The following is a 57,671-nucleotide window of genomic DNA, read 5'->3' as shown; positions in this document are numbered from 1 at the left end:
GGGCTGGTTACCAAAAAAGCGACGCCGGCTTCCGGCCAGTGGTCGCTGGCGCTGTCCATCATCGGTGTGATTGTCTGGGAAACGCTCGGTTCCCCGTGGGATATCAACTCGGTGTTTGTGGCGCTGCTTTTGGGAACCGTTGGGTTTGTTCTGGGATTTTTTGACAAACGGGGCGTGACGGAGGAACAGATGCGGCTGGTGGATAGTTTTAAATTGGGGGGCAGGGAACAGAGGAAATGACATGTCCTGAAGCACAGCATCGAGACGGAGGGTCATCCGTATCATGCAGATTATATGAATCGCCAAAGCGTAAATTTATATGCTTTGGCGATTTTTTATACCATAATAGCAGCCGACAGCACACAAAATGAAAAAACAAACCAAAAAAAATGAAATTAGTATTGCATTTTACATATAATCATGATAGGATGGGGTTATGAAAAAAACATTCATGAAAAAATGAAAGGAGATTTACAAATGGGAGCAATACTTAATGTGAGGGTGGTTTTGATACTGGTGGTGTTTGCCGTTTTTATCGGTTTAATGATTGCCAAAAAACTTCCTACTATTCTGGCACTGCCAATCCTTGGGGTGATTGTCGCAGTCATTGCGGGAGTACCATTTTTGAAGGCGCCGGAGGCGGATGGACAGACCATCATGGGGTTTGTGATTGGTCAGGGGGCTTCAAGACTGGCGGGAACAATCATAGCCACTATTTTTGGCGGAATGTTCGCCAAGGTCATCCAGAAACAGGGAATTTCTGATGCAATCATTCGAAAAGCGGCGGAGCTGGCAGGGGATAAGCCATATGCCATTGCCTTTGTTTTGACGGCAGCCACAGCCCTGATTTTCTCAGCTATCGGCGGTGCCGGTCCCGTTATCATGGTTTCAACGATTGTCATTCCACTGATGTTATCCGCAGGGATTCCGGACATTGCGGCGGCAAGCCTGGTACTTTTGGGAATCAGCACAGGAGGCTTGTTCAATGTCTCCAACTATCAGTTTTATGTAGATACCATCGGTATGGACATGGAGATTGTTAAGAGCGGTTCCCTGATTATCGGAATTTTGAGTGCGGTGGCAATCATTCTTTACATAATGCTGAATGTAAACAGGAAAAATACCAGAAGTTCCTGGGCAATGCCGGCAAAGAAGGCGGAAAAGGAAGTAGGGATACCTGCCCTTCTGGCTCCGATTGTTCCAATTCTCCTGGTTTTCCTCTTTAAATTTTCGGCGGAGTTAAGCCTTTTGACGGCTATTATCTATACGATACTGGTTACGAAACCTAAACAAATCATTCAGATAGCTTCCGGTTCTTTTGTGGAGGGAATCCAGGATGTGTCCGGTGTGATTGCATTGATGATTGGCATTGGAATTCTTTTGAATGGTGTTTCGGCAAAAGAGACCACGGCATTGATGCAGCCGTTGATTCAGGCGGTTATGCCGTCCTCCCCACTGGTATATGTTGTATTGTTCACCCTGCTGTCCCCGCTGGCTCTTTACCGTGGACCGTTAAATATGTACGGACTTGGCTCAGGATTGGCCAATATTATGATGGCGGCCGGTACGCTCAGCCCCGCTGCGATCGGCATGGCCCTTCGTGCAACAGGAGTGGTACAGGGAGTGTCAGACCCGACCAATACACAAAATGTTATAGTGGCAGACTTTGCCAAGGTCGATGTGAATGCAATTTTAAAATCGACTCTGCCATATACCGTATTGATAACGCTGGGAACCTTGATATATACCGCATGTTTTGTATTTTGATAAGGCAGGACTGTCGTGGGGAAACCTGCGGCAGTCTTTTGGGAATTTGATAAGAAGAAAGGGCAGGCAGAATGAATCGTAAAGTAAGGATTGGAATTGACGTGGGGGGAACATTTACCGATGCGGTTGTCATCGATGACAGCACCTTTGAAGTGATTGGAAAGGCGAAGATACCGACGACCCATCATGCGGGTACAGGAGTTGCGCAGGGAATTGTGACGGTCATCAAAAAGGTCATGGAGGAACAGGATATCAGGCCGGAAGAGGTGGTATTTATTGCCCACGGGACGACCCAGGCCACCAATGCGCTGTTAGAGGGTGATGTGGCAAAGGTAGGAATTGTAGGTATGGGAACAGGTCTGGAGGGAGAACGGGCCAGGACAGAGACAAGGATTGGTGACATAGAACTGGCGCCGGGGAAATTCCTGCATACCGCTCATACGTTTCTTGATTCCTCCAAACTGACGGAGGAGACGGTGGACAGCGCGATTGAAACCCTTAAGAGGGAAGGGGCACAGGTGATTGTGGCTTCGGAATCATATTCGGTAGATAACCCTGACAATGAAATCGCAGTCATAGAGCGGGCAGTTGAAAAACAGGTTCCGGCTACCGGCGGTTATGAGATATCCCAGCTTTATGGTCTTCAGGCCAGAACCAGGACCGCCGTAGTGAATGCGGCGTTAATCCCCAAAATGGTGGAAACCGCGGATATGACGGAACACTCGGTCAAGAAAGCCAATATCACGAAGCCATTGATGATTATGCGGTGTGATGGCGGTGTCATGGATGTGGACGCGGTCAGAAAGCGTCCCATCCTTACCATGTTGTCAGGTCTGGCTGCCGGTGTGGCGGGTGCGTTGATGTATGAAAAGATTACGGATGGAATTTTCTTTGAGGTCGGAGGTACGTCAACAGATATTTCCGTTATCAAAGATGGAAAAGTTATGGTGAAAAATGCCCAGGTAGGAGGAAGGAAACTTTATCTGACTTCATTGGATGTGAGGACACTTGGGATTGCCGGAGGCAGCATGATTGTTGTGCGGGATGGGAAGATAGCCGACGTGGGACCAAGGTCGGCCCATATTGCCAATAAGGAGTATGAGTTGTTTACGGACAAAGAAAATATGATAAACCCCAAGCTCTCTCTGATTGCCCCCAGGCCGGAAGACCATGCGGATTATGCCGTGGTAAGCTGTGCCAACGGATGTGAATACGCCCTTACGCTGGCGGGAGCCGCCAACATTCTCGGTTATGTGCCGGAAGGGGATTATGCCAGCGGCAATCGGGAAGCGGCTGAAACAGCCTGGAAAGCGCTTGCCGATGCGCTGGGAATTACGGTTGAGGAAGCCTGCAAGACCGCGATGAATCTTGCGGCCGGCAAGGTGAAGGCGATTGTGGATGAGCTGATTGAGGATTACAAGCTGAATAAGCAGTTGATCCGCTTTGTGGGTGGAGGCGGTTCTGCCAGCATCATTCCGCCATACCTTGGGGAGATGATGGGGATACGCTGGCAGATTGCGGAGAACGCCCCCTACATCTCAACCATCGGTGTTGCCATGGCTTTAGTCCGGGAACAGGTGGAGCGAAATATTTCCAATCCCACCCAGGATGACATTAAGAGAATCCGCAGCGAGGCGCTGGAAGTGGTGGTGAAGGCCGGAGCCAATCCGGACACGGTGGAGATTACGGTTGAGATAGACAGTCAGAAAAATATTCTCCGGGCGATTGCTGTCGGCGCCACGGAAATGAGGACGAAGGATTTGAATATCCGTTTGAAAACACCGGAGGAATTGGAGGCGGTGGTCAGGGAGTCGGTGGAAAACAGTGACTGTGCGGTTGAGCATCTGGCCCAATCCGGCAGGTGGCATGCGTTTCTCGTAAAACAGGATAAAAAGCGGCTCTTTGGAATGCTCAAACAGGTAAAGAAAACGGTTAAAATTCTTGATGAGGAGGGGGTTATCCGGCTTCAGAAGGATAGCGCCAGCATTTTCACGTTCCATAAGGGGGATATCGAGAGCGAATTTTCAGAATTTGTGGATTCGGTGACGACGTACTCCGATGCGGGGGCGGGAATTCCCAAGATTTATCTCTATTTTAATCAGAAATCCGTGGATTTAAGTGGTATCATGAACAAGGAACAGCTGATTTCACTGGCTGGCATGGAGTGTGAATTTATCGATGACAACACAACAATCATTGCAGTCGCTGCAAAAGAATAAGTTTACGATATTGAGAAATATGGATACGAAAATGTGGTCCCTGATGGAATTAAAAGAGGACCCGTTATTTCGCCATATCAATCAGGAGGATTACCACAGCTATGTGATGCCGGCGATATCGGATGGCAGAAAAAAAGCGGAGACGGTGAACCGGGAGACGATTTACCGTGTTTTGAGGGAGCATAAAGCCATGCCGGAGATGGTCAATACGGGGAATCCGCTGCTGGTGCACTCGGAAACCCTGTTTGAGGGGGGCAGGACCAGGATTGTGATTTATGAGGAGGTCCTACGCAAGATCTTCCTGGCGCTGGAGTCGAAAGGAATCACCATGGATTTTGAGGAACTGGTTTTTCTGCATACGGCCCATGAGTTTTATCATTGCCTGGAGTACTGGAACGGGGAAGATATCAGCAGGAAGTGCCCCGCCGTGGATTACCGTTTTCTGGGAGTTCTTCCGAGAAAGGGCTTGGTACAGAGAACAAGGGAGATTGGCGCCCATGCCTTTGCAAAAGAAGTGTGCCGGCTGGATTTTCATCCGAAGCTTCTGGATTATCTTTTGTGGGAGAGAGAGGATGAGGAGTTTTCAGATACATATTTCAAGGAGTGTATGGAGATGAGAGAGATGATGATGGGGGATTTAAAATGGCAGTGACGGAGGATAGAGGGAAACATGTGGAAACCATGGAATTCGAAACGGTAGTAATCGGCGGAGGAACAGCGGGGGCGTCAGCGGCAATTGCTTCGGCTAAGGCCGGTGTTTCCACACTGATTGTGGAAAAGATGACGGCGCTGGGGGGAACTGCGGTACACAGTCTGGTTATGCCGATGATGGCTTCCCATGTGGAGCATGGGGCGGTTTTTCATGACCTGGAACAGGAATTGACGGACAGAGGAATCCGGACCAGAGACGGGTATTCGGAGGGACTCTGGTTTTCAGGAGAAGAGATGGCGTTCTGCCTGGAGAGTCTGTTTTTAAAATACGGCGGAAAAATCCTGTACGATGCGGTTTTGGTTGACGCGGTGGTGGCAGACGGCCAGATTGACAGCCTATTGGTCAGGACTTCGACGGGCCTGGTCAAGATAAAGGGAAAATGCTACGTGGATGCCAGTGGAGATGCGGTTCTGGCGAGACTCTGCGGAGTGATATGTGAGAGCGGGGATGAAAATGGTGAAAATCAGGTGAGCAGCTTCCGCTTTGAAATGGGCGGTATCGATGTGGAAGCTTATCGAAGCTATTGCCAGAGTATCAATGATGATTTCTGCCCTATGAAGAGAGGGGAATACTTTGAATCCGCCATGGTTGGAGGAAATGGATTTGCACTGGAACCGATATTCAGAAAAGGCGTGGATGCCGGGATATTGCTGGAAGAAGACCTGCGTTACTATCAGTGTTTTACCATTCCGGGAAAAGACGGAAGCATGTCATTTAACTGTCCACATATAAAGGGGCTTACCCATAATACCGATTTGTGGAGCCGCTCGGAGGGAATCATAAAAGGCAGGCAGATGGTCCGGCGTCTTGCCGCATTTTTGAAGGCCTATATGCCGGGATTTGAACATGCCTATCTTCAGCGGGAAGCGTCGATGCTGGGAATCCGGGAATCCTGGAGAATCAGAGGCATCTACACGCTTACGGAGGAGGATTACTTAAAACGGGCGAAGTTTGAGGACGGAGTGGTCCGGGGGGACTGGTATATTGATGTGCACTCCTCCAGTCAGGGACTGGTCCAGAAGAATAAATATGAGGCGGGGGAATACTATGAGATACCATACCGCAGCCTTGTGACGGAAGAGATTGGTAATCTGATTGTGGCGGGCCGGTGTATTTCCACAACGTTTCTCATGCAGGCAAGCATCCGGATTCAGCCGACTTTGATTGATATGGGAGAAGTGGTGGGGAAAGCCTGCCATTATTCTGTGCATCATCAGATACCATTGAATGAGATACATGGAAACGTGTTGAGAGGTTAATCTATGAATTCAGAAAAAAGAATCATATCGGTCCTTCACCACACCCATTGGGACAGGGAGTGGTACCAGACGTTTGAGGCCATGCAGATTCGTCTGCGGGACGTCATCCGTCATATTGTAACAATGATTGAGAATCACCAGATTGAATATTTTTATCTGGATGGCCAGACCTGTGTCCTGGATGATTATAGGGAAATTGTTTCAAAAGAGGAGTTTTCCAGGCTGGAAGAACTGATACGCCGCGGGAAAATACAGGTGGGGCCGTGGTATGTTCTGGCAGATGAGTTCCTCTGTCCCCCGGAGGCCTGTGTCAAGAATTTGGAAATTGGGATGAAGACGGCCAAAGAGTACGGGAGTTTTTGCCGTCTTGGTTATCTTCCGGATACCTTTGGACATATCGGCTCCATGCCTCAAATCCTGAAGGAGTTTGGGATTGATTGTGCCGTGGTTTGGCGGGGAACCAATCCGTCTGATTGTGAAGTGTGGTGGGAGGGAAATGATAAAAGCAGGCTTGCCACGCTGGTTCTTTCCACCAGGGATGGCTATTATCAGACGTTTCTGAAACATCAGGACTATGAGCGGGAACTGGATGCATATCTGGATTTTCACAATCGTAAGAGAAGCTGGAACTGCCCGGTGCTGATGGACGGGGCGGACCATACCGTATGTAATGATGATGTTTTAAAGAAACTTAGAGCATATGAAAATGACAGAAATGTACAGTTTCAGGAAGTCCTGGCCAATCAGCTGTGTGAGCGGCTTTTAAAATGCGATATTCAGGAAACGGTGAAAGGCGAATTGAGGGATGCCTCTAAGATATACGTGTTGTCCGGAACCTGGAGCAGCAGAATGTATTTAAAAGTCATGAACCAGAAGTGTGTGGATGCCATGGTCCACCGGGTAGAATTTCTGAATGCCTGGGAGGCCGGCAAATCCCGGTCGGAGGCACTGCTGGAGCATATGTGGAAAAAACTGCTGGTCAATCAGGCTCACGACAGTATCTGCGGATGCAGCATTGATGAGGTGCACTCCGATATGGAGAGCCGTTTCAGACAGATACTGGAGAGCGCGAATCAATATGCAGACACCGTGCTGGAGCAGTTATACCCTTATGAATATATGGATTCTTCTGTTTTCAATGAATGGCTTCATATGATACATAACACGCCTTATCAGGAGAGGACTTTGGTGACAGCGGTCATTCTGGTTCGAAAAAAGGAGGACCAGGGAGGCATTGCCTTGTATGACGGAGATCAGAAACTGGACATACGGATAGCAGAACGGGTGGAGAAGGAGGTATTTTTCCATCATTCCTTTGCGGAGCCCTGGTACGAGGACGCGGTAGAGTATCGAATCGAAGTTCACATAACGTTTCAGGGAATGGAACACAGATGCTTTCAGATTAAAACATGCCCTCCAGAGGCCGAGTGTCCTCCGGAGACGGTGGATTTCATTTCCAACGAGTATTATGAACTTCGGGTGGAGGAGGGGAGCGTGTCTGTCCGGCAGAAATTGACGGGAAAGCAATATAAAAACCAGCATATCTGGACGTCGGTTCCTGATGCGGGAGACAGCTACAATTCTTCTTGGCTGGAAGGGCAGGAAACGGTATTGGGAAAAATTGAAACCGTTCAATGCCGGAAAGATTGCATGAAACAGACGATGGTGATCCGGTGGCGGCTTGAGGCACCGGCAGGGCTAGACGTTAAGAGAACTGGTCCGTGTGAAGAACGGAAGGAACTCACAATCACCACAAGATTCCAGCTGATTCCAGGCAGTCCGTTGATTCGGGTTCACAGCCAGGTGCATAATGAGGCAAAGAACCACAAACTGAAGATTGAATTTCGGATGCCGGAAATCGAATACCATGAAAGTGATACGGCGTTTGACCTTGTCAGAAGAGAGGTGAGAAAACCGTCCGCAGGTGCGGCCCGCCCAAACGAGGAGCTGGAGATTTGCCAGGACCCAAGCAATTCACAGATTTATGCGGGGGACATTCAAATTGTACATATTGGGATGCAGGAGTACGAGGTGGAGAAGAGGGGTGAGGGCGATGTCTGCAGTCTGACAGCGCTGCGCTGTACCGGCGATTTATCGAGACGTGATTTGCGTACAAGAGGCGGCGGCGCGGGGCCCGGATATGAAACGCCGGGTGGACAGTGTATCGGTGACTGGGAGTTTGATTATGGCCTGATATATGGGCGGGAACTGTTCTCGCCGGAGCATGTCATAGAACTGAAGACGTCTCCTATTATAAAGCAGAGCTATGTCTGGTCACCGGATGAAAGAAGGCTTTGGCTGACTGGAAATATTCTGTATAGCTCCTATCAGTATTCTGACGGTGGATGGGTTTTGAGAATGTTTCACCAGAAAGACTGGGAAGAGGTGATAAATGTCCGGCTGGGGAGAACAGGAAAGGTGTGGCTGTCGGACCTTGGCGGTCTCAAAAAAGAGTTCCTGGGAGAAGGGGACTCGTTTTCCATACGGGTTCCAGGCTGTAAAATTATCACGATGAGAGTGGAGGAATTATGAAACATATACTTTATGTGCCTCTCGATGAGAGACCTTGCAATTATCTGTTTCCGCAGATGGAGATTGGCGTGAGGGATGATATCACTATGAAAATTCCTCCACGCGGACTGATGGGAAATAAGAAGACCAGCGCTGACATAGACGGAATCTGGGAATTTGTGGGGAGGGAAATTGGGGGATGTGAGGCGGCAGTTTTGTCTGCCGAGCTTTTGTTTTATGGGGGATTGCTGCCCTCCAGAATTCATCACCTTCCGAAAGAGTGGCAGGGCGAATGCGTCAGGAGGCTTGAAAAACTGAAGTCCGATTATCCGGCGGTAAAGTTTTATGTATTTCAGTTAATCATGAGAACGCCCCGCTATAACAGCGGAGATGAAGAACCTGATTATTATGAGCTGTATGGGGAGAAAATTTTTAAACGCGCTTATTATCTGGACAAGAGAGAGCGGGATGGCCTTAGCAGCCAGGAAGAAGCTGAACTGGCCGATTTGGAAGCAGAGATTCCATCAGACTGTATCCACGATTATGAATGGAGACGGGGCTATAACCTGGAGTTAAACCGGCTGGTGCTGGATTTGGTAGAGAGGGGAATCATAGATTTCCTGTGTATTCCTCAGGACGATTCCTGCGAATATGGTTATACGGCGAAGGACCAGAAGGTGATCGCCTGTGAACTTCGGCGAAAACGGATTCAGGACAGGGTTCTGATGTATCCCGGAGCTGACGAGGCCGGTTGTACGCTGACAGCAAGAGCGGCAGCTGAACTTTTGGAAATCAAACCCCGTATTTATCCCTTTTACGCTTCGACTATGGGGCCCCAGATGATTCCCTTATATGAGGACCGCTGTATGTTTGAAAGCCTGAAATCACATGTGATGGCGGCAGGGGGAAAAATCGTCCCAACACCTGAGGAGGCGGACTTCATTTTGGCGGTAAACAGTCCCGGAAAAATCATGATGGAGAGCTTTCATCAGGAGGAGGCAGATATTACTTACCACTCGTTTCGCAATTTGCCATGGTTTGTTTCGGAAATTGCCGATTTTGTCAGGAAGGGGAAGCCGGTAGCGGTAGCGGATTGCGCCTATTCCAATGGCGGGGATCTGGAATTACTGGAGCTTCTGGATTCCTGCGGTGTGCTGGAGCATCTTGTATCCTATAAAGGCTGGAATACCCACTGCAATACATTGGGAAGCACGCTGGCCCAGGGAGTGCTGGCTTATGGCTGCGGGAACAATGATATCCGTCTGATGCAGAATCTCCGGTATCATCTATTAGATGATGGATTGTATCAATCCACAGTGCGTCAGATGGTGACAGAGGAACTTTCGGGTATGGGACTGACGTATTTTAATTTGAAAGACCGCCAGGATGTGGCGGCGGCTCTTGAGGAAGAACAGCTGGCGCGGATGTGGAAGAAGCTGTTTTGCAACTCTTTCCGAGACTTTGGAATGCCGGAAATAAAAGTGACGCACCCGTGGAACCGGATGTTTGAAATTGGCCTTGTATTGACTTAATCATGAAAAATGGTAGAATATTTAAAAAGACTGAACGAGAGCAGCAGGCAGGAAAACGGTATTTGAGAAGAGAGAGGTAGGATGCATGAAGGGTGAGCTGGTAAAAGATAAATCACAGTTGACGAAAGCAGAAGAGAAGATATGCGATTATATTGAAGAGTATACGAATAAAAGCATTTTCATGACTGTTTCGGAAATTGCAAGCAACTGTGGGGTAGCAGAGGCCAGTGTCACCAGGTTTTGTAAAAAACTGGGATTTCGCAGTTTCCTGGAATTCAAGATGACGATGGCACAGGAGTATCACAATGATACGGTGGACGATGAATTGCTGTCTGCCGATGACACGATTGAGGATGATACTCTTCAGGGGACCATGAAGCATTATTATGAACATGTGAATTCTTTGGTCCGAAACAGCATGAAGAAGAATACCTTTAAGCAGATTGAGCATGCCACGCAGCTTTTGTTGAACAGCAATTATGTCTGTGTATGGGGGATGGGGAGTGACCGTGGCACGGCAGAAGAGGCCTTCTATAAATTGCTGGAATTTGGAAAACGCTGTGACATTCCTCACAGTTACCAGGAATTAAGGCTGAGGATTGCTTCCTGCACCGAGGGTGATGTGATTCTGGCAATTGATGGAGATGGAGATGATGAGGTACTCAATGAGGAACTCCGTCAGGCAGGGGACCGGGGGATTGCGGTTCTTGCCATTACCAAAAACAGAATGTCAAAGCTGGCAATCCTTGGCGAGGAGGCCATCTGTTATTCTTATGGCAGTGTCAGCAGAGAAAATTTCTGTTATTCCACAACCATTGCACAGCATTATATGGTTGATTTGTTAATTCAAAATATGATTAAAGAGCAGTATGGGGCGGAAGAAAATGAGATTGTGCTGTCGTAGACAGAAATAGGAAAATGGCCTGCATCCGGGAATATCTCGGATGCAGGCCAGCTTTTTTGATATTCAGTTATGACAGTCCCATTTCCTCCCGGACTTCCATAAAGCATTTCACGATAAAGTCAATGTCTTCTTTTGTATGGCTGGCACAGACCTGGGTGCGGATGCGGGCTTTTCCTTTCGGGACAACCGGGAAGGAGAAGGCTACTACATAAACACCTTTTTCCATCATTCTTCTGGCGAACTCTCCGGCCAGTTTCTCATCGTAGAGCATAACCGGCACGCAGGGGTGGGTTCCGGGGATGATGTCGAAGCCGTTGTCGGTCAGCAGCTTTCTGTAATAGGCGGTGGTCTCTTCCAAGGTGTCCCGGAGCGCGGTGCTCTCCTCCAGCATGTCAAACAGCTCTAAGCTGGCGCCGACGATGGCGGGGGCCAGGGTGTTGGAGAACAGGTAAGGACGGCTGCGCTGGCGGAGCAGGTCGATGATTTCTTTCCGCCCGGAGGTGTAGCCGCCGGATGCCCCGCCGAGGGCCTTGCCGAGGGTGCCGGTGATGATGTCCACGCGGCCCTCCACGCCGTTGTATTCCGCGGTGCCGCGGCCGTGTTTTCCGATAAAGCCGACAGCATGGCTGTCGTCTACCATGACAAGGGCGTTGTATTGGTCAGCCAGATCACAGACGCCTTTCAGATTGCAGATGATACCGTCCATGGAGAACACGCCGTCAGTGGCGATTAATTTGATTCTGGCTCCGGCAGCGTCGGCTTCCTTCAGCCGTTCCTCCAAGTCCGCCATATCGTTGTTCTTGTAGCGGTACCGTTTTGCCTTGCACAGGCGCACGCCGTCGATGATGGAGGCGTGGTTTAACTCGTCGCTGATGACCGCGTCGCTGTCGGTGAGCAGTGTCTCAAACAGGCCGCCGTTGGCGTCAAAACAGGAGGAGTAGAGAATGGTGTCATCGGTTCCCAGGAAGCCGGAGATTTTGGCTTCCAGCTGTTTGTGGATGTCCTGGGTTCCGCAGATGAAGCGGACGGAGGCCATGCCGTAGCCTCTGTCATCATAGGTTTTCTTGGCGGCGTCAATCAGTCTCTGATTGTTGCCCAGCCCAAGGTAGTTGTTGGCGCACATGTTTATGACCTCGCGCCCATCCTCCAGCACTACGCGGGCGCCCTGGGCGGAGGCGATGGGAGCTTCCCCTTTAAACAGACCGGCCTCCCGGATGTCTTCCACTTCTTTTGCATAAATACTTAAAATATCATTTTTACGAGCCATATGTTCGAATCTCCTTCTTTAATCATTGATATGGGACCAGTCCAGAACCACCTTGCCGGACTGCCCGGAAATCATTGCTGCAAATCCCTTTTCATAATCACGGATGTCAAAGCGGTGGGTGATAATCTCTGAAATGCCAAGTCCGGCCTGGAGCATGGTGGTCATCTTGTACCAGGTATCCCACACCTTCCTGCCATAAATGCCCCGGATATCCAGACCGTTGAATATCACGGTCTCCAAATCCACCACCGTCTCACGTCCCTGGAGTCCAAGCAGGGCGATCTTTCCACCGTGCTTCATATTGTGAATCATATCGGCGAGACCGGCCGGGCTTCCGGACATTTCCATGCCCACGTCAAAGCCTTCCGTCATACCAATCTTTTTCATCACGTCCGTCAGAGTTTCCTGTCTTAAATTCACCGTTCTGGTAGCCCCCAGTTTTTTCGCCAAATCCAGCCGGTAGTCATTCAAGTCCGTGACCACCACGTGGCGGGCGCCGCAGAACTTGGCGATAGCCGCCGCCATGATGCCGATGGGGCCTGCTCCGGCGATCAACACGTCCTCACCCAGCACGTTGTAGGTGAGTGCGGTGTGGGTGGCATTTCCGAAGGGATCAAAGATAGCGTAGAGCTCTTCCGGAATAGCGGGATTGCAGGGCCACACGTTGGAGGAGGGGATGACCAGATATTCGGCAAAGGCGCCGTTTCGGTTGACACCCACGCCCTTGGCGTCCTTGCAGTTCTCCTTGTGTCCCTCCAGACAGTTCCGGCACTGTCCACAGGTGATATGTCCTTCCCCGGATACCAAATCACCCACCTGGTGTCCGGTGACTCCGGCCCCGGTCTCCACGATCTCTCCCACATACTCGTGGCCGGCGGTGAGCCCGATGGGAATGGTGTGCTGCGCCCAGTCGTTCCACTGGTAAATGTGGACGTCGGTGCCGCAGATGGCAGTCTTGTGAATCTTGATTTTCACGTCATTGGGGCCGACCTCCGGAATCGGAACACGCTCCATCCACAATCCTTCCTCCGGTTTTTTCTTCGTCAATGCCCACATGGTAGAATCCTGCATAAAATACCCCCTTCGCTTAGTGTGCTGTGTGGAAATAACAGCCATAGATAACGTTTTTGATACTTTCATTATAAAGGATGGGTAGTCAGATTGCAATGTAAAAATCCGCACAGTGAGGACATTTTCGAGAAAAGTGTATTTGTATAGCGGACACGCACAAGTGTCTTTTCATGGGAAACAGAATGGAGGGAATGTTAATCATTAGATAACTATCATACAATAATACAATCTGTGTATCAATTTTCTACGAAATCCTCTGAAACATTGCTATTTGTGCCAACATTTGCTATACTCAGTTTAAATTTGTAAGAGATTGTTTGTATGGGATGGCAGCTTTTCAGTGCCGGGGGAGGTACGCTATGTTACAGGAGAATCCGTTTCAAAATCAATCATCGGCGCAGTTGGCGTCGGTGCTTAATCAGGCGCCGGTGGCCGTGATTGTCAGTTCGGCCGAAAACCGGGAGTTACTTTATGCCAATGATGTGGCCTGCCGGCTGTTTGCGCAGAAGGAATACCGGCCGGGAATGACCTGTTATGAGGCCGCCGGTTATGAGAAGCCGTGCCCGTTCTGTCAGTGTGACAGATTGTCCCGCACGGAATTTCTGGTACGGAATCATTTTGACAATATCAGGCACCGCATTTATCAGCTCAAGGGAAAATTGATTGACTGGGATGGAAAACCGGCCTGTATCGAATACATTATGGATGTGACGGACACCCAGGTGAAGGAGGAGCAGATACGGGTCCAGTCGGAGGAAATGGAGCGGACATTTCGGAGTCTTCCCTGCGGTCTCTGTGTCTACCAGTATGCGGACGGCGTCATCAGTCCGGTATTTCACAATCCTGTGTTCTATGAGATTATGGGATATTCGGATGAGCAGATACTTATGGTGGATAAGAAGACGGAGTTTTTGGGCGTTCACCCGGAGGACGTCGCGAGCCTGAAACAGAAGATTGCAGAGGCAATCATGAGCAATGGCACGGTGGATTATGACTACCGCGTCTGGAATGCAAAAAAACAGAAATACGGCTGTATCCACCTGCAAGGCTCGGTCAAACCCCAGGAGGATGGCTCTAAGCTCTTATATGGCGTTTACAGCGATGTCAGTGAGCAGCGTCGGCTGGAACATGCACTGGAGGAAGCCAGGATGGAGCTGGACCACTTGATAAATTCCATCCCCGGCGGAATCGCCAGCTATCAGGTAGAGAATGGGAAGGTGACACCCACCTTCGTGTCAGATGGCCTGCTGGCTCTTTCCGGTTATACCAGGGAGGAGTACTTGGAACTGGTGAGGGATGATACGATACATATTGTCTATGAGGTGGACCAGGCCAGGGTTCTGTCCGCCGCCAATGCCGCCATGGAGAGCGGGCAGCTTTTGGATATCTCCTACCGGACGAGACATAAGGACGGGCATCTGGTCTGGATTCATGTCAATGGCCGGCGGATAGGGCCGAAAGCCGAAACCATGCGGTTCTATGCCGTGTTCACCGGAATGTCTGCGGAAGCCCAGCTGTTCCAGAAGATTGCCAATGAGACGGCGGACAAGATATACGTCATCGATAAGGAGAGCTACGAGCTTCTCTATGCCAATGAATCAAATGAGTTTCTGTGCCAGGAGACTGACTGTGTGGGCCAGAAATGTTATAAAGTGTTGTTTAACCGGGAGGAGCCCTGTGAATTCTGTACCCTGAAAACCCATGAGCCGGATGGCATCCCCCACGATATGGGGTATTACGGGGACGGTCATTTTTACAACACCCGTTTCCGGGAAACGCTGTGGAATGGGATTCCGGCCTACGTGAAATATGTCCAGGACGTGACGGAGGAGGTCCGGACGCAGAAGGAGAAAGAGCATCTGGAGCAGTATTTCCAGACCATGGTCAGGAAACTGCCCGGCGGCGTGGTGGTGGTCCGTTTTGAGAAGGACGGGCGCAAGGTGCCGGAATATTTTTCTGACGGCTATGCCGCGCTGAGCGGTATGACCATGGAGGAACTGTGGGAAAATTACGGCGAGGACGGGATGACCGGCGTCCATCCGGACGATGTGGACCAGCTGAATGCGGAGCTGGCGGAGTTTGTGGCCAGCGGTGAGGAGCAGCGGGAGTTTATCTACCGGATGAAGCGGAAGAATGCCAGCTATCTCTGGGTGAAAAATACGGTTTCCATGATTCAGCGGGAGGACGGAGAGTTCATTCTCTACGCCAGCTATCACGATATGACCAGGGAGCGGGAGGAGCAGGAGCAGATACGCCAGCAGTATAAGGAGCTGCTTATCCAGCATTACCGCACACCGGGACCAAACGCACTGATTGTGGGACACTGCAACGTGAGCCAGAGCCGGATTGTTGAAATCAGCGATTATACAGGCTCCGATTTGCTAAAGAGTTTTGGCACGGAGCGGGATGCATTTTTCACCGGTATTTCCAGTCTGGTGGTGGAGGAAGAGGAGCGGCGGGAGTTCTTAAATCTCTTCCTCAACGAGCCTACGTTAAGGGCGTTCCATGCCGGGAATACGGAAATTGAGCTGGACTGCTTTGTGAAACTGCCAAAGGAGGTAAGCGGCCGCTATGTGAAATTCCGGGTTGTTCTGGTGGAGACCCCTGATACGGGAGATATCACCGGAATCCTGACGGTGTATGATATCACGGAGCAGACCATCTCGGATAAGAATTTACACCAGTTGTCTACATCCAGCTACGATATGATTTCGGATGTGGACCTGGTAAAAAGTACCAGCACTCTTGTGAGCGGGGAATCCGCGCCGGGGATTGAGCCGGGCAGTACAGGGCGTTATGTAGACCGGCTGAACCGGATGATACGGGAACTGGTTGTTCCAAAGGACAAGGAACTGGTTGCGAAAATGATGGAGCCGGCCTATATGATGGAGCGGTTAAAACGTGACGGCGATTACTCCTTCTCCTTCTCCGTCCTGGGCGGGGATGGGGAAATTCTGACGAAGAAGCTGAGCGTTCTGGCGACGGACCTTCGGCTGGGACGGGTGTGCCTGGCGAGAGCCGATATCACGGATTCCGTGAGAGAGCAGCAGGGGCTTTTGAGCGCGGTGGCCTATACGTTTGAACTGCTGGCCATTATCCGCGTCAACAGCCGGTGGCTCACATTGTATACCCGCCAGACCGTACAGCAGGCGCTGCCGCCGGAGCAGTGTGAGCATGACATCTGGTACGAGAATATCAAGAAAAAGTATGTGCCGGACGGTGGGGAAGAAACGCTGAAACGCTGTTTCGGACTGAACAATATGCTGGAGCGGCTGGAGAAAGAGCCGGAGGGCTTCGATTTTGTCCTGCCCTATCAGGGAGATGACGGTCTCCGGTACAAACAGGTAAACGTCGTGTGGGGAGACCGGGATAGAAAGACTATCTGTATCGTGCGCCAGGATGTGACGGAGATGCTGGCGGCGGAACGTCAGAGCCAGGAAGCTCTGGAGAAGGCGCTGACCCTGGCGGAGGAAGCGAACCGGGCGAAGAGCGACTTCCTCTCCTCCATGAGCCACGATATCCGGACGCCCATGAACGCCATTATGGGAATGACGGCGCTGGCGGAGGCCCACCTGGAGGACAGGGGAAAGGTGGAGAACTGCCTTGAGAAGATATCCCTTTCCTCCCGCCACCTGCTGAGTCTTATCAACGACATTCTTGATATGAGCAAGATTGAGCGCTCCAAGATAACGCTGAATCATGTCAGAATCTATCTGCCGGAGCTGATGGAACAGCTGTCCGCCATGATGGGCCAGCAGGCCAATGCAGCCGGGCTGGAATTTAAAATGGAGACCGGGGAAATTGTGCATCCATGTTTTTATGGGGATTCCCTGCGGGTGAACCAGATTCTAATCAATATTTTGAGCAACGCCATCAAATTTACGCCGGAGGGTGGATGTGTGGACTTCCTGGCGGAAGAAATACTATCTGTCATCCAGGCACAAGGCGTCCGCTACCGGTTTACCATCCGTGACACGGGAATCGGCATGTCGGAGGAGTTTCTGGCCCACCTGTTTGAGCCATTTACCAGAAATGCAAATGTGGCCGGCATCGAGGGCACCGGCCTGGGACTCAGCATCACGAAGGGGCTGGTGGAGCTGATGCACGGGGAGTTGACCGTGGAGAGCCGGGAGCAGGGCGGCAGCAGCTTTTACGTGGAACTGGAGTTTGAGGCGGCTGAGGAAGAGGCCGGGATAGATTTTGAAAAACAGACCAAGATATCTGTCCGCACCAGAGAGAGCGGGATTGCCGGGCGGCATTTCCTTGTGGCGGAGGACAATGATATCAATGCGGAAATTCTCTCAGAAGTGCTGCAGCTCTACGGCGCAAAGTCCGTTGTGAAGCGCAATGGTCTCCTGACCGTACAGGAATTTAAACATGCGGCGCCAGGAACCTACGATGCCATCCTGATGGACATCCAGATGCCGGAGATGAACGGCTACGAGGCGGCCCGCGCCATACGTAAGCTGGAGCGGGAGACGCAGCAGCGTATTCCCATCATAGCCATGACGGCCAACGCGTTCACCGAGGATATCCAGGCGGCCATGGAGGCCGGAATGGACGCCCATATCGCGAAGCCGATTGATATGCAGGTTTTGATTGAGACGCTGGATAAATTGCTGGTATAAGGGATAAGTAGAGAGAATAGATGAAAAAGACAGGCTGCGGTGGCGGCCTGTCTTTTTGAATTTTATGTTTTAAATGGAACAGAAGTGCTATAATTATCTCTAAATAGAGGTGATAATTTACTGTTCCATTGTTTTAAGGAGGTACGATTCTTGTTATTACGACAAATGAAATATTTTGTGGCAGTAGTTGACTGTAACAGCTTTACCGAGGCCGCCGAGCAATGTTTTATCTCGCAGTCTGCCATTTCCCAACAGATACAGGCATTGGAAAAGGAGCTGGGCGTGGAACTGATTCACCGGGAGAACCGTCGTTTTTCTTTGACGCCAGCGGGAGAATACTTCTATCGGCAGAGCAAGGTTCTGTTCGATGAAGTGGATGAACTCAGGCGGGAAACCATCCGCATCGGGAAAGCGGAGGAATCAAGGCTGCGGATAGGGTATTTGAAGAGTTACAGCGGTCGGGAACTGCATATGGCCGTTGCGGAATTTTCAAGGCTGTATCCTGAAATTTCGATAGACATTGTGGCAGGAACCCATGAAGAACTGTATAACCGAATCCGTTTTGGCGGGGTAGATATTGTCATCAGTGACCAGCGCCGGGCTTTTTCCGAGGAATATGAGAACCGGATTTTGCTGGAATGTGAATGTTTTGCTGAGATTTCCGGCAATCATCATCTGAGCACAAACGAACATTTGACGCTGAAAGAACTCAGGCAGACGCCCTGTATTCTGATTACTCCGGCAGGGCAGCGAGACGGGGAGGCGGCATATTACCGGGACACCTTAGGATTTGTGGGAAAGTTTCTTTATGCGGATAATCTGGAAGAAGGCCGGCTGATGGTTCTTGGAAACAGGGGCTTTCTTCCCCTTGAAAATATTGGCACGATGCCGCCTGTCATGCCGGCCATCAGGCGGATTCCACTGTATCGAGAAGATATGCCGGTTAAGCGGACAATCTGTGCCTTCTGGCTGAAGAAAAACACGAATTATTACATAGAAGAATTTGCCGATATACTGCACCATTTTCTTGAGCGGAGCCGCACATCTTAGTTCAGGCAGCAGAGATATATCAAGTTGTTTGACAGAAAAGCCAAACTGCAGTCATTCCTTTGAGTGATACAGTTTGGCTTCTTTTTTTCACATAAGTTGTACTTATCAGAAACGCGTAAAAACAAAATTGCTGATTTTGAGCGGATTTTTTACAATGATGGTACAAAGAAAGGAGTCCTGAACTTATGAGTATTACGAAAGTTTCAAAAGAGTATCACGAGAAAATGTTTCCGGGATATCATTCCAGATTTCTGGAAACCGATTATGAGTTTATTGAGCGGTTTGACAATTTCGCCTTTGATGAGGTAGTCAATCACGATGATTTGGACGGAAAAACCAGGTTTCTGGCCATATTGGCCACGCTGCTGGGTTGTCAGGGAATTGATGAATTTCGTGCCATGATACCGGCGGCGCTGAATTTCGGTGTCACGCCGGTAGAGGTAAAGGAAATCGTGTATCAGGCCGTGGCATACCTTGGCATCGGCAGAGTGTTCCCGTTCTTGAAGGCTGCAAATGAAGTATTGATGGCGCAGGGCGTGGAACTGCCTCTCCCCGGACAGGCGGCAACAACCACTGAGAACCGGCTGGAAGCAGGCGAAAAGGCGCAGATGGACATCATGGGTGAAGGGATGAAAAACTTCTGGAAGTCCGGCCCGGAGGAGAGCCGTCACATCAATACCTGGCTGACTGACAACTGTTTTGGCGATTACTACACCCGCACGGGATTGACTTATCAGCAGCGGGAGATGATAACGTTCTGTTTCCTCTCGGCACAGGGCGGTTGTGAACCGCAGCTTATCTCCCATGCGGGAGCCAATATGAGGATTGGAAATGACAAGGCGTTCCTTATCAAAATTATTTCCCAGTGTATTCCGTATCTTGGTTATCCCCGTAGCTTAAACGCGCTGCGCTGTGTCAACGAAGCGGCAAAAGAGACGTGAGAAGTACAAGTGAAAAAGAGAAAAAGCTGGCAGTGAAAGGAGAAAACAAAATGAGTAGAACATGGTTAATTACAGGTGTTTCCAGCGGGTTCGGTTATGAGATGACAAAGCAGCTTCTGGAAGCGGGCGATACGGTTATCGGGACGGTGCGAAATACCAAAAAGGTAGAGGGGCTGATTGCGGAATATCCGGTTCAGTTTGACTGCAAAATTCTGGATGTGACCGATGTCCCGGCCATTCACCGGCTGGTGGAGGAAGCGTTCGCCCAGCATGGAAAAATTGATGTGGTGGTTTCCAACGCTGGCTATGGTCTCTTTGGATGTGCGGAGGAGTTATCGGATGAGGAAATCAACCACATTATCGCAACGAACCTCACCGGCTCTATTATGCTGATACGTGACAGCCTTCCACATCTGCGTGCGCAGGGAGGCGGAAGGATTATCCAGATGTCCACCTACGGCGGACAGGTCGCCTATGCGGCGAATTCCATGTACCATGCCACCAAGTTTGGTATTGAGGGGTTCTGCGAGGCGGTGGCACAGGAGGTAGCGCAGTTCTACATCGGCGTTACGCTGGTTGAGCCGGGCGGCGCCAGAACAGAGTTCCGTTACGGCAGCGCCAAGGTCGCTAAGCTGATGCCGGAATATGAAAGCTGCCACGGCTTCCTCAATATGCTGGATGCCAGCAAAGGGCTGGCCCCCGGCGACCCGGTAAAAATGGCAGAACGTATCATCGAGAGCGTGGACAAAACTCCTGCGCCCCTTCGCATGGTATTAGGCTCCCAAGCGCTGAAAGCAACCATTGACAGACTGGAGGAACGGGTTGCCGATTACAAAACGCAGACGGAACTTGCCGCATCGACGGACATTATCTGATGAAATGGGAGGTTTGCGGCTTTGTGATGCAAGTCCCTCCCCTGTTATTTCGAAAAAATATATAAGGAGAGATGATCTTATGAAAAAAATATACACCTTGTTTCTTGCGGCCGCCATGGCATTTACCCTGACAGCCTGTGGCAGCGCTGAAATCCCAGGAGTCCCTGATGAGACGCCGGAAACGACGCCTTTAGAGACCCAGAGGTCTTACCTGTCTTCTGAAAATGAGAGTTTACAGTCAGCCACAGTGGAATCAGACAGCACCAATATTCTGGTTGCCTATTTCTCCCGCACCGGTGAAAATTATAACGTAGGCGTGATCGAAAAAGGCAACACAGAAATTATAGCGGAGATGATTGCCGAGCAAACCGGCGGCGACCTGTTCCATATGGAAACCGTTACTCCCTACCCGGAGGATTACCGCGAGTGTACCGATGTGGCACAGCAGGAGTTTCGCGACAATGCCCGCCCGGAGTTGACGGCGTCAGTCAACAATTTTGACAGCTATGACGTTATTTTTCTCGGTTACCCCATTTGGTGGAGCGACATGCCCATGGCAGTTTATACCTTCATGGAAAACTATGATTTTACGGGCAAAACCATCGTGCCTTTTGCCACTCATGAGGGGAGTGGCCTGGCATCAACCGAAAGCAGCATTGCAGGCGCCTGCTCCGGCGCCGAGGTGCTGGACGGCCTTGCCATCCGCGGCTCTGTCGCGCAAAATTCTCGGGAGGAAGCAGAGGACGCGGTTGTAAACTGGCTGCAGGAGGGCGGCTTTATAGGTTGACACCGTTCCTATCAGATGGTGAATTTTGACCATTAACCGGGCCAAATTCACCGGGAGATTGTCTCCCGCTTTCCCCTGTGTTATAGTATGAAGTAAGAGACATACAGGGGGAAATGCATATGGTGCGGATTGGACTTGTGGACGATGATTCGGAGCATCTGAAATTAATGCGGGAATTTCTCGGGCGGTATGAGCGGGAGGAGAAGGTCGGCTTTTCCATAGAGGAATACCGGGACGGGCTGAGTTTTGTGGAGGATTACGACGGGACGCTGGATGTGGTATTTCTGGATATTGAGATGCCACATATCGACGGCATGACGGCGGCGAAGAAAATCAGGGAGAGAGACCAGACACTGGGAATCGTGTTTGTCACCAACATGGCACAGTTTGCCATTCACGGCTATGAGGTCAATGCCATTGATTTTATCGTCAAGCCGGTCAGCTACTATGTGTTTGCGGATAAATTGAAAAAAGCCATCCGGTTCTCCTGCGCGAAGACGGAGAAAGAGCTAGTGGTCCAGACCGAGGAGTCGATTGTCAAACTGACAAGCTCCCAGCTCTTATACATCGAAAAGGACAAAAATTATCTGGTTTACCACACCTTAAAAGGAGAGTTCCGCGTCCGTGGAACCCTGATAACCCTGGAGGAGAGCCTAAAGGGCGAGGGCTTTTCCAAGTGTATCAGCGGCTGCCTGGTCAACTTAAGATACGTCACGAAGATTTCCAAAGACATGGTGTGGGTGGAGCAGACGCCCCTCCCCATCAGCAGACACCGGAGCCGAGAATTTAAGGAAGACTTCATGAGATACCTGGGAGGTGATTACTGATGGAACAGGTACAGCTGATTTCCTGCATCCGTTTTTCCATGCAGCTTTTGATATCCGAGAGCGTGTTTATGATAGGCATGAAACGGAAGAAAAATTTCGGTATCTATCTGTTGACGGGAATCGCCGGATACATGGCGCTGGCGTACACATTTTTCCGCCTGTGTACAAGTATCCCGGGAATGCTGCCGCCAGTTTATATCCTGTTTTACTGCGGCTTGTTTCTGTTCACGCTGGGATTTATGAAATGGTGCTTTGAGGCGCCGTTTCAAGAGGTTCTGTTTGCCGGTGTCTGCGGATATGCCACCGAGCACATGGCTTTTGCCATTACGACTATCTTTGTGGAGCTGACCGGTGTTTCCTTTTCGCCGGTGGTGGAGTTCTTTGTCGTCCGGTTCCTCCCCTACATTATCATGGCGGCCATCATTTACTGGGGAGTAATCCGGAAAAATGCAGGAAAAGGGGAAATGAAAAACCGGGACATCCGCATGGTGCTGCTGGCCCTTGCCATCCTGCTGACCGCCATCATCATCAGTGTTCTGGTGGACCAGGTAGGCGCGGGAAACAGCAGACTGCTTCAAAATGTATTCTGTAAGCTGTATGCTTTTATATGCAGCATGCTGGCCATTTTCATGGCCTATTACATGTCCAGGCAGAACCGGATTCTCCGGGAAAATGAAATCATGGAGAATATGCTGCACAATATGAGTGAGCAGCAGAAGCTGTCCAGAGAGACCATCAATATCATCAACATTAAATGCCATGATTTGAAATACCGCATCTCCAAGATATCACAGATTGAGGATGCTGGGGACCAGAAGGAATACATTGAGAGCGTAAAGGGAGCATTAGCCATCTACGACAACATTTTCCAGACCGGAAACGAGGCCCTGGATTTGGTGCTGACGGAAAAGAGCCTGCTGTGTAACGAATACAACATCAAACTCAGCAGTATGGTGGATGGCAGCGTGCTGAATTTCATGAATACCACCGATGTATACGCTCTGTTCGGCAACCTGCTGGACAATGCCATCGAGTGCGTGATGAAGGAGACAGATGAGGAAAAACGGATTGTCAGTCTCTTAGTCAACCGGAAAAACCAGGGAAGCTATATCCATGTGGAGAATTATTGCAATGAGCCGGTGGTATTTGAGGACGGATTGCCGGTGACGACGAAGAAGGATAAGGATTACCACGGCTTCGGGGTCAGAAGTATCCGGTATCTTGTGGACAAATACAAGGGAACGGTACTGATGCGGGAGGAGGAAAAACGCTTCCTTGTGGACATCATGTTTTTCCCGGAAGACTAATATTATAGAATCCAATATGCAGCTTTTACCAGAAAAACAGCCAGAAAAACCAGATTCGGTTTTTCCGGCTGTTTTTGTGTTACCTTTTGGGTACGGAAACACTGATAGAAAAAATGATTCAGGAGGTAAGTAGAATGGGAAATGTAGAAGTTGCATGGGAGGACGTCATCAGTGTGATACAGATGATGAGAACGAATCTGATTGTCATCGGAATCGCGCTGGTATGTATGATTGTGGTTCTGGCAGCAGCAAGGAAATGGAGGAAGCCGTTGCGGGGATTTATCCGGTGGCAGTCCGTCATTGCCTTTGTACTGATAGCGGCCGTATCCGTCAACCTGGCGGTGACAGGAACGTTATACAACACACTAAACGTGATATTGTCGGACAAAGGACAGCTGGCCCCGGAGCATGTGGCGGAATCGGAGCGTATTGTGGAGGAGGTAACCAATGAGGGCGTGATTTTGACCAAGAATTCGGATTCCTTTTTACCGATTGCCCCGCAGAAAATCAACGTATTCGGCTGGGCTTCCACCAACCCAATCTACGGTGGAACCGGCTCCGGCACTGTGGACGCGTCGACGGCCACAGGCATTTTAGAGGGAATTGAGCAGGCCGGCTTTGAGACCAATGGGGAGCTTTCCCAGATGTATGTGGATTACAGAGAGGACCGGCCGGCAATCAGCATCAATAACGGTCAGGACTGGACACTTCCGGAGATTCCAGTGGAGAATTACCCGGCGGATGTAATGAGCCGGGCTAAAGAGTTCTCGGATACGGCAGTCATCGTCATTTCCAGAACCGGAGGCGAGGGAGCGGACCTGCCCCACGACATGGGCCCTGTGATGGACGGCTCCACCATGGAAATTGGCACCAAGTACATGAAGGGAAGTTATACCAATAATTCCGAAGCCTACGCCGATTTTGAGGCGGGCCAGTCCTATCTGGAACTGAGCCGGACGGAGAAGAATCTGGTGGATATGGTGTGCAGCGAGTTTGAAAATGTAGTCGTTGTCTACAATGGCGCCAACACGCTGGAGCTTGGCTGGACGGAGGAGTATGAGCAGATTAAGAGTGTGCTTTTGTGCGCCGGAGCAGGAACCTCAGGCTTCCGGGCTCTGGGAAATATTCTGGCCGGCGAAGTGAACCCGTCGGGTAAGACCGCGGACACCTGGCTGAGAGATTTAACGAAAGCGCCTTATATCAATAATATTGGTCACTTTGCCTATACCAATACAGGCGATGTGGAGGCGGCGGCAAAAGCGGCCTGGGAGAGAGCGGACGGCATTGTCTCTTTTGTCAATTATGTGGAAGGAATCTATGTGGGATACCGGTTCTATGAGACCGCGGCGGAGGAAGGGCTGATTGATTATAATGAGACCGTCATGTATCCTTTTGGCTACGGGTTAAGCTATACGGATTTTGAGCAGAAGATGGGGGAACTTCAGGTTGATGGTGACACCATACGCGTGGATGTCACAGTGACAAACACTGGGGATAAGGCGGGAAAAGATGTGGTGGAACTCTATTATACACCACCTTACACCAACGGCGGCATAGAGAAATCCAGTGTCAACCTAGCAGCATTTGACAAGACAGATTTACTGGAGCCGGGCCAGTCACAGACGTTGACTCTGATCTTCGATGTGGAGGACATGGCTTCCTATGATACATATGGAACAGGACATTATGTGGTAGAAGCGGGGGATTATGAAATCAGCCTGCGGACAGACAGCCATACGGTGGTGGATACTAAGAATTATCAGGTGGCAAAGACCATTGTATACGACGAAGGACAGACCCACAACGATGATGTGGAGGTGGCTGCCAACCGGTTCGAATTTGCCGAAGGGGATGTGGCATACCTGTCGAGAAGAGATGGGTTTTCCAACTATAACCAGGCGGCTGCGGCCCCGGCGGACTATGAGTTAAATGGTACGGTACAGGGAAATGGAACCTATGACCCGACGGAGTACAACCGCGCGGACGATGTGATGCCGGTGACCGGGGCGAAAAACGGGCTGGAACTGTTCGACCTGCGTGACGCTGACTACGATGACCCGCGCTGGGAGACGCTGTTAGACCAGGTGACGGTGGATGAGATGGTTGATTTGATTGCCTTTGGCGGACACCAGAATGCGGCAGTCAATTCAGCCGGAAAAATCAGAATTCTGGATACGGACGGACCGGCCGGGGTGAATTCCAGCACGCTGGGAGCATTTGGCACCGGATTCTGCTCGGAAGTGGTACTGGCTCAGACGTGGAATGTGGATTTGGCGGTGGATTATGCCAGAGCCATGGGTCAGGAATTCAAGGATTTCCATATTACAGGCTGGTATGCGCCGTCCATGAACATGCACCGAAGCGCATTTGGCGGCCGTGACTTTGAGTACTATTCGGAGGACAGCGTGTTGAGCGCTAAGATGGCTGTGGCCGAGGTGGAGGGAGCGCTCCAGTCGGGGATGTATCCGTTCATCAAGCATTTTGCCTTGAACGAGCAGGAAATCAACCGCAACGCCCTGCTCTGCACCTGGAGCACGGAGCAGGCCATCAGAGAAATTTATCTGAAACCGTTTGAGGAGGCCATCAAGAGCAACCCTGACGGAAAACTGGCCGTCATGTCCTCTTACAACTATATCGGTACCCAGTGGGCCGGCGGATGTGCGGCGCTTCTGCAGGATGTGCTGAGAGGCGAGTGGGGATTTCGAGGGATGGTTCTGTCGGATTACTTTGGAAACTATGGCTACATGGATGCGGACCGTGCAGTCCGCGGCGGCACCGATATCATGCTGGGCACCGCAGGCAATGATGCAATTATGACCGATTTGAGTGCAACATCCGTACTCGCAATGCGTCAGGCAGTGAAAAATGTGTTCTACACAACGGTAAACAGCTCCGCCTACGAAACCTATGTGCCAGGCGAGATACCGGCATGGCTGAAACTGGTGTATATGGTGGATGGTGTGATTGCGGTGATTCTGGTACTTGGAGAAGTGGTTTTGATTGTCTGCTATCGGAAGAAACGCAAAGCGGTTGGAGCAGCGGTTGTAACGGTGGAAGTGGAAGGCGCGCCGGGTGATGCAGGGGCGCGGGAGCAGGGAGAATCATTAAAGTAGGAAACAGATGAAGGACTGTGCAACCGGAAATATTAGGTTTCCTGTGTGCCTTGGAAAAAGATGGAATGTGGATGAAATCCATGATTCCATCTTTTTCTGTGTGGGAATTCCCGGTTCTTTCCATTTCGATTTTCTTAAACTTTCCGGAATTCTATTGACAGTCAGAATTATCCATACTAGAGTTATAGGTATCAAATAAAAATCTGATAAAAGAATAAATATGGGCAAATTCTGAGAAGAATTTTAGGAGAGGAGAAGGATGATGAGAATTGGAAAACGGATGCTGGCGGCGGCGCTGGCGGCAGTGATGACGCTGGGGGGCTCTGTGATGACTTCCTATGCGGGCAACGATAAAATAACCATGATTAACATTGAGATAAAGTCGGAAATCAAGGTGGGCGAGGTCATTGATTCCTCGAAAATAAGGGTCTACAATAAGACCTCCAAGTATTCCGCCACGGATATCCAGGTCACCAACGACGGTTTTGAGTGGGAGGCGGATTCCGTGCCGACGGTGGATGTGCGGCTGGAAGCGGAGTCGGGATATTACTTCTCCGTGCTTGCAAAAGACGTTACGGTGAAGGGCGCGACTGTGGTCAATGCGAAGAAAGAGGACAGCACCCATCTGCTTCTGTCCCTGAAGCTGCCGGCTTTAAATGAGCAGGCCGGGGATATTACGTCAGCCGGCTGGTCCTCCGAGACCGTGGCCTCCTGGAGTGAGTCCCTGAATGCAGGTTATTATGAGGTGAAACTTTACCGGGAAGGCGTCAACGTGAAGCTGACCCAGACCTCCCAGACCAACAGTCTGGATATGGCGCCCTGCATGACGAAGGCAGGATATTATACGTACAAAGTCAGAGCCGTGAACAAGATTAAGGATGACAATAAAACCGAGTGGGTGGATTCCACGGAGATACAGGTCAGCAATGAGCTGGCGGCCCGCAACCGGGAGCAGTATGGCAATCTGACCAGCGGTCTCAGTGAGCCGGGGCAGGAGGCCGACTCATCGACCCTTCCGGTTGGCTGGGTGAAGGACGACAAGGGCTGGTGGTACCGGAATCAGGGCGGACTTTACACCACCAACGACTGGCAGTTCATTGACGGCAAATGGTACTTTTTTGACTCCAACGGCTACATGCTGACCGGCTGGATTCAGTGGAAGGATAAACTGTATTACTGTGATTTGGCGGAGGGTTATATGCTGACTAGCAGCCTGACACCGGATGGCAAGCGTGTGGATTCCCAGGGCGTTCTGTTTGAATAGTCGTGGAGTACGGGGACATTGAGAGGAGAGAGTATGGCAAAGATCGGTTTTATCGGTATGGGCAATATGGGATATGCAATCCTGAAGGGCCTTTTGAAATTCTATAACAAGGAAGAGCTTATCTTCACGGATGTAAATGCAGATAAGATGAATCAAGTGACGGAGGAAACCGGCGTTCCCCACGTGGACAGCAACGCGGAGTGTGCCAACAGCTGCCAGTATCTGGTGCTGGCGGTGAAACCACAGTATTACCAGCCGGTACTCCAGAATATCATAAACGTGGTGACGCCGAAGCATATCATTATCTCTATTGCTCCCGGCATTACCATTGCCCAGTTGAAGGAGTCTCTGGGCATTGACAGGAGAATCGTGCGGGCGATGCCAAACACACCGGCCCTGGTGGGAGAGGGCATGACCGGAGTCAGCTACAATCCGGCCCAGTTCAGTGACGAGGAGAAGGCGACGATTGAGGAATTCTTCCGCTCCTTCGGCCGGGTGAAAATGGTGGAGGAACGGCTGATTAACGCGGTGGCCTGCGCTAGCGGCAGCTCCCCGGCTTACGTGTACATGTTTATCGAGGCGCTGGCAGACAGCGCGGTGAAATACGGACTGCCCCGTCAGGATGCCTATGAAATGGTGGCCCAGACAGTGCTTGGAAGCGCGAAAATGGTCCTTGAGACCGGCATGCACCCAGGAGCATTGAAAGACAATGTGTGCTCCCCTGGCGGCACCACCATCGAGGGGGTATCGGCGCTGGAGGAATACGGATTCCGCAATGCCATCATCAAAGCGTCGGATGCCTGTTATGATAAATGCAAAAGATTATAAAGGTTGATGCACGGTCCTATCATGAGATGGAGCGCTTGGGCGCCGCGTGATAGGCACCATTGCAGAAAAAGGGCATCTGTGACTTGGCTATGGATGCTCTTTTTCATACCGGAAAGGAAGGAAATATGAGAAAACGAGCAGGAGCCCTCATGCTGGCGGCAGCATTGATTCTTGGCGGATGTGGCGCCAAACCGCCGGCTGTGGAACAGGGAGATTCAAAGACAGAGACGGGAAGCGAGAAAGGTGTGACAGAGGTGATAGAGCCTGCGGCATTGGAAGAGGTAACGGGAAAGGATACGGATGAGATATGGGAAGGCTACCGGCAGAAGCTGGATGAGAACGAGATAACCGACTCTTTCCGGGCGGGACTGGATGCGTTTGCCTATGAGAGCGCCGCCCAGATATTGCAGGGGGCGGAGGAAAATGTGAATTACAGCCCTCTAAGCCTTTACTATGCATTGGCCATGGCGGGAGCCGGGGCGGATGGGAAGACATTTGAGGAAATATCGGGCCTTCTGGGAACGAAGGAGCGGGAAGAGCTGGCGACACAGAGCGGAAACATTTACCGGTATCTCCGTTATCAGCAGGGATTCCATGAGGTTTACCAGGAGGAGTACGAGCCGGGGCTTGGAGAGGAAAAGAAGCCGGAGATTCTCATCGCCAACTCTCTGTGGGCAGATGGGAAAATGGAGCTGAAGCCAGATTATGTCAACCAGCTGACAGACCAGTATTATGCCTCCATTCACCGGGTGTCATTCGCGGAGGATGAGACCTGGAAGGAGATGGGGCAGTGGATAAAAGAGAAGACAAACGGAGTGCTGGAGCCGGAACTGACCAAGGATGAGGAGACAGTGCTTGCACTTATCAATACCTTGTATTATTATGGTTCCTGGAAGAATAAATTCCCGGAGGAGGCTACGAAGCCGGATACATTTACCAGGTCGGATGGCTCTGAGGTGACTGCAGATTTTATGAATATGACGGTGACAGGTTACCCATACCGGGAGGGCGACGGATACCGGGCGTCCATGATTAATACGGGAAATAACACGTCCATGGTGTTTGTACTGCCGGATGAGGGGCGGGATGTCTCCGAGCTGTTTGCCACGCCGGAGAAGCTGAAAGAGGCGCTGAACGGGGAATATGAGACTATGGAGGTCAACTGGAAGATGCCCAAGTTTTCCTTTGGCAGCAGCATGAAACTGGAGGATACGCTGCGAAGGCTGGGAGCCGGGGATATGTTTGAGGTGACAGCGGATTTCAGTTATATGACGGATGCGCCGGTGCTGGTGAGCAGCGTCATTCAGGAAACTCATATCGGTGTGGATGAGTCCGGAGTGGAGGGAGCGGCCTACACGATGATGGCTCTGGCCGGATGTGCGCTGATTGAGGAAACCAAGGTGGGAGATATGATACTGGACAGACCGTTTCTGTTTGGGATTCGCTCGGACGAGGCGGGATGGCTGTTTATCGGAGTGGTGGAGACGCCTTGATACTAGGATATTGTGACGAATTGTGAGAGATTGCGAGAGATTGTGAAGGGCCGCAGGCAAGGCCTTTTCATAAAAAGCAGGGCTATATGTCACCCTGCTGGGCCATAAAATTGGCCGTGAAAAAATATAACGAAAGGAATGCCGGGGCGCCTGCCCGGCGAGAGAGATATGGTAGAGCCAGTAGTGCGTTTAAACAGGGAGTTAAAATATAAGGGGACGGTCATTTCCATCTATCAGGATACGGTGATAGCCAATGGCAATGAGGCCCACTGGGATTTCATTCATCATGACGGCGCGGCCGCTGTGGTTCCCGTGACGGAGGATGGAAAGATTCTCATGGTGCGCCAGTACCGCAACGCCCTGGACAGAGAGACGCTGGAGATACCGGCGGGCAAGGTGGATGACCCGAAGGAGCCGAGAATTGAATGCGCCTACCGGGAGTTGGAGGAGGAGACGGGATTTCGCACGGAGGAATTGGAATTTTTAATCCGGGTCAACACCACGGTGGCCTTCTGTGACGAGGGGATTGATATCTTTGTGGCGAAGAATCTGATTCCGTCCCATCAGAATCTGGACGATGACGAGGAGATAGAGGTGGAAGCCTGGGAACTTTCCGATTTGCTGGAGATGATTTACAGCGGGAAGATGACGGATGCCAAGACGGTGGCGGCTATCACGGCCTACGCGGTGAAATACGGTAAGTAGAACGCGGTAATATAGAAGCGCGCCAATGAGATACCAGATTCCAGACATAGTTGTCTGACACGGTTCATAGAATTCAGTAAGGACAGATGGATTGGATGAACTATCATGAAAAACAGAGTTACCATCACATACCAGGACCGTCTGCTGATCTGTTTTCTTGCGGGAGTTCTGGGAGGTACAATCATAGCCAATCTGCTCGGTGGAGAGATGAAACAGCAGATTGGCTATTTTGATACCCTGTTTTTGGCGGAGCAGGGCCTTAACTGGGAGGGAAAGCGGCAGATGTGGCTCTATGTGCTGCGACAGAGAGGGTTAGAATTTCTGGGTGGATGGCTGCTCAGCGTGACCGTGTTCTCCATCCCCGGATTTTACGTCCTGTCTCTGATGGCAGGGGGAAGTATCGCCGTCGTTTTGTCGGTGATTACGGTGCAGAAAGGTGTGATGGGGCTGGTATTTTATCTGGCCTCGGTGATGCCCCATGCCCTGTGTTACCTTCCCATTGCATTAATTCTGGCGTCCTGGGCAGGTGAAGAACACCATCTGCTGCGCCCGCTGGGACTTTCCCTGCTGGTTCTTCTTCTGGTGGTGGGGACCGCGTCGGAAGCCTGGTTAAGCCCGGTTCTGCTTCATTTCTTTACAAATGTTTAAACGGTGATGAGAACGGATATTGACAGCCTTTTGAGCGAAAGCTATAATTAGCATGTAGGGATATTGTCTATAAATGGAGCATCTTGGGCTGGATAAAAAATGAAGGCTTTTGAATGGTCTGTGGGAGGTGGGAGCATGCTGCGGGTGATTATATCTGATGATGAAGAACTTATTTGTAAAAGAATCTCAATGCTCATTCATTTTGAAGAGCTGGATTTGGAACTTGTAGGCATGGCATATGATGGAGAGAGCCTGCTGCAGATGATATTGGACCAGTCACCTGATATTGTTATCACAGATATCAGTATGCCAAAGCTGGATGGCCTGGAGGTGATTCGGCAGGCCTATAATGCAGAGAAACATTGCAAGTTTATTGTTGTAAGCGGATATCGGCATTTTGAATATGCATACAATGCGTTAAAATATAAAGTAGAAGATTATCTTTTGAAACCAATCACAGAAGAAACACTTAATACTACCTTAAGGAAGGTAAAGGATACCATAAAGACGCAAGGGCGGGAGACGGAGGACGAAAAAGGACGCGAATTACGGCGTCTGCAGTTCATATCACAGCAGGTATTGACGGATTTGGTGAAGAATCCAAAGTCTGTGGAAGATATCAACAGAATTTTTGCCACCCGTTTTGAGAGTGGGCGTTTTCGGATGATTCTCGTGAAGCTGGATTTTGAACAGGAGAGTCATCAGCTGGATATTGATGTCTCCGCAGTTTTAAAACAGGTTGGGAATATTATGAGACTTAGGCTGTCAGAAGCCTGTAACGATATGATTTTTGAATACAAGTCCGAAGGGGTACTGGCTACGGTAAATTATCAGTTAAACTCAGAATTGGAACTTCAGGAGAGCGTGCAGCAAATATTTTTAGAAACGGCAAGTGTTACTGAACTTTTTCGGGGGCTGAAGTTTACGGTTTGTGTCAGCAGAGCGGTTGACAATCCCAATAAATTGATTGAGTTGTGCTCGTCCATCCAGCAGGTAATCTGGCAACGTTTATTTGCGGGGGTAGAACGGGTTATTTATGATAGAGAACGGAATCTTTCCGTAGAATATGATTTTTCTGAGTTAAGAAATCATTTTATAAAATCATTTGAAATTATAGATGAAGAGTTGTTTTTGAAATGTATGGACCAGTTTTTTTCTCTTCCATATGAGGTTTTGCGCAATAAAAGTGTCACAGATTTTTTGGCTGAGGTAATGGGAGAATTAATCCGTCTGAACAAAGAACCGATTTCCACTTTTACCGATGTGGAGGCTGTTTTGGAACGATATCGGCAGATTGTTCGTCTGTCTTATACAGAAAAAGGTTTAAAGGAGAATGTTTCAGAGCTGGTACTTGAAGTGATGCACCATATAAAAGAGGCGTTGGATAAGAAACATGTGAAACCTGTCAGGAGCGCCTGTCAATACATCGAAGAGAACTATCAGTTGAATATCAGGCTGGAGGAGATTGCACAGCATGTCAATCTCAGTGCAGCCTATTTTTCGTATTTGTTTAAGAAAGAAACCGGAAAATCTTTGTCTGAATATGTGACAGAAATCAAACTGCAGAAAGCACGGGACATGTTGAAACAGGGTGACCTCAATATCAGCGAAATTGCATGTGAAATCGGATATTCAGATGTCAGATATTTCAGCAAAATATTTAAACGGGTTGTAGGGGTAAAGCCGAGCGAATATAGAAAAATATATGGATGAGGTACCTGTGGTTATGAACCGGATTATGATAATGACACAAAGTCAGATTGATAAGCTGATTGCTGAAAACGTGGAAAAGGCAGTTCATGAGCAGAAAGAAAATGATGAATATGATTTGCTAAAAAAGCAGACAGATTTGGCCATACTGGCCAATCAGATTAACCCCCATTTTTTATATAATACGTTAGAGTGTATCTGCAGTATGGCATTGATTAATGGAGACCGCAGTGTGGCAGATATTACACTTGCCCTGTCACAGTATTTCAGATACAGTATCAGTGGCCGGGAGGGAATCGTGACATTGAAGGAGGAACTGGACAACTTAAAGAATTATATTTCCATTCAGCAGTTTCGTTTTCCAAAGAAATTCAAGATTCATTTTGGCCCTATGGAGAGTCTGCAGGAGATTGGCATACCGAAGCTGTCTCTTCAGCCGTTAGTTGAGAATGCTATTATTCATGGGCTGAAGGATACGACGTTGGGCGGTGAAATTCATATTGAAGCAAAAAAAATGGGAAACATTTTAGAGATTTGTGTGTCTGACAATGGAACTGGCATGAATTTGGAAAAATTGGACAGGCTGCGGGAGAGTATCCGGGATGAGGGGCGTTTTGGCACAGAAGGAGGGAGTCATAGCGGGATTGGACTGCGAAATGTTAATAAACGCATTAAGTTGTACTATGGTCTTCCATTTGGTATCACAGTTGACAGTTGTGAAGGAATTGGGACGGAGGTCTGGTTGTCGCTTCCGGTTCAGACAGGGATGGGAGTATGAGAGAGGAATTATTTGCAGCTCATTACGTTGATTTAATGAATCATGGAAATACTATTAAACATTTGAATTTTCGCCTTTTTAAAAGTGATATATTAGGAATATATGGAACTTTTTCTTCTGGTAAAAGTATGATTTTAGATTTGGTAGAGGGGAAAGTATCGCCATCCAGAGGAGAGGTCGCTGTTTATGAAAAAAACGTTGACTACCATCAGGGAATACCGCAGTGCTGGCCGATGGTGGCTCGAATTGAAGCAGAAGCAACCTTGCTGGGGTCCCTCAGTGTCTGGGAGAATTTGTGCTGCTTTAAGGGAAAAAAAGGACATATATTGGTCGACAGTGTTGGGGAGAAGAGACGGATACAGGGGGTTTTACAAAAATATAACATACAGATTCCGATTAACCGAAGAGTAGAGAGTTTAAGTTCGTATGAAATTCTGCTGCTGGAGATTATCAAAGCAAGACTGGCAGGGGCGGAAATTATTTTAATTGATGATTTTTTCCTAAAATGTACGGAGCGTGAGGAAAGAGAGATTCAGGCGCTTTTTGCAAAACTGCAGAGCGAGGGGATAGCATTTTTATTTACAAGCAGCGATATGGAAATTCTGGAAAGCTATGCGGAATGTATCCTGTTTTTAAATAAAGGACAAATTTTTAGCAATGCAGAAAATAACCCTGAGAATAAGCAGAAGATACAGGGAATTGTCAGTTCTATTTTTCGGGAAAAGATTTATGTGCGGGATAGTAAAACAGCCGTTGTCACAAGTCCGATGCTTACTCTGAATATCGAGTCCGTATTTACAGATGGTGGTCAACAGCCGCTTGATTTTTATGCAGGGGAAATCGTATGTGTTGCTGATGTTGATGGCTTTTTATTTGATATCTTGAAAAAGAGGCTTGGTTATGGTTATAAAAGCCGTTACCCTATGAAAGTGAAGTTCCTCAATCTGGGGTCATTAGACAACATCATTGAATGTCTTTCTCCTGGGGATAATTTAAATCTTGGCATATTTGATAAGGTATCCAGAGCCGGGATTCCCAATCATAAGCTGATTAAATGTCAGGAAGAAGATTTTGCGAGATGGTATGGTGACCCGGAACTGCTGGAACGAAATCATTGTTATAATCTGCCCAAAAGGGACCGGCTTGCAATCAATCTTTATAAAACTATGATGGCAAACGATAGGCTTTTGGTGGTCAGTGATACTGACAAATATACGGACGCAATCACACATCAGATGCTGAAGGATTTCTACTCCAGAGAGGTGGAGTCAGGGAAAGCGGTATGGGTTTTTGTTTCTCCAAACAGCAAGCCTGAAAATTTTGCGGACAGATATGTAGTTGCAGGTCATATTGAGCAGAATTATGGGGCCGATTATACGGAGTTTACAGAGTTTCTGAGCCGTTACAACAGTATGCAGGGATGATTAGATTGGAAAGCCATAGGATAAAAATATGAATAGACCACTGAAAAATGTGTTAAACAATTATTTAATGACAATGATATGTCTGTTCAGTCTGTTTATTTTTGGGCTGTACTTCCGGGATTTTTTTACGGCTAGTAATATTTACAAGGTCGTGATACAGAATACCTATCTGTTTGTGCTGTCATTAGGTCTTACGTTTATCATGGCATGTGGGGGGATTGACTTTTCGATTGGCAGTCAGATTTCACTGCTTTCATCGATTATGGGAGTTCTGTTTTCCATGCGCCTGCCTGTGGCAGTTTCGTTTGCAGTGCTGGCGGTCTGTGGACTTCTCTGTGGGCTGCTAAATGGAATTCTGGTTTCCTACATCAATATACCGGCTTATGTTGCGACAATGATAACACAAATCGGGTACAAGGGACTCTCTTATCTGATATCGAAGGGGGCAGTGAAAACGCATTTGCCGCGGGTGGTCAATATGCTCTCAAGAAAGATTGTGCTAGGCATACAGGCGGATATCTGGGTGCTGTTGTTCGTGGTGCTATTGACATCTTTTATATTAAAACAGACGTATTTGGGAAAATATATTGAAGCTGTCGGCGAAAGCTGGGATAGGGCGGAGCGCGCAGGGGTGAATGTGCGAAGAGTTAATATGATTTGTTTCGCGGCCAGTGGTTTTTTTTGTGTTATAGCAGCATTGATGCTGGTCTCTCAGCAGAGTATGACAGCTCCGGCCAATGGAAATGGAATCGAGATTTTTGGTATTATTGCTGTTGCCTGTGCCTTTCCAGGCACTATCATAAAGAGTAAAAATCATAGAATCATAATTCTAAATCTGCTGTTTAGCATTTTCTTTGTATTGTGTATCAAAAACTGCGTTCGGTTTTATGGGAGATACCCCAATCTTGAATATATTATCCTTGGGTTAGTGACTGCATTGGTATTTTCGGTGAATTTCATTTTGGATAGAAAAAATAAGAACATATAAATGAAAAGTGTGCATGCTCCTTTCATATGGAAAGAAAAAGGGCAGCACACTTTGTTTTATATGTTAATCAGCTTGGTTAAATATTTTCTTAAATAGGGAAAGCATACCGTTTGATACAATGGTATTGGAGTTACCGGCCAGAACACGGTTGTTTACATTCTGGAACAACGGCAATTTTGCGCTGTCATCATCCACCAGATAAGAGGAGCAGGGACCGATATCGGAACAGGTAATCAGTACCGTGTTTTTGAACGGGGATTTTTCTTTGCAGAGCAGGCCGATTTCATTAAACGGCTCGCTGTTCATAGCCACATAGGCTACGCTGCCTATGGTGACAAGCTGCATTCCCATGGTAACCTTTTCCCCGCAGGGAACGCCCATCACAATAGGTCTGTCTTTGCCTTCGCTAAATGCTTTCTCTGGGAACAGCTCGTGAAGAAGCGGAACCGAGTTTTGGGCAAGCATGATATTGAAGATATAATCCTTTCCTTTTAAACCGGGGATTTCCTGGCCGTCAAATTCAACCGTGGTACAGGCAGAGTGAATGACAACGCCGTCATCACAGATTATCTGTTTGAGAGTCTTGTCAATGTCGAGAGCGTGCAGCTGGCCGATATATTCAGCATAGCGGAAACCGAGGCCGCATGGGGCAGGCATATTGACATTCTCATAACCATGAAAATCTTTATCCCCTTTAAAAAGTGGAATTACATTCTGGTTACCTGCAGCGCCTGTGGTCCAAAGAAAAACAGAACCAGGATAGCGGTTTTCCAGGAATTGACTGGCATATTCGGGAAAATCGCCGTTTATTTTAGTTTTCCCGTCTTGGTCCGTACAACGGAAGGTTGCTATTGCATGAGCAGCATAATTGACAAGTGCAGCAATGACATTGCCATCGTAGTCTTCTATTCTGGTAACCGAGAGAGTCTTGTCGCTGCAGCCCTCCGGGTTATCCAGCTGTGCAAAACTTCCGTCTGCCAGCTGATAGTTGCGGTTGATGTTGATATAGCTCTTTCCCTCCCCGTAGCCGAATCGGGCGGGGTGGAGATTGGCAAAGGCCTCATCTGCGGCCTGAAGGCATTTGGGTACTGCCTGGCCAGCCCACAATCGTTGCTGGTGGCTTGGTTCCGTATCGGGAAGAAATTGTTCTGCAACCAGCTTCATAGCAGGACCGCCATGGTTGTGTGTATTTGCGAATATAATATGTTCCGTGGGTATATCGTATTTTTCGCTGATGATGGATTTGGCTTCTTCTCCTCCGCTTCCAAAGGGAAAGGTGATGATTAGAAACTTACTTTCTCCATTATCAATCGCGAGTGCCCGGTTATAACTGCTCGCATAGACATCTTCATACCAGGTTCCAAAAATTCCGGGGAGAGGAAGCATTTCAGGAGTTGGGTCCACGCAGATTTTTGCTGCACCGGCTAAAAATTTACTCATTGGGAAACCTCCTTAAATAAATCAATAGCATTTTGAATGATAATGTCATCGGCACTACCCGGTTTTACCCTGCCAAAAGACTGAAAAACTGAGTGTTCTTTAGAAGTTTTGTCCAAAATATAACCGCACCGTTTCTCCGTACAATGGGTCATAACAAATGTATGTTTGTATGGAGAGACAGCTTTGATATCCCGCCCGATTTCTGCGTATGGCTCCGCACCGATTCCGACAATTGCGATATCCCCGATAAGAGTAAGGTTCATTTGAAGTTCCGCCGGATGATTTAAATCATCAACCATCTTCGGAAGTTCTGGCAGTTTCACTGGTTTTGTATCGTTAGGCTCACGCAGACCGATACCACCCTGGCGCACCATTCGGATTGGAGTACCTTCTTTGGGTGGAAGCTCATGTTTCTGGGAAGGAATATAACAGTTCTTGGAAACGTGCTTAAACGGCAGTTCCTCCGTATAGGTATTTATTTTATTCAATCCCTTCACAGCATCCACGCCATGGGTGCGCCCCATCAATTCCATCATCATGTAACCAACCCCGTCAGGAAGGGGAACTGAGGTGGTGTAACCATCGGGATATTCGTATTGAAGATTGTGGCTGAAAAGAGGATTTTGGTTTCCGGCGGCTCCTGAGGTCCAAAGCACGATGGCATCGTTCCCAAAATGTTCCTCCACAAACCTGCATGCAATGCCGCTGACGTTGCCGGATGTCTTGGAGACGCCGTCGAAATCTTTCATCATGTGAATGCAGGTATTATGCATTCCATAATTTAACAAGGCAGCGATAAGTTTACCATCCATGTCAACAAATTTCATGATAGCAAGAGTTTTATCGCTGTATCCTTCTAAATTTCGTGCCTCCACCCAATACCCGAACATGGTCTGGTAATCACGGTTTACATTGACATAACTTTGAGTTTCTCCATACCCGAATCTGGCTGGCTTCATGGTACCTACTGCCTGTATGCATGCCTCAAGAGCGGCGGCAGTTTCAATTTTCCAATATTCCCTGTGAAATGCAATCTCTTCAGGAGCGTCATCCTTGCCGGGAGAATGAGTATCCACGGGAATGGAATGGTTGTGAGTTCCTGAAATAATGAAATTTTCAGCAGGAATCCCCGTCTTGTCGGAAAGAATCTGCGCCAGTTTTGGAACACCCGGGTATCCCCTCGTCTCGAAAGACATTAACATGAAGGTCTCCGTACCGTTATCAACAGCTATTGCCCGGCAGAATGCGTCATCGTAGATTCCATTTTGCAGAAGCGGTACACCAAAATCTGCAAAACGGCTTGGAATAGGAAACATATCATTGGCGGGATTGATGCAGGATTTGCCTGTGCCAACTAGTAACATTTTAATCACTCCTTTTCTTATTGATGTTTATAAGAAAATATTAGCTTGAATCTTAGGAAGCATCAATGCGCTGATTTTACGAAAATGTGCAAAAATCCATGAGAAACCCCAGCAGGCTAATCGCGCATTCTTGCATCATAGTAAAAAAATCCACATTTTCCAAAGAAAGTGTGCTTTGATTGTGCAAAGTGATGTGTTAAAAATAACTTACAGGCAATAAAAACGAAAAAATGACCAAAAAGGAGAAGGTAAGTATGAAAATGAAAAAAGTAATAAGTTTGTTACTCTCGGCCAGTATGGCATTTTCACTCTGCGCATGTGGTGGTGGAGCAAAGTCAGAACCAGCAAAGGAATCTTTAAAAGAGTCAGAAGGCAGCCCTGCATCAACGGCAGGTGGGCAGATTGTTAATGTCGGGGTGCCGGCGGGCATCCCATCCTTAGACCCATATTTCGGAACTGATTTGGGAGCACTTTATGTGAACAGTGAGATTTATGAGTATTTGTTTGTTTCCTCCTATTATGGAGGGGAGCTAGAACCTGCAATTGGAAAAGAGTATACGGAAGAGATTGTGGACGATAAGTTAAAGGTAAGAGTTACCCTGTTTGATTATGTCTATGATACGGCAGGCAACCAAATTACCGCGGAGGACGTTGTCTTCAGTTATGAAACCGCTAAGCAGACGGGGGCCAGTACTTTTGCCAATCAATTGGAAAGTGCAACCGTGATTGATGATTATACGGTAGAACTTGTTTTTACAGACCCGGTTGTAGGAAACTGGAAAGGGGTTGCTGAGCAGGTTTGGATTGTTGATAAAGATGCCTACGACGCAGATGCATTTTCTACGAATCCACAGGCGACAGGTCCTTATTGTGTCAAGGAGTTTGTCCCGGGTTCTTATCTGACTTTGAAGAAGAATGAGAATTACTGGCAGACAGATGAGAAGTACTTAAATCCATGTTATCAGCAGAATATCGAGGAGATTCGCTATAAAATTATTCTTGAGGCGGCACAGATGACAATTGCATTGCAGACAGGTGATATTGATGTTGCCTGCAATGTTTCCTCGACGGAACTGGAATATTTCGAGGACGAGAACGGTGAGGCACTGGATGGCTATATGGTAAACAGTGCTACTTCCAATCTAGTAAATGCGCTGATTTTCAATTGTTCCAAGGAAAGTATTGTAGGACAGGACCAGAAACTTCGTCAGGCAATTTGCTATGCGATTGATGAAGCAGGCCTTGTCGACGGCGCGGTGAACGGTGAAGGCGAACTTTGCCACGGATGGGCTAATGGTATGGAGATTGACTACAATGACAAGTGGAATAGTGAAGATTATTACAGCTATAACATAGAGAAAGCGAAAGAACTTCTGGCAGAATCCAGTTATGTATCTGCTGGTTCCCCAACGCTTCGTCTCATGCTTCAGAGCAATGATGAGAAGAGCAAGGCGGCTGTTATTATTCAGGGGTATTTACTTGCGATTGGCATTAACAGCGAGATTCTTACTTACGATGCGGCTTTGTTCGGCACCTATAAATATGAGTTTGACCAGTGGGACATGCTGCTTGATAACCAGAGTTCTACTATAGTTGCGTCAAACTTTATGAATATGACCTACACCAGCTGGAATGGGGAACCGTGCTCTTTTAATGGCCTTCACGATGAAGAGTTCCAGACTCTGTATAGCAAAGCTTCCAGCCCGGTTGAGACTTCCGAGGAAAATGTAGACAGCTATCATGAATATTTAAAGGAGCATGCGTTTGTGTATGGCTTGTGGGTCAGCAAGACTTATCAGGTTGGTGTCAGTGGGATTGATTCCATCTTCTTTTCACCAAAGCTGTTTATGGTAATCCTGCCAGGCGCCATGGAATATGCAGATGACTATAAAAGTGCCAGCGAGAAATAGTATAAAAGGATGAAAAGAGGTATTGCATGGGTAAATATGTATTGAAACGATTGCTCTGGATTATACCGGTTATTCTGGGTGTTGCAGTTCTGATATTTACAATTATGTTTTTTATTCCATCGGACCCGGCAGTGATGATACTTGGAAGTAATACGCCAATTGCAGATTTAAATGCGCTTCGAGAGAAACTGGGGCTTTTTGACCCATATATTGTCAGGCTGTTGAATTATTTAAAAGATGTTTTTCTGCATTTTAATCTTGGTAATTCCTATGTGACAAAGATACCGGTAATTACGGAACTGGCCGGTCGGTTTCCGGCTACATTGATTATTGCTGTTGCCTGCATCGGACTGTCAATTGTGATTGGCGTGCCTCTGGGAGTGCTTGCGGCCGTCAAGCAGGATACGGTATTTGATCGTCTGTCCATGTTTGTGTCGCTGATAGGTGTATCTATTCCACAGTTCTGGCTGGCTTTGCTGATGGTGATTCTGTTTTCCTTAAAACTTGGCTGGCTTCCGGCCAGCGGTACTGGGGGGATTGTATATTTTATCCTCCCATGCATCGCAAATTCGTTTAGTGGAATTGCAACCCAGGCGAGACAGGCCAGGTCATCTATGCTGGAGGTTATACGAGCGGATTATATCACAACAGCAAGAGCAAAGGGGGTGTCTGAAATTGCGGTAATTTTTAAACATGCGCTTCCCAATGCATTGCTGCCACTCATTACGGTTGCCGGTACCAATTTTGGACAGCAGCTTGCAGGGGCTCTGATTATTGAAAATGTGTTTTCGATTCCTGGCATTGGATATTACATGGTAAATGCTATCAACAATCGTGATTATCCTGCAGTGGAAGGTAGTGTGATTGTTCTGGCAATTGCGTTCAGCCTGGTTATGCTGCTGACGGATTTGATATACGCATATGTTGACCCGCGAATCAAGGCTCAATATAGTTCAAAAGGAGGCAAGTAAGTATGGCTGAATATTTGACGAAGGCTGCACTTTTGAAACAGACAAAGTCAGTCAAAAGTCAGGGAGCATTTGCAATTTGTGTGCGCAGGCTGATGAAAAATAAAAGTGCAATTATCGGTGTGAGCATCTTTCTGGTATTGATTATTATGGCAATATTGGCTCCGTGGATTATTCCATATGATTATAAAGCTATTAATATTATGGAAGCATATCAAGGTCCGAGTTTGGCCCACTGGTTTGGGACGGATGATGTGGGACGGGATATTTTCAGCCGCATTATTTATGGAGGGAGGTATTCGCTAAGTCTCGGAGTTTCAACGGTATGTATCTCGGTGGTAATAGGGGTGGTTTTAGGTTCCGTTGCAGGGTATTTTGGCGGTGGTATTGAGATGCTTATTATGCGGTTTTTAGACATTTTAAGCTCCATACCGGGGATGCTGCTGTCAATCACGGTCTCAGCCGTTCTTGGTACTGGGTTTGGAAATACTATCCTGGCGCTCTCCATCGGAGGAATTTCAGGATATGCAAGACTGATTCGGGCGGAATTTATGAGTGTGAGGGAAAAGGAATTCGTCGAGGCGGCACATGCAACAAACTGTTCCAATACGAGAATTATCTTTAGACATATTCTTCCAAATGTGATATCACCGATTATTGTCTCTGCAACCATGCAGTGTGCAAATACACTTTTAGTTGCGGCGGCTCTCAGCTATATCGGATTGGGAGTTCAGCCGCCGGAGCCTGAATGGGGAGCTATGCTCGCGGGCGCTAAAAACTATGTCCGCAGTTATCCCCATATGCTGGTTTTTCCGGGACTTTTTATCATGATTATTGTGGTCAGCTTAAATATGTTTGGTGATGCACTCCGAGACGCGCTTGACCCGAAGCTGAAGCATTAGGGGGGATCGACAATGAAAAAAGATTCGATAACGGAAAATAATGTATTTTTATCAGTTCGAAATCTGGAAGTAAGGTACAGCTCGGAAAATGAGACAGTTTATGCTGTGGAAGGTGTTTCATTCGATTTGCAGAAGGGAAAAACACTGGCACTGGTAGGAGAAACCGGTGCAGGAAAAACTTCAATCGCAAAAGCAATACTTCGCATTCTCCCAGATATTTCTGCGAAGGTGACCGGTGGCCAAATTATTCTGGACGGCGAGGACCTTCTTCAATTGGAGGAGCGTAAGATGCGAACCATCCGCGGCAACAAGATTTCCATGGTATTTCAGGACCCTATGACGGCTCTGAATCCAACTATGAGGATTGGTCCTCAGATTGCGGAGGGAATTAAGATTCACAGCAAGGTTTCCAGGCAGGAAGCGGAGAAACGAGCCAAAGAGATGCTGGAGACGGTGGGAATCCCTGCACAGAGATATAACGATTATCCCCACCAGTTTTCCGGAGGGATGAAGCAGAGAGTTGTGATTGCGATTGCGCTTTCCTGTAATCCGGAGCTTTTGCTGGCGGATGAACCTACAACCGCACTGGATGTTACAATTCAGGCTCAGGTTCTTAACCTGATGAAAAAATTGAAAAAGGAATTTGGCACATCTATGATTTTAATCACCCATGATTTGGGGGTTGTATCGGACATCAGTGATGATGTTGCAATTATCTACGCCGGTGAAATTATTGAATACGGAAGCAAATATGCAATTTTCGACAATCCGGCACATCCGTATACCCAAGGCCTTTTTGGAGCGGTGCCCAGTATGAATGAGGATGTAGACAGACTGGCACCAATTCCAGGAATGCCGCCAGATCCGACTAAGAGAGTGCAAGGTTGTTCGTTTGGTGAGCGGTGCCCTTATGCGGCGGAGGCCTGTCACGAAGCAAAGGTTCCGATGTATGAGGTTGAGTCAGGGCATTTCTGCCGCTGCCAGATGGTCCCAGAAAAATCAGCTGTGGAGGACGGATTATGAATGCGATGATTGAAGTGGAAGATTTAAAGAAATATTTTCATACACCCAAAGGAGAGCTTCATGCGGTGGACGGCGTTTCCCTTTCCATTCAGACAGGAAGGACGATGGGGATTGTGGGTGAGTCTGGTTGTGGGAAATCGACTCTTGGAAGAACTATCATTCACCTTCTTGAGAGTACCGGTGGAAAAATTTATTTTGAAGGGGAAGATATCACCAGAGTTAACGGCAAAAAACTTCATGAATTGCGGGAAAAAATGCAGATTATTTTTCAAGACCCTTATTCTTCTCTAAATCCAAGATATACCGTGTCAGCGGCAATCAGTGAACCGCTAATCCTGTCCAAACGGTATAGCAAGGCAGAAATCCGGCAGGAGGTGGAAAAGATAGCAGACCTCGTTGGGATTGACAGAAGATTGATGAATTCCTACCCACACGAGCTGGACGGCGGGCGGCGGCAGAGAATTGGTATCGCACGAGCCCTCGCCCTTGATCCGAAGTTCATTGTGTGCGATGAACCGGTGTCAGCATTGGATGTCTCGATTCAGGCCCAGGTGTTGAATCTGTTGATGGATTTAAGAGATAAAAAAAACCTCACTTATATGTTTGTGACCCATGATTTGTCTGTTGTGCGGCATATTTCAGATGATATCAGCGTGATGTACCTTGGGCAGTTGGTTGAGACAAGCCCCTCCAAGGAACTTTTTAAGCGGCCGCTGCATCCCTATACGAAGGCACTGCTATCTGCAATTCCTATGGTAGATGTACATGCAACTGTCGAGCGTGAAGTCCTTCGCGGTGAGATAGTTTCTCCAATCAATCCAAAACCCGGCTGCCGTTTCGCATCCAGATGTAAATATGCCTGTGAGAAATGTAGTGAACCCCAGACACTGCGCGAAATAGAACCAAATCATTTTGTTTCCTGCTGCCGGGTGGAAGAAATCAATTCATAAATATCGAGAGGAGTGGAAAGCAATGATACAGAGAATGATGCCAATTGATGGCTCGTCAAAAGCAAAACGGCTGAAATGGGGGCCTTATCAAAACCATTTGAGCTGGGCTTATATGAAGGAACTGCGTGAAAAAGACAAGACATTAAAAATATATGATGTGAATCCCTATATCGAGGTCTATCAGCTAAGAAAAAATGTTTATGGACTGTTCAACCAAAACTGTGATGGGATGGGAGATGTATGGATGTACATCATTGTCGGCCCGGAGAGAGGGCTGGTCATTGATACTGGTTTTGGATTAGGCAATTTGAAAGGACTGATTGAGAAAATCCTGGGTGATATGCCATATACAGTGGCCTGTACGCATAGAGGACCGGACCATGTACTGGGATGTGTTCATTTTGATACCGTATATTGTCACGAATATGAAGTGGATAATATTAAAAGTTTTGTGAAGCCGACAAGCTGGGATTATCTGTTTGACGAAAATGGAGCGAATATTTGGCTTCAGTTTGATAAAAAGGATCTGCCTTCGTACAAAGATTTTGAGCTTATTGGGATACCAAACGGATATATCTTCAACTTGGGCGAGGACTATGAGGTAGAGGCGGTATGGATGCCGGGACACTCAGCAGGCCATTGTATGTACCTTGACAAAAAAGGGAGAAATTTGTTTGCCGGAGATGATGTATGTTCGGATGTGATGGCCTGTGGCAGCGGGCCGAGAGCAAATTCTTTTTATAACCAGTATTTCTGTATAGAGGCATATCGGGACCAGCTGGTCAAATTATGTGACCGGCTTGATGAATTTGACTATATCTTTCCGGGGCATTTTATCGTTAATCTAGAGAGTTGTCTGATGCTTGATATTTTAGATGCATTGAACGCGATTGTAAAAGATCCGGAATGCTATGATTTTAAGGTTGTAAGCCCGAGCGGAAACGGCGGGGAACCAAGAGTGGGGTATCACAAATATGTGCGGGGATTTAGTACAATCAGCTATTCCATGAAAGGTGTATATTATCCGAAGGAATTTTAAGTGAGATTATGGTAGAGAAAAGAATTTTTGGAACTCGTTCCGATGGAACATGTGTTGACTGTGTTACAGTTACGAACAACTTTGGAGAATTTGTGGAACTGTTGAATTATGGTGCGACAATCTATCGCGTTTGTGTGCTGGATCGGAAAGGGGTGATTGGGGACGTGGTGCGTGGTGCCAGAAATTTAGACTCGTTCTCGTCCGGGTTTAATGGAAGTGTCATTGGAAGATGTGCGAACCGAATCGCCAATGGAAGATTTTCTGTTGATGGAAAGGAAATCCAACTGGAATGCAATGCCGGAGGACATTTTTTACACGGCGCAAGCGGGAATTATGCTTTTCAACTGTTTAATACCGAGATTGACAATGGAGGAAACCGTGTCACCTTTACCTATACAGACAAGGGAGCGGGTGGTTTTGGGTGTGAGGTGGAGGTTCGGGTTACCTATGTGTTTGATGACTTTCACTGTCTGCATATTGTTTATGAAATGTCACCGGACGGAATTACTGTTTTGTGTCCAACAAACCATGCTTTTTTCTGTTTATCGGAGTACGGAGAAGTGAGCGATGATACTTTACTGCTGAATGCGGATTTTATGGCAGTGAAAGGGGAAAGTAAAATGCCAGAAGGTGGTGTCATTTCCGTTAAGGATTCGCCTTTTGATTTTCGTGAACGCAGGAGAATTTCTGATTGCTTAAATCAGATGAATACCGGGGCAATGTGTACGCCGGTTGACGAAACCTTTCTTCTTCGTTCCGATAATGGAAAGCCTGCGGCCAGTGTACAATCGGAAGACTCAGGAAGAATTATGAATGTATACACGGATATGCCTGCAATGGTCCTTTTTGTCCCCTATGAAGCTCAGCCAAAGATTGGCAAAGATGAAGTGAGTTATAGTGGTTATTTTGCAATTTGCCTGGAAACACAGTTTGTGCCTAATGCGGTGAATTGTCCAGAATTTCAATCGCCGATTTATCGTGAGGGAGAAAGGCTGGTGTCAGAGACGGTATATGAATTTCTAACCAATGATTGTGGGTGAAAAAATGGGGAAAAATGTAAGTATCGCAGGCTCAAAGCAGGTGGGTAACGACTTAACCCAGGGACCTGTTATGAAAAGTCTTTTGTTGTTTGCACTTCCAATTGTGGTGGCAAACTTAATTCAGCAGATTTATTCCATGGTTGACTTGATGGTAATTGGGCAATTTGTGGGAAATATAGGTACGACCGGGGTGTCTGTTGGAGGTGAAATCTCAGATTTTCTGACACCGGTGGCCACTGCATTTGCTACGGCGGGACAGATTTACATCGGACAGCTGGCAGGGGCAAAAAGGGAGAAAGAGCAAAAGGAAGCCATAGGTTCCTTTTTAACATTGATGATGCTGGTTTCCATCGGATTTATGGTGATTGCCATTGTACTTTGGCGTCCGATACTCCGGATGCTTAATTGTCCGGAGGAAGCGTTTGGTCAGGCTGCAAGCTATCTTATTATCACATGTATTGGACTTCCCTTTATTTTTGGATATAATGCTGTCTGTGGTGTGCTGCGTGGAATGGGCGAATCAAAACGGCCTATGATTTTTATTATTATTGCGGCGGCGGCTAACATATTCTTGGATATCTTGCTTGTGGCAGTCATTCCACTGCAGGCGGCAGGTACTGCTATTGCAACTGTGGTATCCCAGCTGGCGTCATTTATAGCGGCCTTTGTGTATATGTACCGGCATCGGGAACATTTTGATTTTGAATTAAAGTTTAGTTATTTCCGAATGCGAAAGGAATCGGTTAAAATTATTCTCATGCTTGGATTGCCACAGGTTGCACGCTCCATGCTGGTGCGCGTATCCATGTTCTGGGTGAATGCCAGAGTGAATTCTTTTGGTATTATTGCTTCCAGTACAAATGGTGTAGGTAATAAGCTGCAGAAGTTCCTTGAAATTGCAACGTCCAGCCTTTCTCAGGCAGGCGGTGCCATGGTCAGCCAGAATATAGGGGCAGAAAAGTATGAGAGAACGAAAAAGGTGGTATACTGCACTTGTATTTCCAGTGTGGTGAGCGCGGGTATTATTTCTTTGGGAGTATTTTTCTTTCCTAAGGCGATTTTCGGAATTTTCACCATAGATGGTGAAGTTTTGAATATGGGCGTTATCTATCTGCATATTATGATTATTCATTTTTTTGCTTCGGCGGTCACCAGTTCGTTTCAGTGCGCGGTCATTGGTGCTGGAAATGCAATGCTGAATTTTGTAATTGGAATTATGGATGGAATTATCTGTAAAATTGGGTTCAGCCTTATTTTTGAGATGCTGCTTGGATGGGGAGTATACAGTTATTTCTGGGGGACGGCAGTGTCCCGCATCATCCCCGGAATCATCTGTATTGCTTACTTCTATAGCGGACGGTGGAAAAAACGAAAACTTATTAAAAAATAGTTAAAAAAATTTTACATTTTATTTTACAACATGTTGGGAAGGTCGAAAATGGCCTTCCAACATGTTGTATTTTTTATGTAAAGTAAGCTCGAATCCACCACCAGGTGGGAAAAATGTGTTTGATTTTATCGAAATATACAGATATAATGATAAGCGAGAGGCGTTTTCGCCCCACTTTTTAGGCGAAATAGGGGAAGAGATATGGTAGGGGAAATAAAAAAATTCATACAATACCTGTCCGATGTAAAGCATACATCTGTGAACACGCAGGTTTCATATCAGCGGGATTTAACCCAGATGGCAGCTTTTCTGGAAGACAAGGGAATTGTGGATGCCGGTAAGGTGACAAAGACTGTCTTAAACTCCTATATTTTATATTTGGAGAAGGCAGGGAAGGCCACTACCACCATCTCAAGAGTTCTCGCGTCCATGAAGGCATTTTTCCATTATGAGTTTTCCATGGGGATGATTAAGAAAGACCCGGCGGAGCTTTTGAAGGCCCCGAAGGTGGAGAAGAAGGCCCCCAGTATTCTGTCTGTGGCGGAGGTGGAATGTCTGCTGGAGCAGCCGAACGGCGATTCGCCCAAGGATATCCGGGACAAGGCCATGCTGGAGCTTCTATACGCCACCGGAATCCGGGTGACGGAGCTTATCAGCCTGAAGGTGTCCGATGTGAATCTGGGAATCGGGTTTATCACCTGCCAGGATGAGCACAAGGTGCGGACGGTTCCGTTTGGCAAGACGGCCAAGCAGGCCCTGGTCGCCTACATGGAGAAGGGCCGGGAAGCGTTACTTAAAGGGACCGAGTCCCCGTGGCTGTTCACCAACTGCAACGGAAAGCCCATGAGCCGGCAGGGGTTCTGGAAGATTATCAAATACTATGGCGAGAAGGCAGGGATAGAGACCGACATCACCCCTCATACCATCCGCCATTCATTTGCGGCGCATTTAATCAGTGGAGGCGCCGATATTCACGCGGTGCAGGCCATGCTTGGCCATTCCGACATGGCAACCACCCAGATGTACACCAGCTATCTGCAGCAGGCGGACCCGGTGCGCAATGCCTATGCGGGGGCGCATCCAAGGAAATAGGGAGAATAATAGGTTTTGAAAATATGGCAGCCCCGGTTCAGGAGAAAGACCTGAATCGGGGCTGTATTGATGTATCGCTGACCATTTATAAAGCTGTATCAGTGTGATGATGCCAAACCTGGCTATTTCTTCTCATGAAATAAAATTTCAATATAGGCCAGAATCAGCGGCGCCACGCCCTTCGCTTCATTCTTGACAATCGGCTCCCTCATATAATAATCAAAGGTTCCCTCCCGCATCTCCCGGTTTCCGAGGCCGGCTACCAGGCAGATGCCGTCGAGCTGGAGTTCTCCGTTCTTTTCCGACAGGTATTTTTCACAGATGCCGTCGAAGGCTTTTTTCCCATAGGCGAAATAAGTTTCATCCAGGAAGCCCAGCCGCACGCTCTTCATGATGGCGTAGGCAAAGATGGCGGAGCCGGAGGTCTCCAGATAGTTTGGAGCGATGCCGCCCCGGTTTACCACCTGGTACCACATGCCGCTTTCCTGGTCCTGATAGGGCAGCATGGCGTCTATCAGCTCCTGGTAGACGCGGTGCAGTTCTGCCTTTTCTCTGTGCAGGCGCTCCGGCATGATCTCCATGGTGTCAATCAGCGCCATGGCGTACCAGCCCAGGGCCCGCAGCCAGAAATTGTCGGAAAGACCGGTGACCTTGTCACACCAGAACGCCTGTCTGGAATCGTCATAGGCGTGGTAGTAAAGTCCGTTCCTGGTATCCCGCATCAGTTCATACACGTGGGCAAACTGGCTGCAGCAGTCCTCACAGTGCAGTCCGTCCTCGTAGGTGAGAGTATACTGCATATAGAAGGGCTGCGCCATGTAAAGTCCGTCCAGCCATATCTGGTTGGGATAAATCTTCTTGTGCCAGAAGTTGCCGGTGGAGGTGCGGGGCTGGTTTTTCAGCTGGCCGTATACGGTGTCGATGGCCTTCCGGTATTTTTCCTTGCCGGTCAGTTCGTATAAATCAAACAGCGTCTTGCCTGCGTTTACATTGTCCAGATTGTAGTCCTCCGGATTGTAGGAACGGATGGAGCCGTCCTCCCGGACAAAATAGTCGATGAAGTTGTCGGCAAATTCCAGATACTTGGAGTCCTTCTTCATATGATAAAGCTCGATGATTGCCTTGATCATACAGCCGTCCATGTAGTTCCAGGAGGGTTTGCTGCCTTCCTTTATCTTTTCTATATTCCAGATGGGAGCCTGAGGGCTGCTTTTTTCAAGCAATTGGTCGATATAGCGATCTAAGATTTCCATAACAATACCCCTTCTAATCAAATAGTCTAATTTCAAACGTTTGCATATAGCTTATAGTAACATAAAAAACGAGCAAAAAGAATTAGTCAATATATACAAAAAAAGATTGTTAAACTATACACATTAGATAATTGACATCTGACTTTAACAATGTTATAGTTAAAACATCAGTAAGAGCGATGCATGTTTACTTAAAGGCTTAAAATTGTAAGCATTTACACATAGTAGATATGCATAATTTTTACAAAATGCTTGCAAACCTTTGCAAAGCAGATTCGGAAGCATACACAAAGGAAGCAAAAAACAAGAAAGGGAGAAGTATCTATGAGAAAGAGTATTAAAAAAGCGTTATCCTTAACCCTTGCATCTGTAATGACATTGTCACTGGCAGCATGCGGAAGCAGCAACACATCGACAGACAGCACCACGGCAGCGCCGGCGGCAGACACCACAGCGGCAGCAGGCGGAGACACCACCACGGCAGCGGCTTCCACAGAGCCGGTTGAGTTAAAATTTTCCTGGTGGGGCGGCGACACAAGACATGAGGCGACTGAGAAAGCTATCGAGGCTTTCATGGCGAAATATCCGAATATTACCGTGACACCGGAGTACGGCGCATGGACCGGATGGGAGGAGAAACAGTCCTTAAACATCTTAGGCGGCAACGCGGCGGACGTGATGCAGATTAACTGGAACTGGATTGAGTCTTACAGCGGCAACGGTACAAACTTTGCCAACCTGGAGGATTACGCGGATGTTCTTGATTTGACACAGTTCCCACAGGAGAGTCTGGACCAGTGTAAGGCAGACGGCAAGCTGATGGCGGTTCCGGTTGCACTGACAGGCAGACTGTTCTACTGGAACAAGACCACCTTTGATGAGGTTGGTGTAGCGCTTCCTACCGATGAGGCTTCTCTGCTGGCGGCAGGCGCGGCGTTCAAGGCTTACAATGAAGATTACTATCCGCTGGCCCTTGGCGAGTACGACAGAGCGATCTTCCTGGTATATTATCTGGAGTCCGTATATGGCAAACCATGGGTTGTAGATGGCCAGATGCAGTACACGGAGGAAGAGATTGCCGCCGGTATGGATTACATCAGCAAGCTGGAGGATGAGCATGTCATTCCTACACTGGCAACCATCAACGGCGATATGGCTGATTCACTTGACAAGAATGCAAAATGGATTGACGGCAAGTACGCAGGTATCTTCGAGTGGGATTCCTCCGCTTCCAAGTTCCAGAAGGCAGTTGTTGAGAGTACCAACAAACCGAACCAGGAATTCGTAATCGGTGAATTTATCAAATTTGGCGATTACAATGGTGGATTCAACAAGATTTCCATGGGTCTTGCAGTTGCGGCAACCTCCGCACACCCGAAGGAAGCGGCTATGCTGATTGACTTCTTATTAAATGACCCAGAGGGCGTTGAAATCTGCTCTACCGAGAGAGGTATCCCGTGTTCCGCAGCGGCAGTTAAGATTCTGAACGATAAGAACCTTGGCGATGGCCTTGTAAAAGAGGCAAATGCAAAAGTGCTGGCATACTCCAAGTTCCCGTTAGATACCAAGTTTGAGCACAACGACTTGAAGGCAAACCCGGATGGCGTTTACTACAAAGTATTTGGCAAGCTGAGCAGCGATGATTATGACGGAGCAGCGGCAGCGAAAGCCCTGATGGACGGCGTAAACGAGTGCCTGGGCAACTAAATAAAAACGATAGAACGTGAATTGATATGCGGCCGCCAGAGGCTTCCTTTCTGGCGGCCCATATAAAGAGAAGGATTTTCCTATGGATGTGAGAGAGGCAGTTAAGAAGAAGGAGAATTACAGCAGCATTGTTACATATTTTGAGAGCTTGAAAACACTCAGCGTGGACGAATTGGTCCTGCTGATTGATGTGATAGATGAGATGTCGGAAGAAATTTTCGAGCATTACCGGGCGTTACAGCTTCTGTTTCGCGGGGAAATTTCCAGGATTATTAAGAAGAGACAGGAAACAGGGGATTTTTCCTTTTTGACTGAATCGGAACGGGAACAGGTTTCTTATACATTGGAAAAGGCGGGCCGCTTAGGCGTTCTGCTCTGGGAGAAGTATGAGGAATATGACAGGGAATTAAAGAGAGTATAATATTCACAGGGAGGTAACCATATGCAGCAGAAAAAGAGCTTTAGCAGGATATTGGCAGATAATATCGGCTTCTTTTTTGTTCTTCCGTGGCTCATTGGATTCATCTGCTTTAAAGTGTATCCATTTGCGTCATCGTTGTATTACAGCTTTACAAACTATGACTTGTTTAATGGGATCAGCAAGTTTGGCCTGATGAACTATGAGAAAATATTTACGGATGAAGATATTGTCCGTGCCTTTAAGGTAACATTCAAGTATGCTATCTTCGATGTGCCGCTGAAGCTGGCGTTTGCATTGTTTATCGCGTATATCCTGAATTTTAAATTAAAAGGCGTTAACTTTTTCAGAACCGCTTACTATATTCCGTCCATTCTGGGCGGCTCCATCGCCATTGCGATTCTGTGGAGAGCCGTATTCAACAATGACGGTCTGATTAACACGGTCATCACCTTCTTTGGCGGTGACAAGATTAACTGGATGGCCAGCGACGGCGGCGCGATGGCGGTGATCGTTCTGCTGCGTGTGTGGCAGTTTGGTTCGGCTATGGTGATTTTCCTGGCGGCGCTGAAGGGCGTTTCCCAGGATTTGTATGAGGCGGCTTCCATCGACGGCGCGGGGAAATGGACCCAGTTTTTCAAGATTACGGTTCCGCTGATTACACCGGTTATCTTCTACAATTTAATTACCCAGCTGTGCCAGGCGTTCCAGGAGTTCAACGGACCGTTCCTGGTAACCAAGGGCGGACCAAATGGCGGCACCACGCTGATTTCCATTTTGATTTACAACAATGCGTTCCTCCGCCACAAGATGGGTATGGCAAGCGCCCAGGCGTGGGTTCTGTTTATCATCGTTATGGTATTTACGGCAGTTGCATTTATCAGTCAGAAGAAGTGGGTTTACTATTCAGATGAGGATGGGAGGTAGAGCGGTATGACAAGAGAGACGAAGAGAAAAATCAGTACGGTTATCCGCTACACCCTGTTGATTGCGGTTGGTTTCGTGATGGTATACCCGTTAATCTGGATGGTGGGCGCTACCTTCAAGACAAACTCGGAGATTTTCACCAGCGCCTGGTTCTGGCCGAAGAATCCGGTGTTTGACGGCTACAACAACGCGTTTAAGAGCTACGGCGGCAAGATTAACCTGCTGACCTCCATGCTGAATACCTACAAGATTGTGGTTCCGAAAGTGGTCTTTACAGTGATTTCCGCGACGATTACCGCTTACGGGTTTGCAAGATTTGAGTTTAAGGGGAAAGCGATTTTATTCTCCCTGATGATTTCCACCCTGTTTTTACCACAGGTGGTGTTGAATGCGCCTCAGTACATCATGTTCAACAAGTGGGGATGGACCAACTCCTATCTGCCACTGGTGGTACCGTCTCTGTTTGCGGCGGACACCTACTTTGTGTTTATGCTGGTTCAGTTCCTGCGGGGCGTTCCGAAGGAACTGGAGGAAGCGGCCAAGATTGACGGATGTAATTCCGTGAAAACTCTGTGGTATGTGATTGTTCCCATGTTAAAGCCGTCGCTGGTATCCTGTGCGCTGTTCCAGTTCATGTGGACCTCCAACGACTTTATGGGACCGTTGATTTACATCTCCGATATGCCCAAGTACACGAACTCCATCTACCTGCGTATGTCCATGGACGGCGATGTGGGATTCCAGTGGAACCGTATCCTGGCCATGTCCCTGATCTCCATCATTCCGTCACTGATTGTGTTCTTCTGTGCACAGGATTCCTTTATTGACGGTATCGCGGCGGGGGGCGTGAAAGGTTAAGAAAGTCCTGATAATTGGATAACAATGATAACCCTAATGGGGGATTCTCGGATGGGAATCCCCCGTTTTTTTGAAATAAAATAGAGCAGCTTTGACAATATTTGACAGACAGAGGTATGATATCTGTAATGTAAGAAATTATGTAGATGAGGATAGGATAGAAATATGAAGGTGAACGTGATTTTTCAGACAGCCAGATGTGTGACGGTTGAAATTGAGGATGGAAATATCTTCGAGGCGGAGAGTACCCGCCGGATTTATGTGAATGGAGAGTTTTACGGGGAGACGAAGCGGGTGATTGCCAGTGTCTATGGGCTGAAACCGGATACGGAGTATGTGATTCGGGTGGAGGATACGGCTGGATTGGATGCAGGGCCATGTGAGGCGGCGAAAGGCGGGGAGATGCCGGCAGAGCATGGGAAAAACGCGGCGGAGGTCTCGGTGAGGACCGATGAGGAATTCGTGACGCTGAATGTCCGGGATTTTGGGGCGAAGGGGGATGGCGTGCAGGATGATACCGGGTTTATCCAGGCGGCTATTATGTGCTGTCCGAAGAACGGACGGGTGCTGGTGCCGGAGGGGATTTACCGGGTGAGCAGTCTATTTTTAAAGGACGATTTGCGGCTGGAGATTGGAAAGGGAGCGGTGCTGTCGGCATTTACGGACAGAACGAAGTTCCCGGTCTTAAAGGGATTGATTGACAGTTATGATGAGAAGGAGGAATATAACCTGGGCTCCTGGGAGGGGAATCCTCTCGACATGTTCAGTGCGATTATCACTGGCATAAATGTGAAAAATGTGGTACTGTATGGGCAAGGACTGATTGAGGGAAATGCCGGGTATGAGGAGGATAACTGGTGGTATAACGCCAAGGTAAGGCGGATTGCATTCCGGCCGCGGATGATATTTTTAAACCACTGCGAGCATGTGGTGGTGCAAGGAATCCGGGTGCAAAACAGCCCCAGCTGGAATATCCATCCGTATTTCTCCAACCATCTGCGTTTCCTGGATTTGACAGTGTTAAATCCCAAGGATTCGCCAAACACGGACGGGCTGGACCCGGAATCCTGTAAGGATGTGGAAATTGCGGGGGTGTATTTCTCCTTGGGAGACGACTGCATTGCCATCAAATCCGGGAAAATCTATATGGGCGCCAAGTACCGGGTGCCGTCGGAGGATATTGTGATCCGCCAGTGCTGCATGAGGGATGGGCACGGCTCCATCACCATCGGCAGTGAGATGGCCGGCGGAGTGAAGCATTTGACGGTGAAGGATTGTCTCTTCCTCCACACGGACCGTGGACTGCGGATTAAGACGAGACGGGGGCGCGGGGAAGCGGCTGTGATTGACGGGATTTTGTTTGAGCATATCCGGATGGACCATGTGATGACGCCATTTGTGATTAACTGCTTCTATTACTGCGACCCGGATGGACATTCCGAGTATGTGGCCACGAAGGAAATGCTCCCGATAGATGAAAGAACGCCCTATGTGAAAGAGCTGGTGTTCCGAAATATTGAGGCGTCCAACTGTCACGTGGCGGCGGCATACCTCTATGGGCTGCCGGAGCAGAAGATTGACCGGGTGGAGATGGAGCACATCCATGTGACTTACGCCGGGGATGCAAAAGAGGGCGTGCCGGCCATGATGGACGGAATCGAGCCGGTGAAACGGATGGGCGTGTATGCCAACAATATCCGGACGCTGGTGTTAAACGATGTGACAGTGGAAGGGCAGTCGGGGGAGGCTGTGGTGACGGAGCATGTGGACGAGGTGCTGAGGTAAGAGAAGGTACAGATGTTTTCAAATGGGGATGCGGATATCGGGGATATCGGCAGAAAATAGACAGAAAATATGGACAGACAGGGAGAGTGGTTTGCGTGGCGGTGACAATTAAGGATATTGCAAAAAAAGCGGGGGTTTCGTATTCGACGGTGTCCAGGGCGCTCAATGATATTGGGACGGAGAATACGGAAAATAAGAAACGGATTTTAAAGTTAGCCAGGGAGATGGGGTATGTGCCGAATCAGGCGGCGATTAATCTGAAGCTGTCCAGGTCCTATACCATCGGGCTTTATTTCTCCACCATCAGTAAGATGTCATCCCCCTTTGTACTGCACGATGTGCTGACGGGGGTGTACAGTATTGTGGGAAGCAAGTACAATGTGGTGGTGAAAGGTATTGATATGTATGAGAAGGGCACGCTGAATCCCAGTTTTTATGACGGGATTATCGTGCTGAGCCAGCGGACGGAGGACGGGGAGTTTATCGAGGAGGTTATGGCGAAGAACATTCCCATGGTGGCTATCTGCCGGACCGTTTTTTACGATGTGCCAAACGTGGTGACGGACGAGGCGAAGGCCATGGAGACGGCTATGGATTACCTGCTGGAACACGGCCACCGGAAGATTGGTGTCATTGAGGGAAATCCCAATCTGGATTCCACCAGGCTGAGAGAGCGGGGATGGCGCAATTCCATGCTGAAACACGGGCTGGACCCCAACGACTTGCCTGTGGAAATTGGTAATTACAGGTATGCCAGCGGCTACCAGGCGGCGAAAAAGCTGGTGGAAGAGCATCAGGGACTGACGGCGATTCTGTGCTTCAACGATGAGATGGCATTTGCGGCGAGAGCGGCGATTTATGAGGCGGGGCTGACGGTGCCCGATGACATTTCCCTGATTGGATTTGATAACTGGGATATGTCGGGATATGGAAGCATGAAGCTGACCACCGTGGAGCGCAGCATGAGTGAGATTGCAAAAGAGGGAACCAGGGTCTT

45 protein-coding genes (2 of these 45 running past the window's edge) are annotated in these 57,671 nt (G+C 48.4%); 40 read left to right on the top strand and 5 right to left on the bottom strand.

Annotated features, from left to right (window positions below):
- The 8 genes from HMPREF9473_RS24665 to HMPREF9473_RS24630 form a co-directional block, all read left to right on the top strand.
- Nucleotides 1–240, top strand: the final stretch of a protein-coding gene (locus HMPREF9473_RS24665; protein ID WP_006782957.1) for a sodium:solute symporter family protein. Its footprint begins 1,185 nt before the window's first position; the window shows 240 of its 1,425 coding nt (coding positions 1,186–1,425); its start codon lies beyond the left edge, outside the window; it ends in the stop codon at nt 238–240.
- Between the two features lie 237 nt (nt 241–477).
- The gene (locus tag HMPREF9473_RS24660; protein ID WP_006782956.1) at nt 478–1,767 is read left to right on the top strand and encodes a hypothetical protein; all 1,290 of its coding nucleotides are present in this window, start codon (nt 478–480) and stop codon (nt 1,765–1,767) included.
- A 71-nt stretch (nt 1,768–1,838) separates the two neighbouring features.
- Nucleotides 1,839–3,986 (top strand): hydantoinase/oxoprolinase family protein, encoded by a 2,148-nt coding sequence (locus HMPREF9473_RS24655; protein WP_006782955.1) that lies wholly within the window; start codon nt 1,839–1,841, stop codon nt 3,984–3,986.
- 19 nt (nt 3,987–4,005) lie between these two features.
- Nucleotides 4,006–4,638: a hypothetical protein gene (locus HMPREF9473_RS24650; protein WP_034860126.1), complete on the top strand. Its 633-nt coding sequence runs from the start codon at nt 4,006–4,008 to the stop codon at nt 4,636–4,638.
- Nucleotides 4,629–5,957: an FAD-dependent oxidoreductase gene (locus tag HMPREF9473_RS24645; RefSeq protein ID WP_006782953.1), complete on the top strand. Its 1,329-nt coding sequence runs from the start codon at nt 4,629–4,631 to the stop codon at nt 5,955–5,957. Before HMPREF9473_RS24650 ends, HMPREF9473_RS24645 begins: the two co-directional genes overlap by 10 nt.
- A gap of 3 nt (nt 5,958–5,960) precedes the next feature.
- Nucleotides 5,961–8,489 carry a glycoside hydrolase family 38 C-terminal domain-containing protein gene (locus tag HMPREF9473_RS24640; protein WP_006782952.1) on the top strand — a complete coding sequence of 843 codons (2,529 nt, stop codon included), beginning with the start codon at nt 5,961–5,963 and terminating at the stop codon, nt 8,487–8,489.
- Entirely contained in the window at nt 8,486–10,000 is a 1,515-nt protein-coding gene (locus HMPREF9473_RS24635; RefSeq protein ID WP_006782951.1) for a DUF4127 family protein, read from the top strand. Before HMPREF9473_RS24640 ends, HMPREF9473_RS24635 begins: the two co-directional genes overlap by 4 nt.
- Before the next feature lie 85 nt (nt 10,001–10,085).
- On the top strand, nt 10,086–10,904 hold the full coding sequence (locus tag HMPREF9473_RS24630) for a MurR/RpiR family transcriptional regulator (RefSeq protein WP_006782950.1): 819 nt from the start codon (nt 10,086–10,088) through the stop codon (nt 10,902–10,904).
- A 67-nt stretch (nt 10,905–10,971) separates the two neighbouring features.
- Here the strand turns inward: HMPREF9473_RS24630 and HMPREF9473_RS24625 are convergent, their stop codons facing one another.
- Both HMPREF9473_RS24625 and tdh read right to left on the bottom strand, forming a co-directional pair.
- A complete protein-coding gene (locus HMPREF9473_RS24625) occupies nt 10,972–12,171 on the bottom strand; it encodes a glycine C-acetyltransferase (protein ID WP_006782949.1) in 1,200 nt (399 codons plus the stop codon).
- A gap of 18 nt (nt 12,172–12,189) precedes the next feature.
- The gene (tdh, locus tag HMPREF9473_RS24620) at nt 12,190–13,242 is read right to left on the bottom strand and encodes an L-threonine 3-dehydrogenase (protein ID WP_006782948.1); all 1,053 of its coding nucleotides are present in this window, start codon (nt 13,240–13,242) and stop codon (nt 12,190–12,192) included.
- A gap of 359 nt (nt 13,243–13,601) precedes the next feature.
- Here tdh and HMPREF9473_RS24615 point away from each other — a divergent pair, with 359 nt between their 5' ends.
- The 17 genes from HMPREF9473_RS24615 (at nt 13,602) to HMPREF9473_RS24535 (ending at nt 36,608) form a co-directional block, all read left to right on the top strand.
- Nucleotides 13,602–17,870, top strand: a complete 4,269-nt coding sequence (locus HMPREF9473_RS24615; protein WP_006782947.1) for a PAS domain-containing hybrid sensor histidine kinase/response regulator — start codon at nt 13,602–13,604, stop codon at nt 17,868–17,870.
- A gap of 150 nt (nt 17,871–18,020) precedes the next feature.
- Nucleotides 18,021–18,920, top strand: coding sequence for a LysR family transcriptional regulator (locus HMPREF9473_RS24610; protein ID WP_006782946.1), 900 nt, complete (start codon nt 18,021–18,023; stop codon nt 18,918–18,920).
- 185 nt (nt 18,921–19,105) lie between these two features.
- A complete protein-coding gene (locus tag HMPREF9473_RS24605; protein WP_006782945.1) occupies nt 19,106–19,861 on the top strand; it encodes a carboxymuconolactone decarboxylase family protein in 756 nt (251 codons plus the stop codon).
- Nucleotides 19,862–19,911: 50 nt separating this feature from the next.
- The gene (locus HMPREF9473_RS24600; RefSeq protein WP_006782944.1) at nt 19,912–20,736 is read left to right on the top strand and encodes an SDR family oxidoreductase; all 825 of its coding nucleotides are present in this window, start codon (nt 19,912–19,914) and stop codon (nt 20,734–20,736) included.
- A 79-nt stretch (nt 20,737–20,815) separates the two neighbouring features.
- On the top strand, nt 20,816–21,523 hold the full coding sequence (locus tag HMPREF9473_RS24595; RefSeq protein ID WP_006782943.1) for a flavodoxin: 708 nt from the start codon (nt 20,816–20,818) through the stop codon (nt 21,521–21,523).
- A gap of 119 nt (nt 21,524–21,642) precedes the next feature.
- Complete coding sequence (locus tag HMPREF9473_RS24590) at nt 21,643–22,350, top strand: LytR/AlgR family response regulator transcription factor (protein WP_006782942.1); 708 nt, start codon at nt 21,643–21,645, stop codon at nt 22,348–22,350.
- Nucleotides 22,350–23,657 carry an ATP-binding protein gene (locus HMPREF9473_RS24585; RefSeq protein ID WP_006782941.1) on the top strand — a complete coding sequence of 436 codons (1,308 nt, stop codon included), beginning with the start codon at nt 22,350–22,352 and terminating at the stop codon, nt 23,655–23,657. The genes HMPREF9473_RS24590 and HMPREF9473_RS24585 overlap by 1 nt, the downstream gene beginning before the upstream one ends.
- A gap of 134 nt (nt 23,658–23,791) precedes the next feature.
- Nucleotides 23,792–26,770 (top strand): glycoside hydrolase family 3 N-terminal domain-containing protein, encoded by a 2,979-nt coding sequence (locus HMPREF9473_RS24580; protein WP_006782940.1) that lies wholly within the window; start codon nt 23,792–23,794, stop codon nt 26,768–26,770.
- Between the two features lie 259 nt (nt 26,771–27,029).
- A complete protein-coding gene (locus HMPREF9473_RS24575) occupies nt 27,030–28,034 on the top strand; it encodes a hypothetical protein (RefSeq protein ID WP_050810118.1) in 1,005 nt (334 codons plus the stop codon).
- A gap of 33 nt (nt 28,035–28,067) precedes the next feature.
- Nucleotides 28,068–28,862, top strand: coding sequence for a pyrroline-5-carboxylate reductase (gene proC / locus HMPREF9473_RS24570; RefSeq protein WP_006782938.1), 795 nt, complete (start codon nt 28,068–28,070; stop codon nt 28,860–28,862).
- 125 nt (nt 28,863–28,987) lie between these two features.
- The gene (locus HMPREF9473_RS24565) at nt 28,988–30,355 is read left to right on the top strand and encodes a serpin family protein (RefSeq protein WP_157140243.1); all 1,368 of its coding nucleotides are present in this window, start codon (nt 28,988–28,990) and stop codon (nt 30,353–30,355) included.
- A gap of 168 nt (nt 30,356–30,523) precedes the next feature.
- Entirely contained in the window at nt 30,524–31,060 is a 537-nt protein-coding gene (locus HMPREF9473_RS24560) for an NUDIX hydrolase (RefSeq protein ID WP_006782936.1), read from the top strand.
- A 105-nt stretch (nt 31,061–31,165) separates the two neighbouring features.
- A complete protein-coding gene (locus tag HMPREF9473_RS24555) occupies nt 31,166–31,708 on the top strand; it encodes a stage II sporulation protein M (RefSeq protein WP_006782935.1) in 543 nt (180 codons plus the stop codon).
- A 135-nt stretch (nt 31,709–31,843) separates the two neighbouring features.
- A complete protein-coding gene (locus tag HMPREF9473_RS24550; protein ID WP_006782934.1) occupies nt 31,844–33,421 on the top strand; it encodes a helix-turn-helix domain-containing protein in 1,578 nt (525 codons plus the stop codon).
- A gap of 25 nt (nt 33,422–33,446) precedes the next feature.
- Nucleotides 33,447–34,196, top strand: coding sequence for a sensor histidine kinase (locus HMPREF9473_RS24545; RefSeq protein WP_187388733.1), 750 nt, complete (start codon nt 33,447–33,449; stop codon nt 34,194–34,196).
- Nucleotides 34,193–35,620, top strand: a complete 1,428-nt coding sequence (locus tag HMPREF9473_RS24540; protein ID WP_006782932.1) for an ATP-binding cassette domain-containing protein — start codon at nt 34,193–34,195, stop codon at nt 35,618–35,620. The genes HMPREF9473_RS24545 and HMPREF9473_RS24540 overlap by 4 nt, the downstream gene beginning before the upstream one ends.
- Before the next feature lie 28 nt (nt 35,621–35,648).
- Complete coding sequence (locus HMPREF9473_RS24535) at nt 35,649–36,608, top strand: ABC transporter permease (protein ID WP_006782931.1); 960 nt, start codon at nt 35,649–35,651, stop codon at nt 36,606–36,608.
- A 63-nt stretch (nt 36,609–36,671) separates the two neighbouring features.
- Here HMPREF9473_RS24535 and HMPREF9473_RS24530 read toward each other — a convergent pair whose 3' ends face one another.
- Both HMPREF9473_RS24530 and HMPREF9473_RS24525 read right to left on the bottom strand, forming a co-directional pair.
- On the bottom strand, nt 36,672–38,048 hold the full coding sequence (locus HMPREF9473_RS24530; protein WP_006782930.1) for a hypothetical protein: 1,377 nt from the start codon (nt 38,046–38,048) through the stop codon (nt 36,672–36,674).
- Nucleotides 38,045–39,412, bottom strand: a complete 1,368-nt coding sequence (locus HMPREF9473_RS24525; protein ID WP_006782929.1) for a hypothetical protein — start codon at nt 39,410–39,412, stop codon at nt 38,045–38,047. Before HMPREF9473_RS24525 ends, HMPREF9473_RS24530 begins: the two co-directional genes overlap by 4 nt.
- 254 nt (nt 39,413–39,666) lie before the next feature.
- Here HMPREF9473_RS24525 and HMPREF9473_RS24520 point away from each other — a divergent pair, with 254 nt between their 5' ends.
- The 9 genes from HMPREF9473_RS24520 to HMPREF9473_RS24480 all read left to right on the top strand — a co-directional run bounded on the left by HMPREF9473_RS24520 (nt 39,667) and on the right by HMPREF9473_RS24480 (nt 49,726).
- Nucleotides 39,667–41,322: an ABC transporter substrate-binding protein gene (locus tag HMPREF9473_RS24520; protein WP_006782928.1), complete on the top strand. Its 1,656-nt coding sequence runs from the start codon at nt 39,667–39,669 to the stop codon at nt 41,320–41,322.
- 26 nt (nt 41,323–41,348) lie between these two features.
- Nucleotides 41,349–42,293 (top strand): ABC transporter permease, encoded by a 945-nt coding sequence (locus HMPREF9473_RS24515; RefSeq protein ID WP_006782927.1) that lies wholly within the window; start codon nt 41,349–41,351, stop codon nt 42,291–42,293.
- A gap of 2 nt (nt 42,294–42,295) precedes the next feature.
- Complete coding sequence (locus tag HMPREF9473_RS24510) at nt 42,296–43,192, top strand: ABC transporter permease (protein ID WP_006782926.1); 897 nt, start codon at nt 42,296–42,298, stop codon at nt 43,190–43,192.
- Nucleotides 43,193–43,204: 12 nt separating this feature from the next.
- Nucleotides 43,205–44,215: an ABC transporter ATP-binding protein gene (locus tag HMPREF9473_RS24505; protein ID WP_006782925.1), complete on the top strand. Its 1,011-nt coding sequence runs from the start codon at nt 43,205–43,207 to the stop codon at nt 44,213–44,215.
- Nucleotides 44,212–45,165: an ABC transporter ATP-binding protein gene (locus tag HMPREF9473_RS24500; RefSeq protein WP_006782924.1), complete on the top strand. Its 954-nt coding sequence runs from the start codon at nt 44,212–44,214 to the stop codon at nt 45,163–45,165. The genes HMPREF9473_RS24505 and HMPREF9473_RS24500 overlap by 4 nt, the downstream gene beginning before the upstream one ends.
- A 22-nt stretch (nt 45,166–45,187) precedes the next feature.
- Nucleotides 45,188–46,204 carry an MBL fold metallo-hydrolase gene (locus tag HMPREF9473_RS24495; protein ID WP_006782923.1) on the top strand — a complete coding sequence of 339 codons (1,017 nt, stop codon included), beginning with the start codon at nt 45,188–45,190 and terminating at the stop codon, nt 46,202–46,204.
- An 8-nt stretch (nt 46,205–46,212) separates the two neighbouring features.
- A complete protein-coding gene (locus HMPREF9473_RS24490) occupies nt 46,213–47,244 on the top strand; it encodes an aldose epimerase family protein (RefSeq protein ID WP_006782922.1) in 1,032 nt (343 codons plus the stop codon).
- Nucleotides 47,231–48,634, top strand: a complete 1,404-nt coding sequence (locus HMPREF9473_RS24485) for an MATE family efflux transporter (RefSeq protein ID WP_006782921.1) — start codon at nt 47,231–47,233, stop codon at nt 48,632–48,634. The genes HMPREF9473_RS24490 and HMPREF9473_RS24485 overlap by 14 nt, the downstream gene beginning before the upstream one ends.
- 201 nt (nt 48,635–48,835) lie before the next feature.
- On the top strand, nt 48,836–49,726 hold the full coding sequence (locus HMPREF9473_RS24480; protein ID WP_006782920.1) for a site-specific tyrosine recombinase: 891 nt from the start codon (nt 48,836–48,838) through the stop codon (nt 49,724–49,726).
- A gap of 122 nt (nt 49,727–49,848) precedes the next feature.
- Here HMPREF9473_RS24480 and HMPREF9473_RS24475 read toward each other — a convergent pair whose 3' ends face one another.
- Nucleotides 49,849–50,979 (bottom strand): glycoside hydrolase family 88/105 protein, encoded by a 1,131-nt coding sequence (locus HMPREF9473_RS24475; RefSeq protein WP_006782919.1) that lies wholly within the window; start codon nt 50,977–50,979, stop codon nt 49,849–49,851.
- 324 nt (nt 50,980–51,303) lie between these two features.
- On the opposite strand from HMPREF9473_RS24475, the gene HMPREF9473_RS24470 reads away from it, so the two are divergent.
- The 6 genes from HMPREF9473_RS24470 to HMPREF9473_RS24445 form a co-directional block, all read left to right on the top strand.
- Nucleotides 51,304–52,686: an ABC transporter substrate-binding protein gene (locus HMPREF9473_RS24470; protein ID WP_006782918.1), complete on the top strand. Its 1,383-nt coding sequence runs from the start codon at nt 51,304–51,306 to the stop codon at nt 52,684–52,686.
- Between the two features lie 82 nt (nt 52,687–52,768).
- Nucleotides 52,769–53,107 (top strand): hypothetical protein, encoded by a 339-nt coding sequence (locus HMPREF9473_RS24465; RefSeq protein ID WP_006782917.1) that lies wholly within the window; start codon nt 52,769–52,771, stop codon nt 53,105–53,107.
- Between the two features lie 21 nt (nt 53,108–53,128).
- Complete coding sequence (locus HMPREF9473_RS24460) at nt 53,129–54,031, top strand: carbohydrate ABC transporter permease (RefSeq protein WP_006782916.1); 903 nt, start codon at nt 53,129–53,131, stop codon at nt 54,029–54,031.
- 6 nt (nt 54,032–54,037) lie between these two features.
- Entirely contained in the window at nt 54,038–54,889 is an 852-nt protein-coding gene (locus HMPREF9473_RS24455; protein WP_006782915.1) for a carbohydrate ABC transporter permease, read from the top strand.
- 165 nt (nt 54,890–55,054) lie between these two features.
- A complete protein-coding gene (locus HMPREF9473_RS24450) occupies nt 55,055–56,674 on the top strand; it encodes a glycoside hydrolase family 28 protein (protein ID WP_006782914.1) in 1,620 nt (539 codons plus the stop codon).
- A 95-nt stretch (nt 56,675–56,769) separates the two neighbouring features.
- Nucleotides 56,770–57,671: the 5' portion of a LacI family DNA-binding transcriptional regulator gene (locus HMPREF9473_RS24445; RefSeq protein WP_006782913.1), read on the top strand. It continues 94 nt past the right edge of the window; 902 of the gene's 996 nt are visible here — the first part of the coding sequence; its start codon is at nt 56,770–56,772; its stop codon lies beyond the right edge, outside the window.

Origin of the sequence: Hungatella hathewayi WAL-18680, from assembly GCF_000235505.1 — a bacterium.
Taxonomy (GTDB): Bacteria; Bacillota; Clostridia; order Lachnospirales; family Lachnospiraceae; genus Hungatella_A; species Hungatella_A hathewayi_A.
Note: the sequence above shows the minus strand (reverse complement) of the source record. Positions and strands in the feature narration are given on the sequence as shown.

Bases quoted from the DNA above. Each gene is read 5' to 3' on its own strand.
- HMPREF9473_RS24545 (WP_187388733.1), top strand. From the start codon at position 33,447: ATGATAATGACACAAAGTCAGATTGATAAGCTGATTGCTGAAAACGTG.
- HMPREF9473_RS24660 (WP_006782956.1), top strand. From the start codon at position 478: ATGGGAGCAATACTTAATGTGAGGGTGGTTTTGATACTGGTGGTGTTT.
- HMPREF9473_RS24510 (WP_006782926.1), top strand. From the start codon at position 42,296: ATGGCTGAATATTTGACGAAGGCTGCACTTTTGAAACAGACAAAGTCA.
- HMPREF9473_RS24655 (WP_006782955.1), top strand. From the start codon at position 1,839: ATGAATCGTAAAGTAAGGATTGGAATTGACGTGGGGGGAACATTTACC.
- HMPREF9473_RS24460 (WP_006782916.1), top strand. From the start codon at position 53,129: ATGCAGCAGAAAAAGAGCTTTAGCAGGATATTGGCAGATAATATCGGC.
- HMPREF9473_RS24485 (WP_006782921.1), top strand. From the start codon at position 47,231: ATGATTGTGGGTGAAAAAATGGGGAAAAATGTAAGTATCGCAGGCTCA.
- HMPREF9473_RS24455 (WP_006782915.1), top strand. From the start codon at position 54,038: ATGACAAGAGAGACGAAGAGAAAAATCAGTACGGTTATCCGCTACACC.
- HMPREF9473_RS24540 (WP_006782932.1), top strand. From the start codon at position 34,193: ATGAGAGAGGAATTATTTGCAGCTCATTACGTTGATTTAATGAATCAT.
- HMPREF9473_RS24560 (WP_006782936.1), top strand. From the start codon at position 30,524: ATGGTAGAGCCAGTAGTGCGTTTAAACAGGGAGTTAAAATATAAGGGG.
- HMPREF9473_RS24465 (WP_006782917.1), top strand. From the start codon at position 52,769: ATGGATGTGAGAGAGGCAGTTAAGAAGAAGGAGAATTACAGCAGCATT.
- HMPREF9473_RS24555 (WP_006782935.1), top strand. From the start codon at position 31,166: ATGAAAAACAGAGTTACCATCACATACCAGGACCGTCTGCTGATCTGT.
- HMPREF9473_RS24630 (WP_006782950.1), top strand. From the start codon at position 10,086: ATGAAGGGTGAGCTGGTAAAAGATAAATCACAGTTGACGAAAGCAGAA.
- HMPREF9473_RS24595 (WP_006782943.1), top strand. From the start codon at position 20,816: ATGAAAAAAATATACACCTTGTTTCTTGCGGCCGCCATGGCATTTACC.
- HMPREF9473_RS24650 (WP_034860126.1), top strand. From the start codon at position 4,006: ATGGATACGAAAATGTGGTCCCTGATGGAATTAAAAGAGGACCCGTTA.
- HMPREF9473_RS24495 (WP_006782923.1), top strand. From the start codon at position 45,188: ATGATACAGAGAATGATGCCAATTGATGGCTCGTCAAAAGCAAAACGG.
- HMPREF9473_RS24580 (WP_006782940.1), top strand. From the start codon at position 23,792: ATGGGAAATGTAGAAGTTGCATGGGAGGACGTCATCAGTGTGATACAG.
- HMPREF9473_RS24520 (WP_006782928.1), top strand. From the start codon at position 39,667: ATGAAAATGAAAAAAGTAATAAGTTTGTTACTCTCGGCCAGTATGGCA.
- HMPREF9473_RS24480 (WP_006782920.1), top strand. From the start codon at position 48,836: ATGGTAGGGGAAATAAAAAAATTCATACAATACCTGTCCGATGTAAAG.
- HMPREF9473_RS24605 (WP_006782945.1), top strand. From the start codon at position 19,106: ATGAGTATTACGAAAGTTTCAAAAGAGTATCACGAGAAAATGTTTCCG.
- HMPREF9473_RS24565 (WP_157140243.1), top strand. From the start codon at position 28,988: ATGAGAAAACGAGCAGGAGCCCTCATGCTGGCGGCAGCATTGATTCTT.
- HMPREF9473_RS24590 (WP_006782942.1), top strand. From the start codon at position 21,643: ATGGTGCGGATTGGACTTGTGGACGATGATTCGGAGCATCTGAAATTA.
- HMPREF9473_RS24600 (WP_006782944.1), top strand. From the start codon at position 19,912: ATGAGTAGAACATGGTTAATTACAGGTGTTTCCAGCGGGTTCGGTTAT.
- proC (WP_006782938.1), top strand. From the start codon at position 28,068: ATGGCAAAGATCGGTTTTATCGGTATGGGCAATATGGGATATGCAATC.
- HMPREF9473_RS24550 (WP_006782934.1), top strand. From the start codon at position 31,844: ATGCTGCGGGTGATTATATCTGATGATGAAGAACTTATTTGTAAAAGA.
- HMPREF9473_RS24490 (WP_006782922.1), top strand. From the start codon at position 46,213: ATGGTAGAGAAAAGAATTTTTGGAACTCGTTCCGATGGAACATGTGTT.
- HMPREF9473_RS24640 (WP_006782952.1), top strand. From the start codon at position 5,961: ATGAATTCAGAAAAAAGAATCATATCGGTCCTTCACCACACCCATTGG.
- HMPREF9473_RS24525 (WP_006782929.1), bottom strand. From the start codon at position 39,412: ATGTTACTAGTTGGCACAGGCAAATCCTGCATCAATCCCGCCAATGAT.
- HMPREF9473_RS24505 (WP_006782925.1), top strand. From the start codon at position 43,205: ATGAAAAAAGATTCGATAACGGAAAATAATGTATTTTTATCAGTTCGA.
- HMPREF9473_RS24635 (WP_006782951.1), top strand. From the start codon at position 8,486: ATGAAACATATACTTTATGTGCCTCTCGATGAGAGACCTTGCAATTAT.
- HMPREF9473_RS24625 (WP_006782949.1), bottom strand. From the start codon at position 12,171: ATGGCTCGTAAAAATGATATTTTAAGTATTTATGCAAAAGAAGTGGAA.
- HMPREF9473_RS24645 (WP_006782953.1), top strand. From the start codon at position 4,629: ATGGCAGTGACGGAGGATAGAGGGAAACATGTGGAAACCATGGAATTC.
- HMPREF9473_RS24575 (WP_050810118.1), top strand. From the start codon at position 27,030: ATGATGAGAATTGGAAAACGGATGCTGGCGGCGGCGCTGGCGGCAGTG.
- HMPREF9473_RS24535 (WP_006782931.1), top strand. From the start codon at position 35,649: ATGAATAGACCACTGAAAAATGTGTTAAACAATTATTTAATGACAATG.
- tdh (WP_006782948.1), bottom strand. From the start codon at position 13,242: ATGCAGGATTCTACCATGTGGGCATTGACGAAGAAAAAACCGGAGGAA.
- HMPREF9473_RS24500 (WP_006782924.1), top strand. From the start codon at position 44,212: ATGAATGCGATGATTGAAGTGGAAGATTTAAAGAAATATTTTCATACA.
- HMPREF9473_RS24530 (WP_006782930.1), bottom strand. From the start codon at position 38,048: ATGAGTAAATTTTTAGCCGGTGCAGCAAAAATCTGCGTGGACCCAACT.
- HMPREF9473_RS24515 (WP_006782927.1), top strand. From the start codon at position 41,349: ATGGGTAAATATGTATTGAAACGATTGCTCTGGATTATACCGGTTATT.
- HMPREF9473_RS24470 (WP_006782918.1), top strand. From the start codon at position 51,304: ATGAGAAAGAGTATTAAAAAAGCGTTATCCTTAACCCTTGCATCTGTA.
- HMPREF9473_RS24450 (WP_006782914.1), top strand. From the start codon at position 55,055: ATGAAGGTGAACGTGATTTTTCAGACAGCCAGATGTGTGACGGTTGAA.
- HMPREF9473_RS24585 (WP_006782941.1), top strand. From the start codon at position 22,350: ATGGAACAGGTACAGCTGATTTCCTGCATCCGTTTTTCCATGCAGCTT.
- HMPREF9473_RS24475 (WP_006782919.1), bottom strand. From the start codon at position 50,979: ATGGAAATCTTAGATCGCTATATCGACCAATTGCTTGAAAAAAGCAGC.
- HMPREF9473_RS24615 (WP_006782947.1), top strand. From the start codon at position 13,602: ATGTTACAGGAGAATCCGTTTCAAAATCAATCATCGGCGCAGTTGGCG.